Raw genomic sequence first — 57,671 nt, 5'->3', positions numbered from 1 at the left:
GATGGTCTGCGGGGTCGTGGCCTGCAGCGCCTGATAGGGCGGGCGGTTCGCCATCAGCTGCCGCACCTTGTCCAACCGGGCCTCGTCCGACTCGGACAGCGTGATGCCGGCCTCCGGCGCCGGCCGGGTCGGCAGATAGTTGACGTGCACCCCGGCGACCCGTTCGGGCGCCACGGCGCCGAGCGCCAGGGAGATGCCCGCGCCGAAGTCGCCGCCCTGCGCGCCGTAGCGCCGGTAGCCGAGGCGGCGCATCAGCTCGTCCCAGGCCCGCGCGACCCGCACGATGTCCCAGCCGCGTTCGTGGGTCGGCCCGGAGAACCCGAATCCCGGGATGGACGGGATCACCAGGTGGAAGTCGCGTGACAGCGGCTCGATCACGTCGAGGAACTCGAGGAACGAACCGGGCCAGCCGTGCGTGAGGACCAGGGCCGGCGCGTCCGGGCCGGCGGACCGCACGTGGACGAAGTGGATGTGCTGTCCGTCGATCTCGGTGGTGAAGTGCGGGAGCTCGTTCAGCTCCGCCTCGTGCCGGCGCCAGTCGTAGCCGGTGCGCCAGTGATCGGCCAGCTCCTTGAGGCGGGCCAGCGGGAACCCGTAGTCCCACCCGGCATCGGTGATCTCGTTGGGCCATCGGGTGCGAGCGAGCCGGTCGGTCAGGTCGTCGAGGTCTGCCTGCGGGACGGCGATGCGGAACGGCGTGATCATGCTCGGCCCATTTCGTTAGTCGCACGAACGTTTATGCGGCTAACGATACCGTATTCGTTGGTGCCCCGAACGATTCTCTAGACTGGCCCGATGGATGAGCCGTGGGAGAGCCTGCCCAGCTGGCTGCTGAACCGGACCGCGGCCCACGCGAGCCGCCTGATCGCCGACGGGTTCACGGCCGTCGGCGCCCGCGGATACCACTACCGACTGCTCGCGACGCTGGCGGAACACGGCCCGGCCAGCCAGGCCACGCTGGGCCGGCGCAGCGGCATCCACCTCAGCGACATGGTGGCGACCGTCAACGAGCTCTCGGACGGCAACCTGGTCGAGCGGGCCCCGGATCCGGCCGACCGGCGGCGCAACGTCATCTCCCTGACCGCCGCGGGCGAGAGCCGGCTGCGGCAACTGGAGAAGCAGCTGGCCGAACGCCAGGACGAGCTGCTGGCTCCCCTGTCACCGGCGGAGCGGGAGCAGTTGACCGGCCTGCTGGCCAAGCTGCTGGCGCATCACCACCAGCGATCCAGCGCCCCCGAACAACCCTGGCAGTGAAAGCGGTGCAGTCGAGATAGAGAAGGAAGCGCCGCGGGGAGCCGCCCACCGCTGACCCGATGGTACGGCTCCCTGGCACCGCTGTCGTCCTCTTAGATCCCTCAGCGGGAGGACGGCTCCGTGATGGGGAGCTTGACCAGGAAGCGGGTGTCCCCCGGCTGCGAGCGGACGATGATGTCGCCGCCGTGGCCGTTGGTCACGATGCGGTACGAGATGTCGAGGCCCAGGCCGGTGCCCTCGCCCACCGGCTTGGTGGTGAAGAACGGCTCGAAGACCCGCTTGCGCAGCTCCTCGGGGATGCCCGGGCCGGTGTCGCCGATCTCGACGATCACCCAGTCGTCGTGGCGGTACGTGTGCACGGTCAGCGCGCCCGCACCGTTCATGGCCTGGACCGCGTTGTCGATGATGTTGGTCCAGACCTGGTTGAGCTCGGCCGGGTGGGCCGGGATCTGGGGCAGGGCGCGGTCGTAGTCCTTGACGATCCTGACCCCGTCGCCGATCTTGTGGCCCAGCATGACCAGCGTGCTGTCCAACCCGGTGTGCACGTCGATCCACTGGTGGGCGGCGCGGTCGAGCTGGGAGTACTGCTTGGCGGCCAGCACCAGCGACGAGACCCGCCCGGTGGCGTCCTCGATGTCGCTCATCAGCTGCTCGGTCTCGAGCGCGTAGGCGATCCAGTGGATGGCCTGGTCGAGCAGCTCAGGTTCCTGCAGCTTGGTGGCGATGTCCTGGAGGCAGTCGACGTCGAGGCCGCCCTGGGCGAAGACCGGGGCGATGTCCCAGGCGCCGGTGACGTCGTGCTCCTCCATCCAGTCGCCGAGCTCGTCCTCGCGGTCGGCGGTCTGCATGGCGGTCAGCGCGGGGGCCTTGGCGGCCCGCTCGATGACGTCCTCCTGCAGCTCGACCAGCGCGTCGAGACGCTCCGGGGCGACCTTGCCGGCGGCGAGCATGCCCAGCTTGTGGCGCATGCCGGCGACCCGTTGGCGCAGCGCCCCGGTGGCCCGCGACGCGGCCGCGGCCGGGTTGTTGAGCTCGTGCATGAGGCCGGCGGAGAGCTGGCCGAGCGCCATCAGCCGCTGACGCTCGCTGATCATGGCCTGGCTGCTGCGCATGCCGAGCGCGAGACCCTCGAGCAGGTGGATCGCCATCGGGAACCAGTCGCGCATCATCTGGCCGAAATCGTCGGCGGCCATGACGAAGAAGTCGGTGTCGTCGAGCGCCCGCGCCGACGTCATGTACTTGCGTTCGACGCCCTCGTCCCGGATGTAGGCCTGGACCGCGCCCATGTACACACCGCGCTGCTCGGTGCGGTTGGTCTGCACGTCGTCCTGCCCGATCCGGCGGGTCAGGGCGATGGTGCCGCTGAGCAGCACGAGGAACTTGTCGGCGGGGTCACCCTCACGCAGCACCAGCGAGCCGGCCGGGGCGTGCATGGTGCAGCTGTGCTCGGCGATCCAGGTGAGCTGCTCGTCGGTCAGCTTCTCGAACAGGAACAGCGTCTTGAGCTCGGCGGGCGTCAGCTTGCCGGGTTCACAGGGCGCGAGTGTGACTTCCTCAGCCGCGATGTCGGACATCTACTGTGCCTCCAGGTAACGATGGACCAGCGTGACGGCCATCGCGCCCTCGCCGACCGCCGAGGCCACCCGTTTGACCGAGTTGGCCCGGACGTCGCCGGCGGCGAAAATGCCGGGAACACTGCACTCCAGGTAGAACGGATCGCGGTCGCGATCCCATCCCGCCGGACGGGTGCCGTTTTGGAGCAGATCCGGCCCGGTGTAGACGAAGCCCTTGCCGTCGCGGGCGACCGCCCCGTCGAGCCAGTCGGTGCGTGGTTCCGCGCCGATGAAGATGAACAGGTAGCCGCACTCGACGCTGGCCACCGAGCCGTTCTTGCTGTCACAGATCGTGATCGCCTGCAGGTGCCCGTTGCCCTCGGCGCCGACCACCTCGCAGCGGGTCCGCACGTGGATGTTCTCGATCTGGTTGAGCTGCTGGATCAGGTAGTACGACATGGAGGCCTCGAGCGAGTCACCGCGCACGAGCAGGGTGACGCTGCGGGCGTACCGGGAGAAGAACAGCGCGGCCTGCCCGGCCGAGTTGGCGCCGCCGATGATGTAGACGTCGCTGCCCGCGCAGGACGGGCCCTCGGTCGACGCCGAGCCGTAGTACACACCCGAGCCGGTCAGGCCGGCGATGCCGTCGGCGACCAGCGGGCGGTAGGCGACGCCGGTGGCCAGCACGATCGAGTGCGCGGAGACCGCGCCGCCGTCGGCGAACGTCAACGTCCGGGCCGAGCCGTCGGTACGCAGACCGGTGACCTCGCGCGTGTTGAGCACCTCGGCCTCGAACTTGCCGGCCTGCCGGCGAGCCCGGTCGGTGAGCTGGGAGCCCGAGATCCCGTCGGGGAACCCGAGGTAGTTCTCGATGCGGGAGCTCTGCCCGGCCTGTCCGCCGACCGCCGTACGTTCGATGAGCAGGGTCTTGAGGCCCTCGGAGGCGCCGTACACCGCTGCGCCGAGCCCGGCCGGGCCGCCACCGACGATGATCAGGTCGTAGAAGTCCCGTTCAGGCGCGGTCGACAGGCCCGCCGCCTCGGCCACCTCGAGGGTGGTGGGATTCTGCATCGCCCGGCCGTCCGCGGTCACCACGAGCGGGATCGACTCGGGACCGACCCCGGCCGCCTCCAGCAGGCGCAGGCCCTCCGGCTCGTCCGCCGAGAACCATTTGTACGGCACCAGGTTGCGCGCCAGGAAGTCCCGGATCTGGTACGACGGCTCGCTCCACCGGTGCCCGACGACCCGGATGTCGGTGACCTCGCGGTCGCCGGTGGCCTGCCACGCGTCGAGCAGCGCGTCGATGATCGGGTACAGCTTCTCCTCGGGCGGGTCCCACGGCTTGAGCAGGTAGTGGTCGACGTCGACCACGTTGATCGCCTGGATCGCCGCGTCGGTGTCCGCGTACGCCGTGAGCAGGGCCCGGCGGGCGTTCGGGAACAGGTCCATCGCCTGCTCGAGGAACTGGATGCCGTTCATCTGCGGCATCCGGTAGTCGGCCAGGATCACCGCGACCCGGCCGCCGCGCAGTTTGAGGTCCTTGAGCGCGTCGAGGGCGTCGGTGGCCGAGGCCGCCCGGATGATCCGGTAGTTCTCGCCGTACCGGCGGCGCAGGTCCCGGGCGATCGCCCGGGACACCGAGGGGTCGTCATCGACGGTCAGGATCGCGGGGTGGCCCATGAATTCAGTTCCTCTGACTCAGCCGTAGGTGAAGGTGGGGGAATCGGCGACCTTGAAAGCCACGGTGTCACGGAAGCACCACCACCAGTCCTCCCCCGGCTCGTACGACTGCACGAGCGGGTGGGACTCGGCGTGGAAGTGTGCGGTCGCGTGCTTGCCGGGCGAGGAGTCGCAGCAGCCGACGTGGCCGCAGGTCATGCAGACCCGCAGATGGACCCACGTGCCACCGCTCGCGAGGCATTCCACGCAGCCCTGCCCGGACGGCTGGACGTCCTGGGCCTCGTCGAGATGGGTGCAGACAGCGGAACTCATGTCGTCTCCAGAAGGTCGGAGTATTCGTCGTGCCGTTCGACATACCCGATGACGAACGGGCAGCTGACCTTGACGGGGGTGCCCCGCCGGCGGGCGTCGCGCAGGGCCGCGGAGGCGAGCCGGCCGCCCAGGCCACGCCCCTCGAACGCCTGGTCGATCTCGGTGTGGGCGAGCTCGACCGCGTCGCCGTGCCGGCGGTAGTGCAGCATGCCGGCGATCTCGCCGCCGAGCACGACCTCGTAGCGGGAATTCTCGAAGCTGTCCACGACCACGGCGTCACCGGGGTCGCCGCCGCCGACCTGGGCGCTGCCCTCGACCCGGAGTTTGCGGCGGGCCCGCTCGTAGAACGACGTGCGACCGAAGCGGATGACCTGCGCGGCGGCCGGGACCGGGATGATCCGCAGCGTGTCGCCGGGGGCCGCGTAGCCCTGGATGATGCCGTCGACCTCGATGGCGAGCCGGCCGCTGGTGGCCGCCACGTCGAGCTCGAGCTGCTCGTCGGGCGAGAGCATCAGTGAGCGGTTGAACGACGAGTGCGCGGCGGCGGCGCTGACCAGCAGCCCCTCGACGTTCGGCGAGACGATCGGGCCGCCGGCGGAGAAACTGTAGGCGGTCGAGCCGGTCGGGGTGGCGACGATGACCGCGTCGGCCGCGTACCGCACGAAGTTGCTGCCCTCGACGTTGATGCCGACGTGGGCGAGGCCGTCGCCGGGGACCCGGACCAGCGCGATGTCGTTGAACGCGGAGACCTCTTTGCCGTCGGGCAGCACCGTGCGCACAGCAGTACGCGACTCGATGGTGAACTTGTGCTCGTCGATCGAGGAGAGCGCGCCGGCGAGGTCGGGCAGGTCGACCTCGGCGAGGAAGCCGAGCCGGCCGACGTTGACGCCGAGGACCGGGGTCTTGCGGCCCTCGACCAGGCGCATGGTGCGCAGCATGGTGCCGTCGCCGCCGAGGCTGACCAGCAGCCCGGCCCGCTCGACCATCTCCTCGGTGGAGACCGCCACGGCGTCGCAGTCGATCCGGGTGATCTCGTCGTGCAGACCGAGCACCGTCACGCCCCGCGACTGGGCCCAGCTCACGATCGCGTTGATCGCGGAGCCGCAGTCGCGCCGCGGGTGCAGGACGAGCCCCACCACCTTGATCATGCCCATGTCCCGACACACCCCACGCTCATCGAAGCCCCGACGTCAGCGTTCAGCCTTGCACGTCGGCCCGGGAACGGCGAGAGCCCCGGAACCGGTCCCGGCGTGTTCCCTCCGGCAACATTCTTGACAGATTGGTTATACATCGACAAGCTCCAATGAAGAGAGCGCTCTCCTTCCCCGCATCCCCAGCTCAGCGGAGGGACAACTCCCCCATGTCAAAGGTCCTCACAGCGCTCGGCGGCACCGCCGCGGCGCTCACGTTCGCTGCGGGCGTACCCGTGGCGGCCCACGCGGCGGAACCCGCCCCGGCGCCCGCCTCGTCCCCCGGGTTCGCCATGACCCCGGGCATGGTCGCCGCCCTGGAACGCGACCTCGGCCTCAGCGCCGACGAACTCTCCGCCCGGCTCGCCACCGAGGCCGCCGCCCCGGTCATCCAGCGGAGGCTGACCATCGCGCTCGGTTCCGCGTACGCGGGAGCCTGGATCGCGGACGGTGACGACCGGCTGACCGTGGCGGTGACCGACAAGCGCAAGGCCGCGCAGGTCCGCGCCGAGGGCGCGGTGCCCAAGCTGGTGAGCCGCAGCACCGCCGACCTGAAGGCCGCCCGGGCCGGGCTCGACCGCAACGCCGCCCGCGCGAAGGGCGGTGCGATCCACGGCTGGTACATCGACGTCGAGCGCAACACCGTCGTGGTCACCGCGGCCCCGGGTTCGGAAGCCGCCGCGCGCACGTTCGCCGCGGACAGCGGAGCCGGCAGTGTCGAGGTGCGCACCGCAGCCGAGGCACCCCGCACCGTGTACGACATCCGCGGTGGTGACCAGTACGTCATCAACGGCAACACGCTGTGCTCGGTCGGCTTCTCGGTCGCGGGCGGTTTTGTCAGCGCCGGGCACTGCGGCGGCGTCAACAGCCCGACGCTCGGCAACAACAACGTCGCGCAGGGCACGTTCGCCGGGTCGAGCTTCCCGGGCAACGACTACTCCTGGATCCGTACGAACAGCAACTGGACGCCGCAGCCCTGGGTGAACAACTACGCGGGCGGCAACGTGCTGGTCTCCGGTTCGCAGGACGCCGCGATCGGCAGCTCGATCTGCCGCTCCGGCCGCACCACCCAGTGGCGCTGCGGCACGTTGCAGGGCCGCGAGGAGACGGTCAACTACGCCCAGGGCGCGGTGTACGGGCTGAGCCGGATGAGCGCGTGCGCCGAACCCGGCGACTCGGGTGGCTCGGTCATCTCCGGCAATCAGGCCCAGGGCGTGACCTCGGGCGTGACCGGCAACTGCACGAGCGGCGGCACCACGTGGTTCCAGCCGGTCAACGAGATCCTCGGCGTCTACGGCCTCTCGCTGACCACGTCGGGTGGCGGCACGGCCGGTTCGCTGGTCAGCAGTTTGAACAACAAGTGCATCGACGTGCCCAATTCGAACTTCTCGGACGGCGTACTCGTGCAGATGTGGGGTTGCAACGGCACCGGCGCCCAGCGCTGGATGGCGGTCAACGGCACACTGCAGACGTCGAACAACAAGTGCCTGGACGTCGCGTGGGGCTCGACCGCCAACGGCGCGGCCATCCAGATCGTCACGTGCAGCGGCAACCCGGCCCAGCAGTGGGTGCTGTCCGCGGCCGGCGACCTGGTGAACCCGCAGGCGAACAAGTGCATCGACATCAAGGACCAGAGCGCCGCGGACGGCGCGAAACTGCAGCTCTGGGAGTGTGCCGGCACGGCCAACCAGAAGTGGCGCAGGGCCTGACGCACCCTTCAGGGGTGGTCGTCCGGCCACCCCTGTTTAGGGGAACTTTAATGATCTCCTTAATTAAGCCCGGCCGCAGTTAGGACTCCTAATAATTACGGGATCCCCGCTCATCCCCCGTACTGAAGGCAGTCCCCCACATGCGTCGCAAGCGAACACTCATCCTCTCCGTCGCCGCCGTGGTGGCCGCGGCGGGGACCGCCTGGATCGCCATGCCGGCCTCCGCGGCCGCCACCACGGCGGTCTTCTCGAAGACCTCGGACTGGGGCACCGGATGGCAGGGCGAAGTGGCCATCACCAACGGCGGCCCGAGCGTCATGTCGTCCTGGAAGGTCGAGTTCGACCTGCCCACCGGCGGCACGATCGGCAGCTTCTGGGAAGCCGACATGACCGCCAGCGGCCAGCACCGGACCTTCACCAGCCGCTCCTGGAACGGGAACGTCGCCGTTGACGCCACCACGAAGTTCGGCTTCGTCGGCTCCGGCGGCACCCCGCTCAACTGCCTCCTGAACGGCAAGCCCTGCGGCGGCGGCGCGGCGGTCACCGCTGCTCCGACCACGGCCCCGACGGTGCCGACGACCGCGCCCCCCACGGTCGCGCCGACCACTTCTTCTTCCGCGACGAAGGCTCCGACCACCGCGCCGACCAAGGCTCCGACCACGACGCCGCCGACGGGCAACACCAGCCCGCCGCCCGCCTCCAACGTGCTGCCGGTCAACGTCACGAACAACACCGGCCGTACGGATGCCGTCTTCCTGTATCTGCTGGGTGTCAACCTGACGACCGGCAAGCTCGGCTATGTCAACAGCGCCGGCACCTTCACCGCGTGGACCGGCGGAGCGTCCACCCCGGTGCCCGCCCCCGACGTGTCGATCCCCGGCCCGGCCAACGGCGCGAGCACGACCATCAAGATGCCGAAGAACCTCTCCGGCCGCCTCTACATGTCGTTCGGCAAGAAGCTCGACTTCCGGCTCACGAACGACGGCCTTGTCCAGCCCGCACCCTGGGCCGGCGGCGACCCGAACCACGACATCCTGTTCGACTGGAGCGAGTTCACCCTCAACGACTCCGGCCTCTGGCTCAACAGCTCCCAGGTCGACATGTTCGCGGTCCCGCACATCGTCAGCGTCCAGGGCGGCGACGGAAAGACCAGCAAGACCGGCGAGGTGAAGGCCGGCGGCCGCAAGAAGGTCATCGACACCATCAAGGCCCAGCCCGACTTCGCCAAGAGCGTCGTGACCGGTGCGGACGGAACGGTCCTGCGGGTGCTCGCTCCCGGCAAGGCGGCGGACGCCGGCCTGATGAGCGCGACCTACCTGGACCCGTACATCACCAAGGCCTGGAACGCCTACACCGGCAAAACTCTGACGGTGGTCCCGTTCGGCGACCAGCCCAACACCAAGTTCTTCGGCAAGACCGCAGGCAACATCATGAACTTCACGGATGGTACGGGCAAAACGGTCGCGTCCTTCACGAAGCCGTCCACCGCCAACGTCTGGGGCTGCGACGGCGCCCTCGGAGCCCCGAACGACCTCGTCGTCGGCCCGATCGCCCGGACCCTGTGCGCGGCGATGCAGCGCACCACCCTCGGCACCCTCGACACCCAGCCGAGCGGCACGGCGGCCGACTTCTACAAGGGCGAGCCGACCAACCACTACGCCAAGGTCATCCACGACCAGATGGTCGACGGCAAGGCTTACGCCTTCGCCTTCGACGACGTCCAGAACCAGGAATCCCTCGTCCACAGCGGCGACCCCCGCCAGGCCGGCATCATCATGACGGCCTTCTGACCAACCTCACCAGGGGTGGTAAACCGGCGCGTCGTCCCCACCAGGACGGCGCGCCGGACCCGTCTTCGGCGCCACTACTTGAGATGCACTTCGAGGTCGTCGACGGTCCAGCCGGCCTGGCGAAGGATGGACCGCAGCGTGCCCGGCGCGAGAGAACGATGCAGAGGCACCATGACAGTACGATCACCCGATCGGTACTTACCATGGCTGCCTCGCGTGGAGACATAGCTGAAGCCTGCTCGCTCAAGCGCCTTGGCCACCTCGGGACCGGACAGGCCATGAGGTACGGCGGGGCTCATGCGATACGAACCTCCACCAGTGCGGTCATCACCTCGGTGATATCGGGGGCGGAGACATCCTCGAAGTAAAGCTCGAGGGCCTCGCGAAGGTTGTCCACCGATTCCTCGACGGTTTCACCCTGGCTGGTGACCTCAACCTGAAGGCACCTAGCCACATACCATTCACCTTCATGTGTGATCGCAGCCGTCAGGTGCAGTTCACGCGTCATACCCAAAGTCTGGCACGCCGAGCAGCAGTATCCACGAAACCTGGCGGTGAGGGCATCAACACCCACCGGAGCCCCAGCACCATTCCCGCGACATCTAGACATGGGTCAAGTATGCACGCGACCGACATCTATATCAAGCCGGCCGGCGGCACCCCTTCAGCCGCAGCGGATGCCGCCAGTCGCGGGCAGGGTTCACGCCCAGATCCTCCGGCAGGCGGAAGCGGCTCCACGGGAGAACTCCCGCGATTTCGGACCCCGGGCGCGGCCACGCAGCACACCATACCGAGCATCTTCGACACCCAGCCGAGCGGAACAGTCGCCAACTTCCATGCGGGTCAGGGTCCCTGAGTACCCCTTTTCACCGTTTCGATCAATGCTGGAATTTCATCATGCCGGAAGGTTTCCATGGTCACCACAACTCGCCGATCGCAAGTCTCGGCAAGCCAGATCATAAATTGCTCGAGTGATCCGAATTGTTGCCCACCCTCGAGCTCGGCCGGATCAAAGCTGAATTCAATCTCTTGCAGGTCGAAGAAGAAGCAGTAGAACCATATCTTCCCTACACGAATACCGAGCCGAGCCGAAACATCATCCCCCTCACCCTTCGAGACGAAGAGGCCGCGCACCGAGAAATTTTCCAGTCGGCACGGTTCGCCATTCACGTCGAATTGATAATCCCAAGGCGCTTTCACGGCAGCCTGAACCAGTCGATCCCACACGGACAGATCCACACCGAGGACGCACACATCACGCAGGGATCCATCGGCTTCAAAGTCCTCCTCGCGGTAGCCGTCGCTGACCTCGATCAGGCCCATCACAGGAAACCTTCGAAGGTCATTCCGCCACCGCGCATGCTCCACCTGGCACCGATACCGTTACCCATTCTGATGTCAAGCTGGGATCCACCGTAGTGTGCCGGAGCCCCGTGCCTGACAGTCCGAGAAGCATTCGGGTCGGTCAAGATTTCTTGGAGCAAAGTGTCACCGACTTCGTTGCGTTCTTGGTTGGTATTCGTGCTGTAGTCGTACTTGTCTCGTTGCGCCTGGGGCCGGTTCGGAGCGGAGTGCTTCTGGATACCGCGTCCCGCCGGGGACAACTTGCTCGGCGAGCCACCACCAGTCGCGAGTTTGTAGAGATCGTCCGGACCCGCATTGTCGAGTCCACAGTTATGTACGAGTACCGGGGAACTCCCAGCAAGCACATAGTACGTGTGGAGTTCAGCAACGGTGAGATCATGCATGTCCTGCGCACCGCGGAAGTCGCGTACTTCCGACACCGTCGTCCGGAGAATTCCCGAGTGCAGTGTGTTACCCGACGCCAAGTCGGAGGCGCTGACCCAGGTGCCGGTCGTCGAGTTCCAGAGTTTGTGATGCCGAGTGGTGTGCAAGACCGCCTTGCCGCCACGTCGGGTCTTCACCGTCAGGTCGGTCAGGTCGCGGTCGTGGTTGACGTGGGCCGCTGTGACCAAGCGGGAGCCGGTGAGGCCGCTTGCCGGGTCTGTTGCACGGACCCGATCGCCGATCTTGACGTCCTTGATGGGCTTCGTGGTGCCGTCCGCCATCACGACATGGGTGTCCGGCGTAAAGCTTTCTCCAGTATTTGCCTGGGATCTGACCGGGCAGGATGTGCTTCCACCGGAGTCATTCGCATCGCGTCTTGCCAGTGGCGCGTTCAAATCGGAAGGACCGCCGACGGCCGGAGTAGACCTGGATTGTTTGGCTGGGACCGACTTAGACGGGGAGATGTCGGAGCCTCGGGGTGGTGCTCCGCCGGCCGGGCTTGCCGAGTTCGTCTTGGTGGGGGTGGCGCCCTTGCTGGTCTTGCTGCCCTTACCCAGGCGGCCGGGGATGAGGCCGTCGGTTACCGCGCTGATGGCTACGGAGGTCAGGTCTACTTTGCCGGTGGAGATGAACTGGGTTACCGCGTCGCCTACGCCGGAGGAGATGGCTTCGCTGCCCTTGTTGACCAGGGCTTTGCCTACGGTGTTGGAGGCTAGTTTGGTTACCAGGGGGCCGGCGAACCTGCCAGCGATGGCGCTGCCCGCACCGCCACCGAGGAGGCCGGTCACCGCTCCTACGCCTACCGATTGGAAGGCGTCCCCCCAGTTCTTGATGTCTCCCTTGGCCGCGTCCTTGGCTACGTTGACCAGGGCCGCGGCGCCGACCATGCAGGCCACCGTGCCTACCCCGGCGGTCATCGCGGAGCAGGCCAGACCGCCGATGATGCCGGCTCCCAGGGCGGCTACCTCGATGAGGAGGGCCTTGTGGTCCTTGGCCCACTTCTTCGCGTCACGGATCGCCGCGGATGGGTTGGTCACCGCTTTGGTGGCTGTGGCGGCGACCGCTTTGCCCGCGGCGCCGGCTCGTTTGATGCTGCGGTCGACGGCTTTCGAGATGCTCTTCTGCTGCGCGCCCACCCATTTTCGGCCCTGCTCGACGCGCCTGCCGAGGTCGCTCTTGACCTGGGTGAGAGCTTTTCGCACGTCGACCCGGGTCAAGGCGGCGGTGGCCACGGGAGCCGCGATGGCCACCGCTGTCCTGAGTACCGGGGCGACCTTCCGCACCGCCGCTTTGAACGGCTGGGAGACGGCCTTCTTGAAATCCTTGAAGGACGGCCAGTGGCCGGTCGGGTCCGTGACCAGCAGGGGATTGTTGTCCCCATAGACGAAGCGGTTGGCCGTCACCGGGTTCGGGACCGGGCTGTTGGTGGCCGAGTCGCGGGAGTCGAACTGGCCGGTGTCGGGGTTGTACCAGCGGGCCATCATGTTGACGCGGCCGGTGCTGGTGTCGGTCCATTCCTGTTGGTAGCCCAGGGAGCCGGCCATGCCGCTGGTGTTCAGCACCTTGCCCAGCGGGTCGAATGTGGTCGAGCCGAGCAGAGCCGTGCTCGTGCCGGTGAACTGGCCTACCTGGTCGGAGTGCTGGTCGGTCCAGGAGTAGCGGGCGCCGCCGCTGCTGACCGTGCCGAACAGGTCGTCGGCCGGGTCCCGGATGTAGGTGGTCGCGCCGTCCGTGGCCAGGGTGTTGCCGAGGCCCGAGTAGCTGAAACCGGTGCGTATCAGGCGGCCCAGGGCGTCGTACTGATAAGTCTGGTTCTGTTGGCCCAGGGTTTCGCCGAAGGCGTTGGATCGCGTTGCCGTGGCGGTGGTGCCGTTGACGGTCTGGGCGAGGGTGCCGCGAGCCGTATAGGAATAGGTGGTGCCGTCACTGGAAGTGGCCAGTTGGTCGCGGGCGTCGTAGGTGAAGGTCTTGGTGCCGGAGCGGGTGCGGTTGCCGGCCGCGTCGTATTCGTAGGGGACCGTGGTGACGCCGTTGTTCCAGGACGTGAGCTGGTCGGCCAGGTCGTAGGTGTAGGAGTTCTCCGTGGTCCCGCCGAAGCCCGTGGTGGTCTTGTCGGTCAGGTTGCCGTTGATGTCGTAGCCGTAGTCGATGGCGGCGACTTCCTTGCCCGCCGGGGTGTGCAGCTGATCCCGGGACATCCGGCGGAACGCGTCGTATTCGTACGTGCGGACGTTGCCACCGGCGTAGCGGGCCGCCGTCGGCTGCGACAGTGAGTTGTAGCCGTACGTCGTGGACAGGGCCGCGTTGGTCAGCGTGCCCAGGCGGCCGGCCGTGTCGTACGTGTATGCGGTCGTGCCCGCCGCGTCCGCACGCCCGGCCAGCTTGCCGTCCGGGTTGTAGGTGAACGTGCCCGCGCCGGACGGGCCGGCCGTGGATCGCAGCAGGCCGCGGTCGTCGTAGGTGAACGTGTCGGTGCCGCCGGGGGCCGACGCCGTGGTCATCCGGCCGTCGATGTTGTAGCCGAAGACCCGGTCGGCGGTGGCCACCTCGGCGCCCGAGCCGGTCTGCCGGACGATGTTGCCACGGGCGTCGTACTCGTAGGCCGTGGTGACGCCGCCGGGTGAGCGGTCGGCGGTGACCTGGCCGGCGGCGTCGTAGACCCGGCTGAAGGTGCGGTCCGCCGGGTTCGGGAAGCGGGTGGTCGACGGCTCGATCACCGATTCGGTCAGATTCAGGCTGTTGTACGTCGTGATGAACGCGTTGCCACGGCCGTTCGTGAATCGGGTCCGGTTGCCGAGCAGGTCGTATCCGAAACTCGTCTGGATCGACTGGGTGGCCGACGTCGGTTGTTTCTCCGAGACAAGCAGGCCCGTCGCGTCGTACGCGAACGTGGTGCGGGTGCCCTTCTCGTCGATCGCCGCGGTGGTCTTGCCTTCCAGGTCGTACTCGGCGAACGTGCCGGCGAGGTAGTCACCGCCGGCGGCGATCTCCCAGGTCTCGACCGGATGGCCGGCCGCGTCGAACGCGGTGCCCTGCTCCGTGCCGTTCGGCAGGATGGTGACGTCCTGACGGCCGAGGGCGTCGTAGAAGAGCTTGGTGACGCTGCCCGCGCCGTCGGTGGACGTGACGACCTGGCCGGTGGCGTTGTAGGTCTTCGACGCGGTCACCCCGGCCGGGGTGCGGACCGTGCCGGGCCAGCCAGCCGCGTTGTAGCTGTACGTCGTGGTGTGACTGGTGTTGTCCTGCCGGACCACCTCGGTGCTGGTGAGCGGCCGGCCCAGGTAGTCGTAGGTCGCGGTGTCCACCCCGCCGCCCGGGTCGGTGGTGGAGAGCCGGTCACCGAGCAGGTCGTACGTGTGCCGGGTGACCGCGCCGCCCGGGTCGGTCCGGGTGGCCAGGTTGCCGAGCTGGTCGTACGCGTACGTGGTGGTGCGGTTCAGTGCGTCGGTAACGGTGTGCAGCTGGCCGAGCGCGTCGTAGCTCCGGGTCACCTGTGGGTTCACCGGGGTGCCGCCGGGCGGGATGTAGCTCGGCAGCCGGGTCGCGGTCACCCGGTCGGCCGCGTCGAACGTGTGCGCGGTGACGAAGCCGGCCGGGTTCTTCTCGTCGACCGCGTTGCCGAACGTGTTGTACCCGGTGGTGCTGACCGCCCGGGCCTTCACCGGGGTGCTGCCCCCGGATTCGGTCTGGACGGCGGGGGCGCTGACCGTGACGGGACGGTCGGCTTCGTCGTACGTGTAGTCGGTGGTGTCGCCGTTGGGGTCGGTCGTGGCGAGGACCAGGCCGCTTTCGTCGAGGCGGTAGGAGGTGCGGATGACCTTCGCGGTGCCGCCCGGGCCACCGCCGTCGCGGGCCGCGGTGACCTCCGAGGCGGTGAGGGCTTTCTGGTACAGCTGGACGTCGTCGAGCTGGCCCTGCCAGAAGTCGACGACATTGCCGTTCCATCGACCGGCGCCGACGGTGAGACCGCCCGACGCCACGAACGGCCGGATGCCGGAGTCGGTGTCCTCCAGGGTGCCGTTGACGTAGAGGCGCATGGTCTGGGCGCTCGCGTCGTACACGCCGGCGAGGTGGGTCCAGGTGCCCGCCGCCGGTGCCGACGTGGACGTGGAGCCGATGGAGCCCGGTGACAGGGAGTCGGATTCGCTGGTGATGAACTTCCAGCGGTTCGCCGGGCCGTCGTAGCGCAGCTCGAACGCGTTCTGCTTGAGGCCCTCCGCGCTGACCGCCTGCCGGGTCTTGCCGGTCGCGCCGAGTTTCACCCACGCCGACACCGTGAAGCTCCGGGAGCTGTCCACCGGGGTCGCGCCGCTGGTGAGCCGGCCGTCGGTGCCGTTGAGCGTGGCCGCGCCGGAGCGTTCCGCCGAGAACGTCACGCTGGAGCTCGGGGTCAGTGCACCGTTGCCGACCTCGTCGCCCGCCCGGCCGCCGGTGAGCCCGTCGAGGCGCCAGCGGGCGGCCCGGTCGGCGCCGGTCAGCCACAGCGACTCCGACGTCTGGTTGCCCGCGGCGTCGTACGCGTAGCCGATCCTTTCTTGCACCGCCCCGGTCCCGGCCCGGCGGTTCGTGGCCAGCAGCGCGTCGTCGGGGTTGTACTCGAACTCGGTGATCCGGTTGACGCCGTCCGGGTCCAGCGCGGACGACGTGGTGCGCCCGGCCCGGTCGATCGTGTACGTCTCCAGCGTCACGCCGTTGTTCGTCTTCTGGCTGAGCAGGTTGCCGTCGCCGTCGTAGGTGTTCTCCTCGCGGGTGAACGAAGCACCGGTGGACGGATCGCGCCGGCGGATCGCGGCGGTCAGCCCGTTGTCGGTGTACGTGTACGACGTCACCCAGTTCATCGCGTCGGTCTCGGTGGCGACCCGGCCGGCCGGGTCGTACGTCTTCGTGCTGACCACCACGTCACGCGGGGCGGAGGGATTGTTCGGGTCGCCGGTCCAGCCGGCCAGGGTGACGCTGGTGAGCTGACCGTTGACGTCGTAGCCGTTGCGGGTCACGCCGCCGTCCGGTTCGGTCTCGGTGACCACGTTGCCCAGCACGTCGTACGTGTACCGGGTGTCGTGCCCGGTGGTGTCGGTGGCGACGGCCTGCTGCCCGTGCTCGTTGTACTCGTAGAAGACCGAGCGCGCCGGATCTCCCCCGCTCGCGTCCAGCACGGTCTGTTCGACGAGGAAGCCGTCGACGTCGTAGCGCATCGCGGTGGACGCCTTGTGCGTGACGCCGGTGACCCGGTTCGTGACCGGTGGCTCGACCTTCCACGAGAGGCGGCTCAGGGCGTCGTACCCGTAGTAGGTGGTTCGCCCGGCGGGGAACGTGGACGTCGTCTCGGTCTCGTCGGTTACGCGGCCGGCCAGGTCGTACACATAGGAAGTGACCTTGCCCGCCGGTTCGGTCTTGCTCGCCACGTCGCCGTTCTTGTAGTAGGCCACGGTCTGTTTCGTGCCGGCCGGCGTCGTGACGACCGTGGGCAGACCGGCCGGGACGAGCCCGCCGCCGACCGCTGCGCCGGTGCCGTCGCTGTACGTCGTCCGCGTGACCCGGCCGAGCGGGTCGGTCACCGCCGTCCGGTTGCCCTTCGCGTCGTACGTCATGGTGGTCAGATAGCGGTCGTCGGTCGCCGAGGTGGACCGCCCGTCGCGCATCGTGAGCATGACGTCGTTGCGCGGGTCGGGGGTGAGCACGGCCGTCGTCGCGTCCGGGAAATACGTGTAGTAGACGGTCGAGCACTTGCCGTCGTCCTGGTCCTGGCAGGTCGCCGACGACACGGTGTTGCCGCGGACGTCGTGCTCCTCGGTGGTGACGCTGCCGTTGGGGTCGGTGGTGGTGCGCAGGAAGCCGCCGGTGTCGTAACCGAACGTGGTGGTCTTGCCGAGCGCGTCGGTCGACGACACCTTCTTGTCGCTGGGCAGTTCGTAGACGTCGGTCAGCCACTTGCCGTTCGGGTCGGTGGTGATGACCTTCTTGACCGGCTCCCCCTCGGTGCGCGCACGCGCCTCGAACTGCGCCCCGACCTGTGCCTGCGACAGCTGCGAGGTGTAGTACGCGACGTCGGCGAGGTAGCCGGGGAAGAAGCCGTTGGTGGTGTCCGCCGCGGGTGACGGCCAGCCGAGCGTGGTGCCCGCACCGAGGTACGGATAGCCCTCGCCGGTCCCCTCCACGGCCCGGTTGACCGTGCCGACCGCGCCGCCGTCGAGGTACAGCGTCTGGGCCCCGGTGCCGGCGGCCAGCGCGACGTGGTGCCACTGCCCGTCGTTGACCTTGCCGGACGTGGTGACCGGGGCGGCTCCCGCGCAGTAGCAGAACTGGCCGCGCAGCTTGCCGTCCGAGCCGACGTACAGCGCGGGCGTCCAGTCGTCGGTGTCCTCGTCCGGGTCGTTCCAGATCTCGTGCGACTGGTACGCGTAGAGCACGCCGCCCGTGGTCGCCCCGGAGTTCATCTTGAACCACATGCTGATCGACACCGGCTGCCCGGCCCGCGGCACGTTCGGGTCGTCGAGCCCGACGTAGGACGCCTCGCCGTCGAAGTACGCGACATGGTCGTTCGGGAACGGCCCCCCGGTCCGGCCGAGCCCGACGTCGCTGAACCAGGCCGGGTTGCCGGTGACCTGGTTGACCGGCTGCCACGTGCCCGACTCGGCGAACCGCCAGTAGTCGGTGGGCCGGGCGGCGAGCACCGCGGCCTGGTAGACCTTGCTGGAGCCGGAGACGGTCGGCTTGCTCAGCTTCCACACGCCGCCGTTGGTGTCGGTGACCGCGCTGACCGTGCCGTCGACCCGGTCGTACTCGATCGCGGTGGTCGTGTTGCCGGAGGGCCGCTTGCTCGTGATCACCGGGTGCGAGTCGGTGGTGCCCGAGAACCGCATCGAGGTGATCTCCTCGGCGGTCAGCGGCCGGTCGAAGTGCGCCGCCTCGGCGAGCGCGCCCTTGAAGAAGCTCGGCGTCGCGGTGCTCGACGGCTGGTCGGGCCAGCCGCCGCCGAGGAAGCCCGCCCCCAAATAGCGGCGGCTCGCACCGGTCAGCGCCGAGATCGACACCGTGCCGGTCTTCGTCGCGGCCTCGGTGCCGTCGAGGTAGAGCCACTGCTTGCTCGCACCGGCGACGAGCACGACGTGGTGCCACCGCCCGTCGTCGACGGCCGCGGCGGAGTCCATCGTCGTGGTGTTCCCGGTCCACAGCCCGCCGTGCAGCTTGCCACTCGTGCCGATGTACAGCGCGGGCGTGTAGCTGTTGGTCGTGGACGTCTTCGTGACCGGGTCGGCGGAGTATCCGAACAGGACACCGCGGTCGCCGGGATTCGCCTTGAACCACAGCGCGACCGACTGGGTGCCCGCGACCGCGCCGAGCTGGGCGGGCAGCTCGACCCGCGAGGACGAGCCGTTGAAGCCGGCCGCGGTGGCCGACGCGCCGACGAGCGGCCCGGGCTGCCCGAGCGCGACGTCGTGGTACCCGGCGGCGTCGACGCCCTGGTTCGCGAACACGGCGCTGGCCGCGGTGGGACCGGACGTCTCGGTCAGCCGCCAGTACGCGTCGGGGCCGGCGTTGCCGACGATCGACGGGTGCTGCGACGCGGAGGTGTGCTCGTAGGCCGTACAGGTGCCGTCGTTGTCCGGCGGGCACACCCGGGTCAGCTCGTCGTCCGGGCCGTAGTGGTACTCGTGGCTGTAACTGGTCGCGGGGTCGTCCGGGTCGAGCCGTTCGGTGCTCACATACCGCACGTGCCAGCGGCCGGAGCCGGTGGCCATCCAGTCGATCCACAGCCTTCGACCGGAGGCGGCGGTCACCGATTCGGTACGCCCGTCAGCGTTGTAGCCGAACGTCAGCGCCCGGTTCTGCACGTCGGTGATCGCGGTGACGCGGTACCGGCCGGTGCCGGCGGCGCGGGCGAACGCGTACGCGGTGCCGTCCTTGTCGACCAGCCGGTAGCCGCCGCTGATCGTGCCGAACGTGGCGAACCGGCCGGCCGGTGGCACGTACGTCCCGTCCGGGTTGCGCCCGAACGCCACCTCCTGCCCGTTCGGGTACGTCACCACGACGCCCTGCAGCACCCCGTTGCGGTCGCGGGACTCGGTCGCCTTCGCGTCCAGGATGCTCGACCAGCCGCCGCCGAACGCGGTCTCCCGCCGCACGTCGAGCGTGTTGTAGAAACGTTCGAGCGCGAGCGCCGGCCCGACCGTCGGCACGGTGATGTCGGTGACCGTGGTCGTGTAGTTGCGGGTGTTCGCCTCGAAGCCCCGCTCGCCGTTCTGCGACAGCCCGGTGGTGACCAGCGGCTGCGGGAAGCTCGGCACCAGCGTGTTGACCTCCTGCGACGTGCTCGTGGCGGAGCCGTCGCCCGCGGTCACCGTCCACGAGTAGGTCTGGCCCCAGCGCAGCACCCCGGACGGCACGGTCCAGCCGCGCGCCGAGATCGTGCCGGAGCGGGAGACGACGGTCCCGGCCGCGTTCGAGACCAGGAACGAGTACGTGACCGCGCCCGGCCCGCCGTCCGGGTCGTTGCCGGTGGCCAGCAGCTCCGGGGTCAACGTCGGCACGGTCGCCCCGCTCGCCGGGAACTGCGCGTCGATCTGCGGTGCGACGTTCGCCGCGGCCGCCGCGAGTTTCGGCGTCCGCGACTGCTTGAGCACCTTCTTGAGCGGGGTTTCCGGCGGCAGCGCGCCGATGCCCCGGCCCTGTTTGCGCCCCGCACCACCGTCGGCCCGGGTCGGCGCACCGGCGGACGGCACCCGGCCGCCGTCCTTCTGCACCGGGATCCCGCGGAAGGCGGCCGCGGAGTTGTACTCCCGGCTCGGCACCGTTGGTTGCGGGGTGTCCGGATCCCGGTTCACCGCCTGCGGGACCACCAGCGTCAACGCGGTGAACATCCCCAGGAATTGCCTGCTCCGGACACGCAGTACCGATCTGGCGGCCATGGCTCCCCGTCCCGTCCTCGGATCGCCCACAGTGGACCTCGTCGATGCGCTGTCCGGCCATCGATCGCACTGTTCCGCACTGTCCGGAACGGTGCCGGACGTTTGAAACGGGTACCACCGGCATGGCACAGATCGATTAGGGTGCATCTCGTGGTCCGAGTGAGCCCCGCTCCCGACAGCCCGGAAGACTTCGTCGCCGACCTACGCCGCCTCCGCGCCCACGCCGGCGACCTCTCGTTCCGGAACCTCAACCGCATCGCCCAGAAACGGATCGCCGACGAGCTCGGTGAAGCGCGGCTGGACCCGCTCTCGCCGAGCACCACCTCCGAGGTGCTCTCCGGCAAGCGGCTGCCGCGGCTGCCCCGCCTCGAGTTCGTCGAGTCGTACGTGGCGGTGTGCCTGAGCGCGAGCGGCCTCGACGAGCCCGGCATCGCCGCCGGGGTGGCCCGCTGGCGCGAACGGTGGCGCCTGCTCTCGGCGCCCGGAAAACCGGATGAGCCGGTCGAGAGCGTACGGACGCCGGCGCCCCGCCGGCCGGCCCTGCTGCCCCTGGCCGTCGTCTTCCTCGTGGGTCTGGCGATCGGCGTCGCGGGCACCCTGGGATGGACCGGCCGGCGGCTGCCCCGGGCCGACGCGGCGGCCGGGCAGCCCAGCGCCGGGCAGCCCAGCGCCGGGGCGCCCGACGTCTGCGTGTCCCCGGAGACAGCACTGCCGGCCGGCCAGGACGTCCTCCGGCTGCCCCCCGCGGGAAGGAAAACCGGTTCCTGGTGGGTCAACGACACCAGGATGGCCGCGCTCAGCACCGACGGCCGCCGCTTCGAGGCCGCCGTCACCGCCGGTACCTCACGCCCCGGTGACATCCTCGTCGTGAAAGGCGACGTCGAGCTGGTGAAGGGCCGCACCTATGTGCTGGCCTTCACCGCCGCCGCCGACCTCGCCACCACCGTCCGGGTCCGTGTGCAGGACAGCGAGCCCCAGGTCTGGCAGGCGTCCGACGACCGCGAGGTGCTGGTGGATCAGGACCCCTGCCGGCACCTGTACCGGTTCGTCGCGCAGAAGAGCAGCACCCACTCCGAGCTCACGTTCCAGGTCGGCGGCCGCGCCCACAGCTTCCACCTGCGGGTCCTCGACGCCGCGCTGGTGGAGACCGCCGGTTAGTGGGCGAAGGCCACCTCGCTCGCCGGCTGGTCGGCCGGCAGGCGGTGGGGCTGGACCACCAGGAAGCAGACGGCGGTGGCGGCGAGCATGCCGCCGAAGACGACGACGGCCATCGCGACCGGGCCGACCCCGAGCACGCCGACCAGCGGCGCGGCCAGGGCACCCACGCCGAACTGCACCGCGCCGAGCAGAGCCGCGGCGGTGCCGGCCGCCTCGCCGTGCCGGCCCAGGGCCAGCGCGGGGGCGTTCGGCATGACCAGGCCGACCATCGCCAGCGTCAGCCACAGCGGGATCAGGATGCCGACCAGGCCGCCGATCCCGGTGGCGGCCAGCACCAGCAGGAGCAGGGCGAAGGCGAGGCCCGCCAGCAGCGCGGTGGACAGGATCTGCTGGGGCGTCCAGCGGCGCAGCAACCGCACGTTCGCCTGGGTGGCGCCGATCAGCCCGATCGCACCGCCGGCGAAGACGTAGGCGAACTGCTGCTCGCTCAGGCCGAAACCGTCCTGCAGGACGTACGAGGAGCCGCTGACGTACGCGAACAGGGCCGCCATCGCGAGACCGGCGACCAGGATCAGGCCCACGTAGACCCGGTCGGTGAGCAACCGGCCGTAGTCACGGATCGTCCCGGCGACGCCACCGTTGCGGCGGCGTTCGACGGGCAGCGTCTCCGGCAGCACGATCGCGGTGGCCGCCATGATCGCGGCGGCGGCGACGGTGAGCACGACGAAGACGCCGCGCCACGAGGTGAACTGCAGTGCCTGCCCGCCGATGGTCGGGGCGAGGATCGGCGCCACGCCGACCACGAGCATCAGCCGGGAGAACAGCTTCGCCGCGGCGAAGCCGCTGAACAGGTCACGCACGATCGCCATGGCGACCACCGCGGCCGCGGCGGCGCCGAGACCCTGCAGCACGCGCAGCGAACCCAGGATGGCGAGGTTGGGCGCGATCACGCAGAGCACGGAGGCGATCAGGTGTACGCCGACCCCGGCGAGCAGCGGCGCCCGGCGCCCCACCGCGTCGGAGAGCGGACCGACCAGCAACTGCCCGAAGGCCAGCCCGACCAGCGTCCCGGTGAGCGTGAGCTGCACCGAGGCCGCGGTGGCACCGAAGTCGTCGGTGATCGTGGGCAGCGCCGGCAGGTACATGTCGATGGTGAGCGGACCGAGCGCGGTGAGGAAACCGAGCACGAGAACGATCCGGGAACGGCGTCCCGCCGGGAGCCGTTCACCAGGTGAGAGGTCGTTTTCGGGCGGGGTCACGGTGCGAGAGTCAGCCACTACCTCGACAAGTGCCGACGCGGCCAGGTTCTTCCGCCCGGGCCGGATTGGTAATAGTGGTCACAGCGACTCCGTCCCGGCCCGGAAGCAGTCGTTGTACGGTAGCCGTGGCGCGGAGAACTACGAGAGACTCATACCCATGCGCGATCTTTCCCGTCGGTGGGCCTGGCTGGGCGTTCTCATCATCGGACTGGTTCTCTACGTCGTCGTGCTGCGGACGCTGGTGCGTACGCAGAACCCCAACTTCATCCCGTCGCTGCTGCTGCTCGGCGCGACCGTGGTCCCCCTCGCGTTCCTGACGTTCGCGCAGGCCCGCACCGGGCGCTGGCAGGTGCCGGCCTCCGCGCTGGTCACCGCCGCCTTCTTCGGCGGGGTCATCGGCGTGGTGGTGGCCGGCACCCTCGAGTACGACGCCCTGCGCGGCCTGGGTGCGCTGCCCATGGTCTTCGTGGCGCTCATCGAGGAGAGCGCCAAGCTGATCGTCCCGGTGATCCTGCTGTTCGTCCTGCTCGCCCGGCACGGCCGCCGGCTGCCCTCGGACGGGCTGGTCATCGGCGTCGCCTCCGGCATGGGCTTCGCCGCGCTCGAGACGATGGGGTACGGCTTCACGGCGCTGCTCTCCTCGCAGGGCAACATCGGCTCGGTGCAGGAGACGCTGTTCATCCGCGGCCTGACCGCCCCGGCCGGGCACACCGCCTGGACCGGCCTGACCTGCGGCGCGCTCTGGGCCCTGGTGGCGAGCCCGACCGGCAAGAAGGTCCTGGCGTTCATCGGCACGTTCGCCGGAGCCGTCGCCATGCACACCGCCTGGGACACGTTCGGCGGTGTGCTCCCGTTCATCGTCCTGGCGATCCTGAGCCTGGGCTGGCTCTTCTTCGCCCTGCACCGGTACCGCGCGTTCGCCGAGCACACCCAGTGGGCCCCGAGCAACGAGGCGCTCGCCATCTAGTGGTATCTGAGTTCGCCCGCGGTGATCGCGACGGTCAGGGTGTTCTCGGGCGGGGCGAGGGGACAGAGCCACTCGTCGTCGTACGCGCAGCTGGGGTTGTAGAGGTAGTTGAAGTCCAGGCGGACGCGGGCCGGGGTGAGCATCTCCACGCCCCGGCCGTGGGTGCCCTTGACCGTGTCCGTGAGATACCGGCCACCGCCGTAGGTCAGCGGGCCGCTGGTCGCGTCGCGGACCGGCAGGAACAGGCCGCCGCCGTAGGCCTGGAGCCACCACAGGGAGAGCTCGCCCCACGGGGTGTCGAGGATCCCGGCGCGGGTGTAATGGCAGATGCCGTCCTCGCCGCCGGTGTCGATGTCGATGCTGCCGGGAGCCTCGCGGAGGTCGACCTCGGCGATGAACTCGTCGGTCCCGGGGAAGTACTTGAGGCCTGCGAAGCCCTGCTTGATCGCCGACTGCGAGTGGGTGGCGAACAGCTTGTCGCGCTGGGCCCGGAAGTCGTCGAGGTCGGTCGCGGTCAGATAGATGCGGGCCACCGCGCTGCGGTAGTCGGCGAGTTCGAGTGCAGCCACCGTCCCAACGTAGCCGGGTCAGGCCGGGTACGCCGTGGCCTCGGTCGCCTTCAGGCTGGCCCAGACCGGGGTGCCGACCTCGAGGCGCAGCTGCACGGCCGCCGCCGGGGTGATGTCGGCGGCCACCGGGACCGGGCCGGTCAGCTCGACCCGGAGCGCGTCGCCGTGCCGGGACACCGCCGTCACCGTGGCCGGCCAGGTGTTCCGCGGGCTGCCCGACGGCTGGGCGGCGTACAGCGCGACCGCGCTCGGCGGGAACGCCACGAAGACGTCGCCGGCCGGCGGTGACAGGGTGCGGAACGTGAAGTCGTCCGTCACCCGGACCGTGCCGTCCTCCGCCACCGCGTGGCCGCGGTACAGGTTGAGGCCGACCAGCCGGGCCACGTAGTCGGTGCGGGGGTGCGAGGTGATCTCCGCCGCGTCGCCGGTCTGCACGACCCGGCCCTCCTCCAGGATGACCAGGCGGTCGGCGAGCATCATCGCGTCCAGCGGGTCGTGGGTGACCAGGACGGTGGGGCCGGTGTGGGTGGCGAGGTGGCCGCGCAGGTGGGCCCGGGTGTCCAGCCGGGTCCGCGCGTCGAGCGCCGCGAGCGGCTCGTCGAGCAGGATCAGCTGGGGGTCCGTGGCGAGTGCCCGGGCCAGGGCCACCCGTTGCGCCTGCCCGCCGGAGAGCTGGCGGGGCTTCTTGCGTACATGATCGGAAAGGCCGACCCGGGTGAGCAGCTCGGTGGCCCGGCGCCGCGCCTCGGTCCGGGGGATCCCGCGGCAGCGGGGGCCGAACGCGACGTTCTCGAGCGCGGTCAGGTGCGGGAAGAGCAGGTAGTCCTGGAAGACCACCCCGATGTGCCGGTGCTCGGGGGCGACGGTGTCGAGGCGCCGCCCGTCGAGCTCGATGTGACCGCCGTCGAGGCCGACCAGACCGGCGAGGGCGCGCAGCGCGGTCGACTTGCCGGCGCCGTTCGGGCCGAGCAGCGCCACCACCTCGCCGGGAGCGGCGGTGAGGGTGGCGTCCAGCGAGAAGCTGCCCCGGTTGACCACGAGGTGCGCGTCCAGGCTCACGAGACACCGACCCATCTGTCGCGCAGCAACGCGAGGATCGTCACCGAGACGACCAGCAGCACGAGGCTGAGCACGATCGCCGCGTCCAGGTCCTGCTCCAGGGCGAGGTAGACGGCCAGCGGCATGGTCTGCGTGCGCCCCGGGAAGTTGCCGGCGAACGTGATGGTCGCCCCGAACTCGCCCAGCGCCCGGGCCCAGCACAGCACCGCGCCCGCCGCGACCCCCGGGGCGATCAGCGGCAGCGTGACCCGGCGGAACGCGGTCCAGCGGCCGGCGCCGAGCGTCGCGGCCGCCTCCTCGTACCGCGAGTCGGCGCCGCGCAGCGCCCCCTCCACGCTGATCACCAGGAACGGCATCGCGACGAACGCCTCGGCGACCACCACGCCGGTCGTGGTGAACGGCAGGGTGAAGCCGAACGTGGAGTCGAGCCACTCACCGACCAGCCCGCGCCGGCCGAGGACCAGCAGCAGTGCCACGCCACCGACCACCGGCGGCAGCACCAGCGGGACGGTGACCAGCGCCCGGACGAGGCGCCGCCCGGGGAAGCTCCCCCGGGCGAGCAGCCACGCCAGCGGCACCCCGAGCACCAGGCACACACCGGTCGCGAGCGTCGCGGTGAGCAGGGACAACCGCAGAGCGGCCAGCACACCGGGCTCGGTCAGCCGCTCGGGAAGGGTCGACCAGGGTGCCCTGATCAACAGCCCGGCGAGCGGCAGGACCAGGAACGCCAGAGCGATGATCGCGGGGATCAACAGGGCCAGCGGTGCCCGGCGCCTCATCGTGCTCAGGGCTTCTGGAACCCGGCGTCGGCCAGCACCTGCTGGGCCTGCGGGGTCTGCACGAACGCGACGAACGCGCTGGCCCCGGACGGGTTGGGCGCGTCCTTCAGCGCGACGATCGGGTAGTCGTTGATCGCCTGCGCCGACTCGGGGAACTCCACGCCGTCCACATCGGCCGCCGCGGCCTGCGCGTCCGTGCGGTAGACCAGGGCCGCGTCGACCTCACCGAGCTTGACCTTGGAGAGCGCGGCCTTGACGTCCTGCTCCTGGGTGACCGGGGTGATGGTCACCCCGGCGCCGGCGAGCGCCTTCTTGGCGGCGGCGCCGCACGGCACCTGCTCGGCGCAGAGCGCCACCTTGAATTCCGGCTTCGCCATCGCCGCCAGCGAGGTGATCCCCTTCGGGTTTCCCTTCGGTACGGCGATCACGAGCTGATTCTTGACGAAGGTGACCGGTTCCCCGGATCCGTCGCCGGCGTCCGTGACGGTCTTCATGGTGGCGGGGCTCGCGGCGGCGAACACGTCCGCGGGCGCCCCGGCGGTGATCTGCTGGGCGAGGCCGGAGCTGCCGCCGTACGAGAAGGTGATCTTGACACTGGGGTTGGCCTGCTCGAACAGTGTGCCGATCTTGTCGAACGACTCGGTCAGCGACGCGGCGGCCAGCACCGTCACCGAACCGTTGGCCCCGGGCACCGCCGAACCGGGGGTGCCCGCGCCGGGCCCGTCGCTCGCGTCGCTGGAGCATCCCGCGGCGAGCAGCACGGCCGTCAGGATCAATAGGCGCATCCTCATGATTTGTCCCCTCGCTCCACGACCACCGTCGTGGACTTGATCACCGCAACCGCCACCGACCCGACCTCGAGGCCGAGGTCGTCCACCGCTTCCCTGCTCATCAGCGACACCACCCGGAACGGTCCGGCCTGGATGTCCACCTGTGCCATCACCGCGTCCCGGGCGATGGCGGTGACGATGCCGCGCATCCGGTTGCGGGCCGAGGAGCGGGTGTTGCCGCCCTCCGGCTCGTCGGCCAGCGAGAGCGCGAACGCGGCCAGGTCGATCCCGGCGATGCTGCGGTGCCCGTGCTCGTCGCGGTCCGACGCGAGCTTGCCCGCGTCGGCCCACCGCCGCACGGTGTCCACGCTCACGCCGAGCAACTCGGCGGCCTCACCGATCCGATACGTCGTCGTCACGCACGTCAGCATAGGGCCGCAGATGCAAGTCTTCTAGCTACTGTGGCCTAGCTGATGCAACTCTTCATTGAGGAGCTCACGCAGAAACGCCTCCCGGTCGCCGCCGCCCGCCTCGCCCCGGCTGGGCCGTTCGGTGAGCATCAGCGTGTACAGATGCATGCGGTACAACGTCAGCCGGGTCCGCTCCGCCTCGCCGATGGTCGCTCGATAGCCGCGCAGGAACGGGTGATCGGGTTCCTCCTCGATACGACGGAACAGGGCCGGCGAGACCAGGTCGAGCAGCGGATCGCCGAACAGGTACCGCTCCCCGTCCACGAGCCCGGTCAGCACCCCGTCGCGAGCCAGCACGTTGCCGTCCCACAGATCCCAGTGCAACAACGCCGGGCGGGTGACCAGCGCCAGCACGTTCCGGTGCCGCTCGACCGCGGCCTGGATCCCGTCCGGCAGCGCCACGTCCCAGTCCCGCGCGTCGGCGAGCAGGTCGTCCACCATCGCCGCGAACGCCGTCGGCCAGTCCGCGGCGTGCGCCCGGTCACCCGGGTACCCGAACCGCGGCCCGGTGATCTCCTGGATCCGCTTGACGGTCGCACCGAGCTGCTCGCGGACACCGTCGGTGCCGGTCAGTTCGGTCAGCGGCTGTCCAGGGAGGAACGTCACCGCCAGCCAGTCATCGGCCAGGTGCACCACATCCGGTACGGGCGCCACGGCGCGAGCGAGCCGGTAGTAGCCGGCCTCCGCCCGGAGCAGATCGCGCTCGTACCGCAGCATCCGGACACCGGGCGGCGGCCCGGCCTTGACGACCACCTCCCGTCCGTCCGCGAGCGCGACCCGCCACACAGCGGCGAACGTGCCACCGGCGAGTTCGGTCGCATCCCGGACGGAAGCTCCCAAAACGGGTGCCAGCCAGGCGTTCAGGGTCAGAGGATCAAGGTCACGACGGGTAGGACTACGCATACGGCATTGTGCAACTGCGCATTGTGGGAAAACCTTGGGGCACGGGGGTTGGGCTCACTTCCCGGGAGGGGTACAGAGGCTGCAATGAGAGTCCGTGACGAACGGCCGTGGTTGGCGGACCACAGCCGGGGAATCACCGTCGGCACCAACCGCCCCGGTCAAGGCCGCCCGGTGCACGCCGAGGATCTGCCCGGATACCTGCGCGACCTCCGGCGCCTCGCCGACGCCGACGACCTCAGCGCGGCCCACTCCGGCTGCACCATCGCCGTCGAGGTGGCCGAACGCGAGGGCGACGGCGCGAGCCTCGCGATGGCCTACTCCCAGCGCTCCTCGGTCGCCCGGCGCCAGGGCGACCTGAGTGCCGCCCGCGCCGACGCCGAGGCCGCCGCGGAACTGTTCGCCGGCTCCGGGGTCCCGCCCGACGGCCCCGCCGCCGCGCTGCTGCTGTCGCGCCGGGCCGCCGTACACCTCGATCTGGGTGACCCGGCGGCGGCCGACGGCCTGTTCGCGGGCACCGACTTCACCGGCGACCTGCCCGACGAGCCCGAGTTCCTGCTGTTGCGATACGTCCGGGGCTGCGTGCACGCCGCCGTGGCCCGCCCCGGCGAGGGCCTGGCCGACTTCTACCGCTGCGGCGAACGCCTCGCGGTCCGCGGCTCCGACCGCCCCGGGATCCTGCCCTGGCGCTCGGCCGCGGCGTCCGTCCTGAAACGACTCGGCGCGACCGAGGCCGCCGAACGCCTCGTCGCCGAGGAAGTGGCGATCACCCGGCGGCACGGGCTCGCCTCGGCGCTCGGCCGGGCGCTGCGCGTCCAGGGCCAGGTCCGCCCGGGCGAGGAAGGCCTGGCCGCGGCCGGCGAGGCGGTCCGGGTCCTGCAAGGTACGCCGCGACGGTTCGAACTCGCGACCGCGCTGGTCGACCTCGGTGGCCTGCTCAACGCGGCCCGCCGGCGCACCCAGGCCCGCCGGGTCCTGCGCGACGGCCTCGAACTCGCCGAGGCGTGCGGCTCCCCGGGCCTGGTCACCAGGGCGAAGCTCTACCACGGCGGCAAAAACGCTTAGGTTAGCCTGGCTTCATGTTGCTCCCGGCGTACCAGCCGTTTCCCCTGCGAGTGGCCCGTACCCAGCGACTCAGCACCAGCTTCGCCCGGGTCACCCTGACCGGCGCGGCCCTGCGGGACTTCGACTTCCACGGCCTGGACCAGCGCATCAACCTGATCTTCCTGCCGGAGTCCGAGGACCACGCCGGGTTCGCCGCCGACACCGACTGGCTGACCCGCTGCCGGACCCTGGGCGCCCCGCTGCGCGTCTACACGGTCCGGGCGTTCCGCCCGGACCAGCTCGAGATCGACATCGACTTCGTCCTGCACGGCGACACCTCCCCGGCGTCGCGCTGGGCCGGCGCCGCCACCCCCGGCGACCCGGTGATCCTCATCGGCGCCACCCCGGGCCACCCGGTCACCGACGTCGCCTGGAAACCCCCGCCCGGCGCCACCCTCATGCTGCTCGCGGCGGACAGCACGGCCCTGCCCGCGGCGGCGGCCATCCTCGAATCCCTCGACCGCCCCGCCCGGGCCGTCATCGAGGTCCCCCACCCGGACGACCGCCTCCCCATCGCCGGCGGCCACGACATCACCTGGCTGGTCACCGAACACGGCGACACCATCGAACCGGTGGTCCGCGCCCTCCTCGACGAGTCCGCCCCCGCCGGGGCCCGCGCCGACACCACCCCGGAATCCGAGGACGACGTCTGGGAGGTCCCCGAGCAGGCCACCGGAAGCTTCTACGCCTGGCTGGCCGGCGAATCCGGCACGGTGGTCGCGCTGCGCCGCCACATGGTCACCGAACGAGGCGTCGACCGCCGGTCCATCGCCTTCATGGGCTACTGGAAACGCGGACGCGCACACTAATCAGTGACCGGGGGCGGCGTCGAACACCAGACGGTCGCCACGAACAGCGCGCAGACGACGGCGGACACGATCACGGTGACGCCGGCGACGACCGCGGGCCGGCCCCGCAGCCACCCCGCCGACGCGATGCCGATTCCCCACGGCAGTGCGTACATCCAGACTGCGGGGCTGCCCGCCGAGCCCCACACCAGCGGCACCCACAGCGTCACGGCCGCCCCGAGCGCGACAAACCCGGGCCGGGCCGGCACCAGCCTGCCCCACCCACCGACCGGCTCGGACCAGCCGGCCGCCGCCGCGGTCGAACCGGCCGCCACCACCAGCGCGACCGTGATGATCACCAGGCCGAGGCCGGACCGGCCGATACCACCGGCGGCGTCGGACGCGGGCCACGCGCGGGCCATGACCCACCCGTTGCACGCCACGTGGACGAGCACGATCGCTGCCACCGCGCCCTTCGCACCTCGCACACCTGATCAACGCCGCCCGCGGGGCACAAGGAACGCTCAGGGTTTTCACAACAAAGCGACGCATAGTGGGGGTTCGGTCACGGCTCTCTGGAGGTTCTGATGGGTCCCCTGCTCGCACTGGTGAGTTTTGTGTTGCTGCTGGTGCAGTTGCTGCTGGTCGCCCGCGCGATCCTCGACTGGAGCGTCGTGCTGGCCGGCCCGAGCATGCCCGGTTCGGTCCGGTCGCGGCTGACCCAGGGTGTGTTCGCCGTCACCGAGCCGATCCTCGCCCCGGTCCGCCGGATGCTCCCCCCGCTGCGGGCCGGCGGGATGAGCATCGACCTGGCGTTCATCGTGGTGTTCCTGGCCATCGTGATCATCCGCTCCTTCATCTGACCGGACGGCCGGGTGAGCGGATCAAACAGCGCGCCAGTACCAGCCGCCGCACTGGAACAGGTCTTTGGTGCTCCACTCCATGGCGCAGGCCCGATACCTGATCTGGGTGCCCTCGGTGAAGTTCTTGTTGCAGTAACCGGCTTTGGTCACGCCGGCGGTCTGAGCACAGACGCCCTGCCGCACGAGGCTTCCGGCGCTGTTGTAGTTCTCCCAGTCGACGGCGCCCGAACGCCCGTCGGACAGAGTGTCCCGGACGTAGAAGTAGTCACCGTCCGGGAGAAAACTGACGCAGGCGGCCGCGACGTTGACCTGGCCCACTATTTCGGCGCAAAGAGCGGTGGAGTCGCTGCCGGCAACGTTGTATTCCATGTCCGGCGCAGCGAAGGCCGGCCCGCCACCGAGGGTGGTGGACGCCAGTACCGCCGCCACGGCGAGCCCGATAATGATCTTGAGTCTGGTCATGACAGATCCTAACTGGACGGTGGCCGCGGAACACAGGCCTCGTCGAGACGGGCCGGGGGCCGGGCCTTAGCCTCACCGCGTGCCCATGATCCGGATCGTTCATCTGACCCCGCCCGTGTTCGAGGCGCTGGCCCGGGGTGACCTCGCCGCCGCTGACGCGGTCAGCCCGGTGCCGCTCTCGGCGTACCTCGCGGATCCGGTGCACGCCGGGACCTGGGCGCGGCGGCTGCGGCAGGTGCTGGCCGATCCGGCACAGGCCGGATGGGTGACCGGGGTGATCTGGGACGAGGACGCCCAGCGGTCGGTCGGGCGGGCCGGTTTCCACGAGAAGCCCGGCCCATCCGGAACGGTGGAGATCGGCTACGCGGTCGACCCGGAGTTCCGGCGGCGGGGGTACGCACGGGCGGCGCTGGCCTCGCTCCTCGACCGGATCGCCGGCGATCCGCTCGTGCACACCGTCCGGTTGACCATCGCCCCGGACAATGTGCCCTCGATGGCGCTGGCCCGGGAGTTCGGGTTCGTGCGCGTCGGGAAACAATGGGACGACGAGGACGGGCTGGAGATCGTGCTCGAAAGGGCCTCGCACATCGAGGTTTCCGGATGACGGTTTAAGATCGCTCATGGACGGTCGTCGCTTCGGGGTGGAGGCATCATGAGCAGTGGAAACACCGACGCGAGCCGGTTCGACACCACTGTGGCGCACCCCGCGCGACGCTACAACTACTGGCTGGGCGGCAAGGACAACTTCGCCGCGGACCGGGCCTCCGGCGACGCCATCGAGGCGGCCATGCCGAGCATCCGGCTGATGGCCATCGAGAACAGGATGTTCCTCGGCCGGTCGGTGGAGTTCCTCGCCGGTCAGGGCATCCGCCAGTTCCTCGACATCGGCACCGGGATCCCGGCGCCGGGCAACACCCATGACGTCGCCCAGGGCATCAACCCCACCACACGTACGGTCTACGTGGACAACGACCCGATCGTGCTCACCCACGCCCGGGCCCTGATCACCAGCGGCCCGCAGGGCGCGATCGCCTACCTGGACGCCGATCTGCGCGAGCCCGACCGGATCCTGGGCCACCCCGACCTGACCGCGACGCTCGACTTCACCGAACCGGTCGCGTTGCTGCTGGTGGCGGTCCTGCACTTCATCCGCGAGGACGAGGACCCGCAGGGCATCATCGACAAGCTGGTCGGCTCGTTGCCGTCCGGCAGTTACGTGGTCGCCTCGCACGCCACCTGGGAATACCAGTCCGCGGCCGCGGTCGCGAAGCTCAGCGCCAACAACCGGGACGGCCGCTTCGTGCCACGCACCGCGGCCCGGTTCAAGGAGCTCCTGCACGGGCTGGAGTTCGTCGAACCGGGCCTGGTGTCGGTCTCCCGCTGGCGGGCGGACAACGAGAAGAAGCCCCGCCCGCCCATCGAAGAGGTCTCCTGCAACGGCGTCGTGGCCCGGGTGCCCTGAGTTCGGGTGCCCTGAGAGAGCCCTACCGGGACAGGACCCGGTCGGCGAGGGTCTCGGCGGTGGCCCGCAACTCGGCGACGTCGACGCCGGTCCGGCCCATGAAGACGATGCCCTGCTGCGCGGCCACGACGGTGCGGGCGGCATGCCACGGGTCGGCGTCGGTGGAGAAGTCGCCTTCCCGCTGCGCCCGCGCCACCGCCTCGGCGAGGATGCCGGTCCGTTCCTCGAAGGCGCCACGGGACACCGCCAGCACGTCGGCGTCGGCGGCGGCCAGTTCGCTGGTGCTGTTCACCAGGAAGCATCCCCGGCGTGCGGCGGCACCGCTGGGGTCCTCGGCGGGAGCGGTCAGATAGCGGCGGAGACCGTCGATCGCCCGGGGCGCGTCGGCCAGCAGGGCCCGCAGTGCGCCGTGCGTAGCCTCGATGTAGTCGCCGAGCACCCGCAGATACAACCGGCGCTTGTCACCGAACGCGGCGTACAGGCTGCCCTTGCCGAGCCCGGTGACGCGAAGCAGGTCGTCCAGGGACGTGGCCGCGTAACCGGCGGTCCAGAACTGGTCGCGGACAGCGGCCAGCACGGTCCCTTCGTCGAACTGCCGTGGTCGTGCCATGCGAGCACCCTACCCAGTTCTTGACCACGCGGTCCACGACGGTCGGCCGAGTCAGGCCGCCGTGAACGCCTGCACCTCACCACCGTCGGCGAACAGCTCGCTCCCGGTGACGTAGCTCGACTGATCGGAGGCCAGGAACAGCACGGCGGCGGCGATCTCGGAGGGTCGAGCGACCCGGCCGAGCGGCACGCTGCCGGCCATCGCGTCCAGCAGGGGTTGCACGTGACCGGGTTCCTGGGCGATGCCACGCAGTCCGGGGGTGTCGGTCGGACCGGGAACGATGACGTTCACGCGGATCCGCCGGGCCGCCAGCTCCGTCGCCCAGACCCGGGCGAACTGGCGGATGGCCGCCTTGGACGCGGAATAGTCGCCGAACCCGGCGTTGCCACGGCTGGCACTGCTGGATCCGGTGAGCACGATACTGCCCCCATCGGCCAGCAGCGGAAGCGCCTTCTGCACCGTGAAGACGGTGCCGCACACGTTGATACCGAAGGTCCGGTCGAAGTTCTCCGGGGTGAGAGCGTCGATGGTCGCCAGCGCACTGCCGCCGCCGGCGTTGGCGAACAGGATGTCCAGACCGCCGCCGGCACCGCGGACACGGTCGAACAACCGGTCGAGATCGTCCAGGCTGGAGATGTCACTGCGGACCGCGGTCGCCCGGTCGCCGAGCAGAGCGGCCGCGGCATCGAGCTCGGCCTGGCGACGGCCGGTCAGCCAGACGCGGGCCCCCTCCGCGATGAAGCGCTGCGCGGTGGCCAGGCCGATGCCCGTGCTACCCCCGGTGACCAGAGCGGTCTTTCCGTCCAGCTGACCCACGAGATCTCCCCACATGAACGACGTGCACGAGTTCTTTACCGACCGGTCCACAATAACGATGGTGGACCGGTTGGTCAAGAACTCCTCAGTCGTTACGGGCTGCTTCCGGGCCGGTGGTGCGGCGGAGCAGGGGCAGGGTGGATGCGACCACCGCCAGGGACAGCAGCATGCCCAGGAGCACCGTCAGATAGAACCCGGCACCCGGCGAGTGCAACGGCAGGTCCATCTGGGCGGTCAGGAACAGGTGGGCACAGAGCAGACCCGTGCCCACCGCTGTCAGCGCCGCCGCCACGAGGGGGGTGACGCTCTCGAGAGCCACGACGCGGCGCAGCATGGTCAGCGGGACGCCGGTCAGGCGCAGCACGCTGAACGGTCGCCGGCGTTCGGTCAGGCCGCCCGCCACGCTCACCGCCAGGCTCAGTCCGGCGAGGACGAGCGAGGTGAGGACCACGACGTCGGCGAGGCGCCGCCAGCCCTCGAACACCCGGGCCGTCTCGGCCTGCCATTCGGCGTCGGTCTCGGCTCCCCACGTCATCGGGTACGCGCCGGCCACCACCGTGCGGGCGCGTTCGACCGCACCCGGGGTGCCGTCCGTGGCGACGATCAGGGTGACCGCCGGCAGCGCCTGGAGCTGGTCGGGGGTGACGTCGGCGGCGGGCCAGCCGGTCCGCCACGCGGCCGGCCACGGATCGGATCTCGCCCGTAGGTCGATCATGGCCCAGGCGGTGGTCGCGCCGGGTTCGCAGGGAGTCGTCCCGGGCATCCGGGCGAGATCCGCGCAGGACACCAGAGCGTCCAGGGAGAAGCCGTCACCGGTGGTGAACTTCGACCCCTCGGGGGCGGCCCGGACGGCCGTCGCGCCCCGGAAGCCGTCGAGGCCGGTGAGCCCGGCCGGGATCACCGCTCCGGTCGGCGCGTGCTGCTCGTCGCGGAAGATCAGCCCCATCAGGGTGTTCGAGCCCGGGTCACGCTCACCGGCGGCGGCGGCCATGGTGCCCATCACGCCGACCGCCACGCTGGTCACGAACAGGGCCAGGACGAGACCGCTCACCGCACGGAAGCCGGTGGCCGGGTTGTCGGCGAGGCGCCGGGCGGCGATCAGTGCGGCCGGGCGGCGGGCCCGGGACGCCAGCACCCGGGACGCGACCATGGTCAGCCAGGGACCGGCGACCACCAGACCGGCCATGACGATCAGGATGCCCGGCAGGAACGCCAGGACCTGGCCGTTCGACGTCTCCGGGCGCCGGCCGACGAAATAGGCCAGCTCGGCGAGGCCCAGGACGAGCAGGATCAGCCGGTACGCCCGGGGTGGTCGCGGTGTGACGCGCCGGCTCACCCCGAGCGGTGAGATGGTCACCCGGCGCAGCGCGAATCTCGCGGCCAGGGCGGAGGCCACGGGTACGCCCAGAGCCACGCCGAGCAGGCCCCGGAGATCCGGCGTCAGGTCGGAGGGGAACATGGACGTGCCGGTGAACGGGATCGTGGCCAGCCGGTCCCGGACGAGCAGGAAGATCACGAAGCCCGCCGCGGTGCCGGCCAGCGAGGACACCGTGGACTCGACGGCCGAGACGATCGCTACCTGCCGGGGTGTCGCGCCGACCAGGCGCATGGCCGCGAACCGTTGTTCGCGCCGGGCCGCGGCGAGCCGGGTGGCCGAGCCGATCAGGATGAGCAGCGGGAAGATCATGGCGGCGGTGACCACCGCGAGGATCAGCAGCAGGCCGCTCTCGGGGATCCCCGCCCAGCACCCGTCCGGGCAGTTCGCCGGGGCGACTCCGGCCGGGATGACGGAGACCCGCACGGCTCCCGGACGCCGGGAGAGCTCGGCCGGGGTGTAGCCGACGACGGCGACGAGGGACTCCGGGGCGGGCAGGGCGGCATTGCCGATCGTCCCCACGAGCCGGCCGGGGAAGCGATCTCTCAGCTGGTCGGCGGGCTCGGTGGCGAGCAGCTCCCGCAGGGCCGGCGACGCGAAGTACTCCCCCGGAGCGGGCAGGCGGGTCAGGCCCGGCGGGACGGGTGATCCCGGCCCGGTGGCGGCGAGGTCGACGCGGCCGATCGTGCTGCCGTCATACCCGTCGATGATCAGGTGCCACCAGAGTGGATCGCGGTCCGCCTGCTGGGCGGGCTGCACGGCCGCGTTGGCCCAGCCGTACCGGGCGCTCTGCTTGCGCACGCCGGACATGCCCCCGACCGCGGCGAGCAGCATCGCGACCCCGAGGGCGACCGCCACCGCGATGAGGGTGAGCCGGATCGCGGCCTCGCGACCGCCGGCCAGCGTGAGGCGCAGACCCAACCGGATCACGGGGCGGCCGTCCCGGCCATGTCGTGCACGAGACCGTCGCGGACGATGACCTCACGATCCGCGTACGCCGCGACCCGCGCCTCGTGGGTGACCACGACGACGGTCGTGCCCCGCTCCCGGGCCGCTTCGACCATCAGATTCATGACCTGCTCGCCGGCGAGCGAGTCGAGAGACCCGGTCGGCTCGTCGGCGAACAGCACCCGTGGCTCGGCGACCAGCCCGCGGGCCAGCGCGACCCGCTGGGCCTGCCCGCCGGACAGCTCACCGCTGCGGCGGTCCCCGAGCCCGTCGAGCCCGACCCGGGGGAACCACTCCCGGGCCCGCTGGATCGCCCTGGCCCGGCGCACCCCGCTGAGCAGCAGCGGGAGCGCGACGTTCTCCTCCGCGGTCAGCTCGGGCACCAGCTGACCGAACTGGAACACGAACCCGAACGTGTCCCGGCGCAGGGCGCTGCGCCCGGTCTCGCCCAGCGCGTCGATGCGCCGCCCGTCGAACGTGATCTCACCCTCGTCCGGCACGAGGATCCCGGCCAGGCAGTGCAGCAGGGTGGACTTCCCGGACCCGCTCGGCCCCATGATCGCCACGATCTCCCCGGCACCGACCACCAGATCGGCCCCGCGCAGCGCGGGGGTGCTGCCGAACGACAGCTTGACCCCTCGCGCGGTCAGCAGGCTCATCGCCGCACCTCCGTGGCGAGAGCGTCGAGGCGCGACACCGTGAGGTCGATCCAGCGCAGGTCGGCCTCCAGGTGGAACAGCCCGTGGTCGGCCAGCAACGCGTCGACCAGCGGGCCGGCGCGTTTGATCTCGGTGAGCTCCCGCATCCGGCGCATGTGCGCGCCGCGTTGCAGGTCGAGGTAGGCCTCCGCGTCGCGGCCGAGCATCAGCGCGAGCGTGACCTTGGAGAACAGCACGGCCTGCAGGTGCGGCTCGGGCTCGACCGGCTGGGTCAGCCAGGTCTCCACCTCGGTCGCCCCGGCGTCGGTGATGACGTAACGCTTGCGGTCCGGGCCCTCCCCCGGACCGATGTCGCCGACCACGACCTTGCCGTCACGGGCGAGCCGGGACAGCGTCGAATACACCTGTCCGAAGGAGAGCGGCTTGCCCCGCCCGAAGTGCGCGTCGTAATCCCGCTTGAGGTCGTAACCATGGCTGGGCGCACGCTCGATCAGGCCGAGCAGTGTCAGAGGCACCGTCATGCGGATGACTATACGCCGAGAGTATACGCCGAGGGAATACCGCCTTCAGAAGAGGAAGTCGGACGGGAAGCCCGGCCCGACAGGACACCGCGGCCCAGCGGGCCCCACGCGGTGACGGCGAGACCGAGAGTGTTGGCGCGGGCGACGACCCGGGCCGGCGCGTCCGAGATGCCGACATACAGCACCTTGCCCGCCCGGACGACGTCGTCGAGCGCCCGCATCGTCTCCTCCAGCGGCGTCACCCGGCCCCAGATGTGCACCCAGTAGATGTCGAGATAGTCGGTGCCCAGGCGGCGCAGGCCGGCCTCCAACGAGTCGAGGATCCGGCGGCAGCGGGTTTCCGAAGGTCATCGCCGGACCCTGGTCCTCATGGCTCATGCCCGGCGGAAACGGAAGTCGGCGTGCTCGAGGGTGCCGGCCACGAAGGTGCCGTAGGCCCAGAAGTCCAGGTCGTCGTGGTAGACGATGTGGTCGCCGGCGATCCAGAAGTTGCCCTGGTAGGCGTGCCGGCGGCCGTTGCGGGTCTCGTCGTAGCGGCCGTCGGGGGTGAGCTCCTGGATGACGCCCGTGCGCTCGTCGGTCCAGACGCCGAGGTGCGGGCTGTCGCTCGGGCCGGGGACGGGCTCGCCGTACTGGAAGGCGACATCCCGGGGCCACCAGATCATGGATTCCAGCGGCCCGGGACGCGCGCCCTCCAGCACGACGAAACTGCTCAGGTCGCCGGGGGCGGTGGGGACGATGGTCACGGGACGATCGAACGACTTCATGGTTCCAGCGTCACCGCGACAGCGCCCGTCGACCAGGGTGCATCACACCCAGGATCAACCGCAGTTCGCGTACGGGCTGGTGTAGCTCTTGCCCTTCGCGTAGCCGAAGTAGGCGACGCACTTGCCCTTGCTCTTCTGCTTCACCGGCCCCGCGTAGTAGGTGTAGTTCCCGGTGTCGTAGGCCCACGATCCACCCTTGACCAGCAGCCCAGCGGTGATCTTGGTGGCTGTGCCGCGCTGCTGGCTCTTGATCGTGACCACACAGGTGGAGCTGCCGTTGTACAGCTGGTAGGTCGTGGCGCCCGGCAGCGCGTGCGACCGCTGCACCGAGTACCCGCTCCCGCAGACACCCTGCGGTGTGTACGAGGGCGCGGCCTGCGCGGGGGAACCCGCGACCAGCAGACCCACGACGGCCGCGATCCCGATCGTCAAACGCTTCAACCCCAACCCCCCAAGTCCGTTTTGTCTAATTCGCCCGGTCCTGTACCCCCGATGTCGAGAAACCATGCCGGGCTTCGTCCCTGGATCGGACGCGGCCACAATGGCCGTACCGCAGCGAGGAGAATCCGATGGCCAAGTACCTGTTGCTCAAGCACTACCGCGGCGCTCCGGCACCGCTCAACGACGTGCCGATGGACAAGTGGACGCCGGAGGAGATCTCCGCCCACATGCAGTTCATGCAGGAGTTCGCCGATCGGCTCGAGGGCACCGGCGAGTGGGTCGACGGCCAGGCGCTCTCACCGGAGGGCACGTTCGTGCGTTACGACGGCGAGGGGCGGCCGCCGGTCACCGACGGGCCGTTCGCCGAGACGAAGGACCTGATCGCGGGCTGGATGGTGATCGACGTGGAGACGTACGAGCGGGCGCTCGAACTCGCCGGCGAGCTGTCCGCCGCCCCCGGCTCCGGCGGGAAGCCCCTGCACGAGTGGATCGAGCTGCGCCCGTTCCTGGCCCCGCCCCTGACTGTCACGGAGTGACCCACCATGGTGGATGAGGCCCTGCTGAGGACCCTCACCCCCACCGTGCTCGCCATCCTCGTCCGCCGCGGAGCCGACTTCGCGGCGGCCGAGGACGCGGTGCAGGAAGCCCTGCTCGAGGCCGTCCGCGGATGGCCGGGCAACCCGCCGCGCGACCCCAGGGGCTGGCTGACCACGGTGGCCTGGCGCAAGTTCCTCGACGCCACCCGCGCCGACGCCTCCCGGCGGCACCGTGAGGTCCGGGTGGACAGCGAGCCGGCACCCGCGCCGGGCGAGGAGCGGGACGACACGCTCCAGCTGTACTTCCTCTGCGCCCACCCGTCGCTGACCCCGGCGTCGGCCGTGGCGCTCACCCTGCGCGCGGTCGGCGGCCTGACCACCCGCCAGATCGCCCAGGCCTACCTGGTGCCGGAAGCGACCATGGCCCAGCGGATCAGCCGGGCCAAGCGCACCGTCTCGGGCGTGCGATTCAACCGCCCCGGCGACGTCGCCACCGTGCTGCGCGTGTTGTACCTGGTGTTCAACGAGGGTTACTCCGGCGACGTCGACCTCGCCGCCGAGGCGATCCGGCTCACCCGCCAGCTGGCCGCCCGGGTCGCCCACGAGGAGGTCGCCGGCCTGCTCGCCCTCATGCTGCTGCACCACGCCCGCCGCCCGGCCCGGACCGCCGCGGACGGCAGCCTCGTGCCGCTGGCCGAGCAGGACCGCGGCCGCTGGGACACCGGTCTGATCACCGAGGGCGTCGCCCTGCTCCAGGGCGCGCTGGCCCTCGACCGGCTGGGCGAGTTCCAGGCTCAGGCGGCCGTCGCCGCACTGCACGCCGACGCCCGGACCGCCGCCGAGACCGACTGGGTCCAGATCGTCGGATGGTACGACGAACTGGTGCGCCTGACCGGCAGTCCGGTGGCCCGCCTCAACCGCGCCGTCGCGGTGGGCGAGGCCGACGGGCCCCGCGCCGGCCTGGCCGAGCTGGCGAAACTCGACCCGGCCCTGCCCCGTTTCCGGGCGGTCGAGGCGTACCTGCGCGAACGCGACGGTGACCTGGCGACGGCGGCCCGGCTCTATGCCGACGCCGCCCGTTCGGCACCCAGCCTCCCGGAGCGCGACCACCTCACCCGCCAGGCCGCCCGCCTCAACAACCGGGCCGACGACACGTGACAAATGTCAGTGGCTGAGTGAGTGCTCGCTCATTAACCTTGCGGTGTGGATTCCCCTGAGCAGATCCGGCGACGCAGAGTAGCGCCGATGGCGCCCGAGGACCGCCGGGCCGCGCTGGTCTCGGCGACTCTGCCGCTGCTCCGCGAGTTCGGGCTGGAGGTCAGCACCCGGCAGATCGCCGCGGCCGCCGGGGTGGCCGAGGGCACGATCTTCGGGGTCTATTCCGACAAGAACTCGCTGCTGGTCGACGTGCTCATGGACGCCCTGGACCCCGATCCGACGCTGCGGGCGATCCAGGCCATCGACAGCGACCTGCCGCTGCGGGCCCGGCTCGCCGCGGCCGCCGAGCTGGTGCACGAACGCTTCACGACCCATGCCCCGCTGATGACCGCCGCGCGGAAGCTGGTGTTCATGTCCGGCGCCCACCCGGAGGCCGCCGCCCGGATGGGTGCCGCGCGGGGGCAGTTGCAGGCCGCGCTGGCCGAGCTCGTGCTGCCCGACGCCGCCCTGCTGCGGCGGGCGCCCGACGCCGTCGCCGGGCTGTTCCTGCTCTTCTGCGGCGGCAACGCCTTCGGGCCGTTCGGGGATCCCGATCGTTTCGACGGCGAGGAGCTGGTCTCCCTGCTCCTCGACGGACTTCTGGTTTCTTCATCCACCGACCACGGGGGTGCCTGACAGGTGCTGATCCGACTGTTACGCGCGCGGCTGAGGCCGTACAAGAATGCGATTTTCCTGGTTGTGCTCTTCCAGTTCGTCGCGACGCTGGCGACGTTGTATCTGCCGGCGCTGAACGCCGACATCATCGACAAGGGAGTGGTGCCCGGCGACACCGGCTATGTCATGCGGGTCGGCGTGGAGATGCTGGGCATCACGCTCGTGCAGATCGTCGCGCAGATCGCGGCGGTGTATTTCGGGGCGCGGACCGCGATGGCGGTCGGGCGGGACCTGCGGGAGGCGATCTTCACCCGGGTCATGTCGTTCTCGGCCCGGGAGGTGGGGCAGTTCGGCGCGCCGTCGCTGATCACCCGGACCACGAACGACGTCCAGCAGGTGCAGATGCTGGTGCTGATGACGTTCCTGCTGATGGTCTCCGCGCCGATCATGTGCGTGGGCGGCATCCTGCTGGCGCTGCACCAGGACGCGCCGCTGTCCGCGCTGCTGCTGGTGATCGTGCCGCTGCTGGTCGCCGTGGTCCTGACACTCACGTCGATCATGCGGCCGCTGTTCCGCAGCATGCAGGTGCGCATCGACAAGGTGAACCGGGTCATGCGCGAGCAGATCACCGGCATCCGGGTGATCCGCGCGTTCGTGCGCGACGAGCGGGAGCACGCCCGGTTCGGGGCCGCCAACGACGAGCTGACCGACGTGTCGCTGCGGGTCGGGCGGGTGATGGCGACGATGTTCCCGACCGTCATGCTCATCGTCAACATCTCCAGCGTGGCGGTGCTGTGGTTCGGCGGGCACCGCATCGACGACGGATCGATGCAGATCGGGGCGCTCACCGCGTACCTCAGCTATCTCATGCAGATCCTGATGTCGATCATGATGGCGACGTTCATGTTCGTCATGATCCCGCGGGCCGAGGTGTGTGCCGAGCGCATCGAGGAGGTGCTCGGGACCGACACGTCCGTACACCTCGCGGCGGAGCCGGTCACCACGCTGGACCGGCACGGCTTCCTGGAGCTGCGCGGGGTGGACTTCCACTATCCCGGCGCGGCCGCCCCGGTGCTCAACGGCGTCAGTCTGCAGGCCCGGCCCGGCGAGGTGACCGCGGTGATCGGCAGCACCGGCGCCGGCAAGACCACGCTGCTCAACCTGGTGCCACGGCTGTTCGACGCGACCGGCGGCGACGTGCTCGTCGACGGGGTGAACGTGCGCATGCTGGCCCCGGCGCTGCTGTCCAAGGTGGTCGGGCTGGTGCCGCAGAAGCCCTACCTGTTCACCGGGACGGTGGCGTCGAACCTGCGGTACGGCAAGCCCGACGCCACCGACGAGGAGCTGTGGTCGGCGCTGGAGGTGGCGCAGGCCCGGGACTTCGTGGAACGGATGGAGGGCGGTCTGGACGCGCCGATCGCGCAGGGCGGCACCAACGTCTCGGGCGGTCAGCGGCAGCGGCTGGCGATCGCCCGGGTGCTGGTCCAGCAGCCGGAGATCTACCTGTTCGACGACTCGTTCTCCGCGCTGGACTACGCCACCGACGCGGCGCTGCGGGCCGCACTCGCCGAGCGGACCGCGCGGGCCACCGTGGTGATCGTGGCGCAGCGGGTCAGCACCATCCGGGACGCGGACCGCATCGTGGTCCTCGACGACGGCCAGGTTGTCGGCTCGGGCACCCATGCCGAGCTCATGGACGGCAACGAGACGTACCGCGAGATCGTTCTTTCGCAGTTGACCGAGCAGGAGGCGGCGGCATGACCGACTGCACCGAGCTTCCCCCGGCGTGCGCTGCCGACGGCCGCGACCGCGAGGGCCAGAAGGGCATGCCTAAGGAGGGCACAGCATGACCGGGCCGGTGCGCAGGCCGGGTCCGCCCATGGGTGGACCGCCGGCCGTACGGATGATGGGTGGGCAGATGCCCGCCGAGAAGCTGCAGGATTTCAAGGGTTCCACGAAGCGGCTGCTCGGGATGCTGCGGCCGCAACGGCTGCTCATCGCGGCAGTGCTGACGCTCGGTATCGCCAGTGTCGCTCTGTCGGTCACCGGCCCCCGGCTGCTGGGCAAGGCCACCGACGTCATCTTCGAGGGCTACCTGGCCCCGGACCGGGGCGTCGACTTCACCCGGCTGTGGCACATCCTGGCCGGGGTGCTCGCGCTGTACGTCGCGGCATGGGTGTTCGGCGTGCTGCAGGGCCGGCTGACCGCGCGGGTCGTCCAGACCACCGTGTACCAGCTGCGCGAACAGGTCGAGCTGAAGCTGTCCCGGCTGCCGCTGTCGTACTTCGACCAGCAGGCCCGCGGCGAGGTGCTCAGCCGGGCCACCAACGACACCGACAACATCGCGCAGACGCTGCAGCAGACGATGTCCCAGCTGATCACGTCGCTGCTGACGATCGTCGGGGTGCTCGCGGTGATGTTCTGGATCTCCCCGCTGCTGGCCCTGATCGCGCTGGTCACCGTGCCGCTGTCGTTCTGGGTGACCACCCGCATCGGCAAGCGGTCGCAGCCGCAGTTCGTCGCCCAGTGGGCGACCACCGGGCGCCTCAACGGCCACATCGAGGAGATGTTCACCGGGCACGCACTGGTCAAGGCGTTCGGCCGGGACCAGGAGGCGGAGGAGACGTTCGCGGAGCACAACACCAAGCTGTACGCGTCGAGCTTCCGCGCGCAGTTCATCTCGGGCCTGATCCAGCCGGCCATGATGTTCATCAGCAACCTGAACTATGTGCTGGTGGCCGTCGTCGGCGGGCTGCGGGTGGCCTCCGGGTCCCTGTCGCTGGGTGACGTGCAGGCGTTCGTGCAGTATTCCCGCCAGTTCAGCCAGCCGCTGACCCAGGTCGCGAGCATGGCCAACCTGGTGCAGTCCGGGGTGGCGTCGGCCGAACGGGTCTTCGCCCTGCTGGACGCGCCCGAGCAGAGCGCGGACCCGGTCTCCGCCGGGGTGCGGCCCGTCGAGGGCCGGGTGGCGTTCGAGAACGTGTCGTTCCGCTACCTGCCGGACAAGCCGCTGATCGAGAACCTGTCGTTCACGGCCGAGCCGGGCCAGACCGTGGCGATCGTCGGGCCCACCGGCGCCGGCAAGACCACGCTGGTCAACCTGCTGATGCGGTTCTACGAGGTCTCGTCCGGCCGGATCACGCTCGACGGCGTGGACATCGCCTCGATGCCGCGGGCCGAGCTGCGTGAGCACATGGGCATGGTGCTGCAGGACACCTGGCTGTTCGGCGGGACCATCGCGGACAACATCGGCTACGGCGCGGACGACCCCTCCGAGGGCGACATCGCTGAAGCGGCGGCGGCGGCCCACGTGGACCGGTTCGTGCGCTCCCTGCCGGACGGCATCGACACGATGATCGACGACGAGGGCGGCAACGTGTCGGCCGGCGAGAAGCAGCTGATCACGATCGCCCGGGCGTTCCTCGCCGAGCCGAGCATCCTGATCCTCGACGAGGCGACCAGCTCGGTGGACACCCGTACCGAGGTCCTCATCCAGAAGGCGATGAACACGCTGCGTTCCGGGCGGACGTCGTTCGTCATCGCCCACCGGCTCTCCACCATCCGCGACGCGGACGTGATCCTGGTGATGGAGAACGGCTCGATCGTCGAACAGGGCTCGCACGACCGGCTGATCGCGGCTGACGGCGCGTACGCCCGGTTGTACTCGGCCCAGTTCGCCCAGGCCGCGGTCGAGGTCGACTGAGATCACGGTACGGAAATGGGGCGGCCCGATCGGGCCGCCCCATTTCTTGTGAAGCTCTGTCGGGTCAGGGTGTTACTTGACCTTCACGTCCACTTCGGCGCTGGAGTTGGTCAGCAGGCCGACGTCGCCGTCGCCGTAGATCGTCGCCTTGTACGTGGTGGTCGAGCCGGAAGCCGCGTTGATCGTCCGCGAGTACACGCCGTCGGCGTTCAGGATGCCGGTGCCGACGGTGGTCCAGCTGTCGTTGTCGTTGAGCCGCAGGACCCGCACGGCCAGGCCGCGCACCTTCGGGTCGCCCGTGATGCCCAGAGTCACCTTGCCCTTGGCATTGGACTTCGCGGTGAAGTCCGGGTCTTCCTTCAGGTTGACCTTGATGGTGTCCGACTCGTTGTCACCGTTCGAGGCCTTGAACCACCAACCGGTGGTGGTGAACTCCGGCATGAACGAGTAGGCACCGGCAGCACTGGTCGTGGTCTTGCCGAGGTTCTCCCACGGCGCGCTGTCGGCGCTGCCGACGGCCTTGCCCCACAGGGTGAGCTCGGTCGAGGCCGGGCCGACACCGCTCAGCTTCAGCGATCCCTTACCGAGCCGGAAACTCGCCGCCGACTTCAGCGTGATGTCCCCGGTGGTGGGCGGCGTGGTCGGCGGGGTGGTGGGCGGGGTGGTGGGCGTGGTGCCGCCACTGGCCGCGATCGTGATGATGCCCTCGGTGACCGTGCCGATGTTGCCGAGGCCGAAGCCGGTGACGATGATCGTCTCGGCCGGTTCGGTCAGCGTGTCGGTGTTGAGCTTGACCTTCGCGACCGGCAGCGCAGCCGTGGGGGCCGTTCCGCCCTTGACCGCGATGGCCTGGGCACCCGGGTTGACGAAGTCGTCGACGCTGGCCGCGACGCTGCCCTTCGACGAGCCACCCATGAACGTCACGTTCAGGGTGATGTCGGCCTGCGCCTGACCGGTGAGCTTGCCGGTCACGTCGACCGTGTCACCCTCCTTGCCGCCGACCGAGTTGATCTCCAGGTCCGGAGCCTTGTCGTCGTTGGTCAGCGTCAGCTTCGACGTGCCGACCAGCGGCGCGGTCACGTACGGCGCGGAACCCGTCGCCGTGAACGTCGCCACCTCGTCGGGCTCGTAGACCGCGTCACCGTTGACGAGGACGACGCCGTAACCGGTGGTCATCTCCGGCTGGACCACGGCGGTGGTGCCGATCAGGTCGTAGTCGTCGCTGCCGACGGTCGACGTCCCGTTGACGGCCGTCAGGGCCGCGGTCGCGATGCCGGCCGTGTTGCCGCTGGTGATGTCGGCGAGCGTGAAGGACAGCGCCTGGTCGCTGGAACCGGTGAGCTTCACCGGCAGCAGCACCGCGTTGGCGGTGTCGCCCTCCTTGACCGTGAGGTCGCCGAACGTGAACGTCGGCGCCGCGTCATCGTCAATGATCTTGACGGTGGTGTACGGCGACGCGACGTTCGCCGAGGTGTCACCGGCCGGCGCGGAGAGCACGATCCGGAACGTCTCACCGTCGTTGGCGTCGACCCGCGGGGTCGGGCCCTCGTCGATGGTGTCACCGACGACGTCGACGGTGAACGTCTGGGTCAGCGTGCCGGCCGGGAAGGTCAGCGTGCCCTTGGTGCCGACGTAGTCCTTGTCGGCGACCGCGTGGCCGGTGCCGACCAGTGAGGCGTCCGCGGTGGTGGCCCAGTCCACCTTGACGGTCCGGCCGGACGCCTTGTTCAGCGTGGCCGTGAACGTCTTGGTGGTGTTGCCGGTGTTGCCCTCGGTCACCGTGACCGGCGTGATCGACACGGACGGCTGGGCCGTCGTGTCGGCGTCCAGGATGGTGGCGTCGATCTTGGTGGTGGTGCCCAGCACCGCGTTCGACGGGTTGCTCAGCTGCACCGCGAAGTCCTCGGGCAGCTCGTTGAGCAGGTCCGCGGTCGGCGTGATGGACAGCGCCGGCGACGCGGCGGTCGTCTTCGCCGGGACGGTCAGTGTCCGCTGCGCGGCCGACGGATAGTTGAAGTCCGCACCCGCCGTCGCCAGGTTGTGGTCGGTCTGCTGGGTGGTCGGTGCGACCGCGTCCCACTGCACCGTGATGGGCAGCTCGGAGCCGTGGTCCAGGGTGACCGGGAACGGGATGGCGACACCCTCGTTCGCGCTGCCACCGCCGCCGAGCGTCAGCTTGGGCACCGTGTCGATGTCCTTGATGCTGACGTCCACCGACGCGGTGGTCGGCGCGGTGACGTTGGTGGCGCTCGAGTTGACCGTGAACGTCTCGGTGTCGAGCTTGTCCTTCAGCCCGTCCGGGTTGACCGCGATGTCCCAGCTCGCCGACGTCTGACCGGCGACGATGTTGATGACCTGACCGGACAGCGCGGTGTAGTCGCCATCCGGCGCGACGCCCGACTCGGCGGTGCCGTTGGCGGTGTTCAGCGTGATCGCGGTGTTGGCGCCAGAGACCTTCGACAGCGTCGCGGTCACGGTCGACTTCGCACCCACCGCCTCGGTCACCGGGCCGGTGGCCGTCAGCGTGTACGTCGGCGCGGTGTCGTTGTCCGTGATGGTGACCGTGGCGGTCCCGATCGTGGTGGCACCCTCCTTCACCGTGACGGTGAAGGTCTCGCTCACCTCGTACAGGTTGTCGTCGATGATCGGGATATCGATGGCGAGGGTGTCGCTCGGGCCGACGATGCTACCCGCGGCCATCGTGCCGGCCCCGGTCTGGGTGCCGGTGTAGTCGCCGGGCGTCGTCGCGGTGCCGTCCGTGGTCGTCCACGTGATGTTCCGCGCGGTCTGCGCGGTGCCGTCAGCGGTCCGGACCACCGTGACGGTGGCCTTCCCGGCGCTCTCCGCTACGGAGATGGTGGAGCTCTGCAGGCTGAGGGTGCCGTTGGCGGCCAAAGCGGGCGCCGCGAAGAACAAGGTCGACCCGAGGCCCAGGACTCCGGCAGTTGCGGCCGAGAGCACTTTCTTGGCCGACTTGGGTCCACGCAGCATGAACGGAACCGAGCCGCTCCTGGCCGCATGGGCTGCTTGATAGCGCATGTGTTTCTGTCTCCTTCGGCGGCTGGGCCGCCTCCCGCTCGGGAGGTCCCTGGCTTTGCGTCCCCGCCTTGCGGCGGGTTTGCCTTTCTCGGTGCCGCTCGTGACGGCTTGCGGCGCAGGCCTTTCGCACGGGAACAAAGCTCGCACCCAGGAATTGCGCCGCTCGTACTGTAACCAGGGAATTACGGCACTGTGGGCGGAATGAGTTTTTCGCCGGGATGGCCGATTGAAAGCCATTTTGCACCTAACAACAGTGAACTAGTGCCCGCTTTTAGCCATTCCATCATTTATGCGTGGATTGACCGTTTCGCGTTCACGATCCAGCCGAGCAGCACCAGCAGCGCGAGACCGGCGAGGAGCGGCACGCGCCACCACCAGGGCGGGCCGGCCGGGGTGACGGGCACGGGCGCGGACACCCACGGCCGGGCCGTCTTCGACCAGGCCAGGAACGTGTCACCGATCGGGAGGGCGCCGCCGGCAAAGCGTTGGGACCAGGGCGTCGAGACGGGTACGCCGAGCAGCTCCCCGTAGTTCGCCAGCGCCCCGGCCAGCCGGGTGTCCCCGTGCACCCGGGCCGCGCCGAGCGTCACCGCGGTGGCCGACAGGCTCGCGCCGAGCACCAGCGGGCCCGAGTCGACGTCGCCCGCGCCGGACACGCCGGACGGGTATTCGCGGCCGGACGGGTATTCGCGGATCGCCGGGCCGAGCCCGAGGGGCCGGTAGACGAAGCGGGACCGGAAGACGAGGTACTGCGAGCGGGCGAACGCCGGGTCGATGTCGACCAGGAACCGCTGGATGATGCTCTGCGACGTGCCCCGGGCCACCGACGTCGGCGACCCCGAGGCCGGGTCCACGGTGTGCGGCATCAGGCCGGTCGACGGATCCAGGCGGGCACCGGCACCGGCGAGCCAGCGGGCGACCGTCGCTTCGTACCGTGGGGCCAGCAGTTTGTCGTGCAGGCGCAGTGACGCGATCGCCACCGTCGAGTCGACCGGCCAGGCCTGCCCCGGATAGGCCGGCAGGTAGGGCGTCACGGACGCGTCGAAGGCGGCGGCCAGGGCGGCGGACGACGCGGTGAACTCGGCGCTCAGCCGCGGATCCGCCTCCAGCGACAGGATCCCGCCGCGCAGCCAGTTGGTCCAGCCCTGATAGAAGACGCCGTACGCCGGGGTGAGCCCCGCGTCGAACGGCGCCCGCCCCGCCGGCGACGTCAGGTGGCTGAGCGCCCAGCGGGCCTCCGCCGCGTTGCCGAGGTCGACCTGGGCCAGGCCGTACAACGCGTAGGAGAAGAAATAGCCTTCGGGGAAGAGCTTTTGCGCGTCGGCCGCCGACCCGTCGTCGAGGGCGGAACGCAGGAACGTCAGCTGGCTGCGTACCCCCGCCGGGTCCTGCTGGGGAGCGACCAGACGCACCGCCGCCACCAGGGCGATCAGCGTGACCACGACGGCGGCGATCCTGCGGAGCATGACCGCGAGCCTAGGGAAAGCGTGCCACCCCAGTAGTCTCGATCGATGGCTCGCGTTGTGCGTCCGCTCGTCGTCCTGCTCGCGGCCGCTCTCCTGCTGGCCGGGGAGAGAGCCGCTCCCGCGCCGCCGGCCGACCGCATGCTGCATCCGATCGCGGACCACACGGTCACCGCGATCGCCCAGGACGGCGACACCACGGCCGCCACCACGCTCGCGACCTGCCCGGCGCTCTGCGAGCACAACCCGGCGGCCCGGCGTGACGCCGCGCTGACCTTCCAGGTCGACGGCCTGCCCCGCGACCTGACCGGGATGCGGGCCACACTGCGGCTCTACGCCTGGCACGACGCACCGGCCCGGATCCGGGTCGAGCCCGGGACGACCGCCGATCGGGTCCGGGCCGGATTCAACGACTTCCCGGTTCCGGTACGCGCCAACGGCACCTACACCTTCGCCGTGTCCCAGGAAGACCACCATTCCCGGGTCTACTGGGCGTCATCCGAGAACCCGCAGACCGGATTACGACCCCAACTCGTGCTCTCCTACCGAACCCCGGACAACGACTGGGAACTGGTGTGGAACGACGAGTTCGACGGCACCGCACTCGACCGGTCGAAATGGAATCTGCGCGACGGCGAAGCACGCGACATCGACCTCGGCTGCAATGTCGCGAACCCGGCGAATACGGTGCTCGGTAATGGCTCGCTGACGTTGCGCGCTTTACCGGAAACGGTCGCTTGTGGTTCCCGGACCCGCCGGTTCACGCAGTCCTACCTCGACACCATCGGGCGGCACTCGTGGACGTACGGTCGCTTCGAGATCCGGGCCCGCTCCCCCGAGGCGCCGGCCAAGGGCATCTGGCCGGCGTTCTGGTTGCGGCCCGACGACGGCGGCAACGGCGAGATCGACGTGACCGAGCTCCCCGGCGGCCCCGGCTACGACGACAAGGCGACGGCGGCCATCTTCTGGGACTACACCCCGGTCAAGCAGGACGTCCGGATCCCGCTCGTCCCGCCCGGCGGCTGGCACACGTACACGACCGAGTGGGACGCCGACCGGCTGACCTGGTCCATCGACGGCCGGGTCGTGTGGACCCGGGACAGCACCACCACACTGTGGTTCGGCAAGGCGTTCCGCAAGCCGTACCACCTGCGGCTGAACATCCAGGCCGGCGGCTGGCTCGGCACCCCCGACGCCACCACGGCGTTCCCGGCCGACTTCGTCGTGGACTACGTCCGGGTCTATCAGCGCTGACCCCTATCATCGAGTCGTGCCGATCTCCCCCCTCGGACCGCGCCTCGCGTGGGTCGTCCAGGCCATCTTCGAGAACCCCGGCGTGACGGTCACGGCCGACGACGATCCGGCCGCCACCCTCCGGTACGCGGTGATCCCGTCCCTGGAACGTGCCCGGTTCCTGCTGCCTCTGGCCTCACCCCGGGTCACCGCGGCGGCGCTGCTCGCATACAACGCGTTGCGCCCGCCGAAGGTCCGCGCCGGCCGGGCCGCGGTCGGGCTGCTGGCCCGGGTGGGACTGCTCGGCCTCACCAGGGCACCCGTCCTGTCGGTGCACGGCGGCCCGCTGCTGCCGGAATTCCTCGCCGAACAGCTCGGGCAGGAACGCCTGCACGCCGCGATCGGGGTCCGGCCGCCCGATCCCCATCACAAACCCACGCTGCAGCTCTTCGACGACGCCGGCCGGCCGCGCGGCTACGCGAAGATCGGCTGGAACAACGGCACCCGGGCGATGGTCCGCGCCGAGGCCGCCACGCTCGCCGGGCTGCCCACCGGCGGCGGGTTCCCGCCCGCACCCCGGCTGCGCCTGCACACCCGGTGGCAGGGCCGGGAGATCGCGGTCATCGAGCCCATGCCGCGTACGGTGAAACGGGTCCGTGATCCGGAGAACCCCCGCGTCGACACGGTGCTCGCGGTCGCCCGGCGGGGCGGGCCGGCCACCGACCCGGTGCCGGTGACCGGGCTGATCGCGACGTGGCGACGGCGGGCGGCCGGCGCCGATCCGCGCATCCACCCGTTCATCGACGCCCTCGACGTCGACCTGCGGTTGGAGTTCGGGGACTGGCACGGCGACTGGGTGCCGTGGAACATGGCCCGGCACCGCGGCGGCCTGCTCGTCTGGGACTGGGAGAACCGGGCCGCGGGTGTGCCCGTCGGTTTCGACGTCGCCCATCTGGCGTTCCAGACGGCACTGTCCACCCACGGCCGCCCGGCCGCCGACTGCGCGCGCTCGGCCGATGCGGCGCTGGCCGAACACGGACCCCGGCTGGGCCTCGACCCGGTCCGGCAACGCTACGTCGCGGACGCCTACCTGGTCGAGCTGTGGTTGCGCACCCACGAGCTGTCGGCGGGCGGCGCGGGCTGGAACCCCAAGCTGCACCCGGCCCTGCTCGACGTCCTCACGGCCAGGTCAGCCGCATCCCGAGACGTTCCTCGAGCGCGGCGTTGAACGGCCGGTAATACCCGGTCAGCTCGGCCCGCACGGCCTCGTCCATGCCCTTGCCCGGCCGGTCGTTGAAGACGTCATAAGCCGGCAGATCATGGGCGGGGAGCCCGATGAAATCGAGAATCCCCGCGTACGTGGCGGCGGGCTCACGATAGAACGTCTCGCTCTGCACGAACAGCAACTGCGACCGGTCGAAACGCGCGAGCCACGGTTCGAGATGCTCCAGATAACGGCCCCTCGCCCGGTACGAATACCAGTCCGACGCCGGCCAGTCACCACCCGCCGTGCGACTCTGCTCGGCCTCCAGCGCGGCCGCGAAATCCAACGGCTCCACACCCTCGCCCCGGCGTTCCTTCCAATGCGAGAACGCCCGCTCCACCGGATCCCGCAACAACACGATCATCCGCGCGCCGGGCATCAGGTCTGCCACCCGGCCGGCCACCTCGGGATGGAACATGTACAGCGGAGCGGCTTCGCCCACTTTGGATGGCCCACCATGCTTCTTTTCCAGGGCGGCCCGCTGCCGCTCGGTCGGGAAGTGCGACCGGTACCACGCCTCACCCCGGCCCCAGTTCTCCTCGAAATAGTGTGAGGTCTTGGTGTTCCACGCGGGAAAGAGCCGCGGCACCAGCGGATGCTGGATCAGATACCGCCACAGCGACGTGGTGCCGCCCCGCTTCGTGCCGATGACCAGGAAATCCGGCAGCGGTCGACGGTCGCTGGTGCGCTCGCCGTACCGCACCAGCAACTCCCGGACCTGCTCCTTCGCGCCCCGCGGTGCGGCGTTCTTCATCCGGTCCCTGACGGTCACTGCACTCTCATTCCTCTCATCAATGCGCGCACCCGTCGATCGCTCAGCGCGACACAGAATCCGCCGGCGACAACCGCGAGCGCGACCCCCAGGCCCGCCAATCCCCGGCCGCCCACCGAAACGCCGATCAGGGCCACGACGCCGGTCGCGCCGGTCACCCCACCGGCGAAAATCAGGAGGGTACGGCCGAAAAGCGGCTCGCCCAGCGCCCGCCCGGCCAGGACCGCGGCGATGACGTTCTCGACAACAATCCCCAGCGACCAGGCGATCGCGGCCCCCAAGGCACCATGCCGGGGGACAAGGACGATGCACGCGGCCACATTGAGCACCAGCCCGGTGACGGTGGCCAGCAGATGCCCGCGACTGTTCCCACTCATCAGCAGAACGGTCTGCACCAGCCCGACACCGACATTCACCAGCATCGCCACCGCGAGCACCGCCAGCGCGGGGGCCCCGGACCCGAACCCGGCCCCGAAAAGCTCCAGGAAAGCGGGAGCAAAAATGGCCAGCACCAGATAGGCCGGCCACGACAGCGCGACGATCCACAACGAGGTCCGCCGATAGACCGCGGCCGCCGCCGGCCGCCGCCCCTCCCCCAGCAGCCGCGACAGCTGAGGAGCCACCGCCACCCGCAAACCCTGCATAATCAACAACCCGGCCAGCGCATACCGCCCGACCGCGGCGAACACCCCGGCCTCGGCCTGCCCGGCAAGAGCTCCGGTCAGCAGCACCCCGACCCACATACTGCCGGCATCGATAGCAACCGAGACGGCCCGGGGAAGCGCAAACCCCCAGAACACCCCCCATCCCGGCCTCGCGTCTTCCCGGGCTGCAGTCCTCCGGGGGCGGGCGAGCAGGACCATAGCGATGACCAGCGCCGCGGCGACCGGGAGCAGCCAGCCCGCGAAACCGAGCAGCACCCCACCGCCGGTCGTCACGGCAGCGATCATCAGGGCCGGTCGGGCGATCGGCACCAGCAGGAACTGCACACCGACGAACGCGGCCACCGGCCTGGTCGCCCGGACCGCCGCCAGCAGCACCGTCGAGACGACGATCAGCGGGACGCCCGCGAAGGCGAGCCGCATCAGCCCGGTCCCGGCCGCCTCGTCGAGCAGCGCCCGGCTCACCGACGGCGCGGCCAGCACCCCGGCGACGGCGACGACCAGCGACAACCCGGCCGTCGGCAGCAACGCCACCGGCAGCAACCGTGCCACCGTCTTCTCGCGGGGGAGGGCCCACATCAGGGCGGTGTCCGCGCCGAGGCAGCAGACCGCACCCGCGATCGTCACCAGGCCGATGACGGTGAACAGAGCTCCGGAGCCCTCGGTGCCGAACGTACGGACGATGACGGTGGTGAGGATGAAGCCGAACAGGCCGTTGACCGCTGCTCCGACAAGGCCGATCACCCCGTTACGGGTGCTCCGGCGTACCTCTGTGGCGGTGGTCAATCAGATTCCCCGGCCACGCTTCTGCGCCATCCGCAGGGCCCGTTCACCGGTCAGCAACCCCAGGATCACGGGTACGGTGACCAGCACGCGCTTCTCCGTCGGATCCAGCCGCAGCACCGCGGCCAGTTCCTTGATCGCCTCGGTCCGCCGGTTGCCCGAGGCCAGGGCGAACGCGATCTGACCGCGCAGCCGGGCCATGCCACTGCGACTGGTGGCGAGCTCGGGATGCTTCGCGATCAGATAGCGCTGAGCCTCGACAATCATCGCCCACCGCCCGAAATAGTACGACCCGCCGTGCCAGTCCACGATGACCAGCGCCGAGCGCACCACGGCGATGGGCGTGTGCACGGTGACCCGCAGCAACCACTCGTAGTCCTCGCTGTAGCCGCCGGGGATGTCCTCGTCGACCTCGCCCGCCGCCGCCCAGATCTCCCGCCGGACCAGGATCGTGCTGGAGTGCACTTCCATGATCCGGTCGTCGAGGAAGTCCTGGAGGTAGAGCCGGTCGCGGTCGAGCACACGTTCCTTGTCGATGCCGGGGCCCCGCAACCGGAGCCCGCAGGTGACCGCACCGATCTCCGGGTGGCTGAGCATCGCGACCTGACGGTCCAGTTTCGACGGCAGCCAGATGTCATCGTCGTCGCAGAACGCGAGCAACTCCCCGGTGGCCGCGTCGACGCCGCTGTTCCGGCCGCCGGGCAGCCCCTGCCGCCGTACGTTGGAGATCAGTTTCAGGGCCCGGTTCGGCCCGACGTCGAGCACCAGGTCCCGGACCGGCACCTGGTCGAAGACGACGATGCACTCGACCCGGCCCGGATACTCCTGCTGCAGAATGCTGGTGACGGCCCGCTCGAGCAGCCCCGGCCGATCCCGGGTGGCCACGACGACGGTGACATCGGGGTACATGTCAGGCACCACTGCCCCCGGTCAGGACGAAGCCCACGGTCTGGGCGCCGGCGGACCGCAGCCGGTCCACGAGCCGGGTCAGCTCGGTGTTGCGGGTCCGGTCCCGGGCCACGACCAGCACCGCGACCCCGGCCTGGGCCGCCCGCACCCCCCGCTCGTCGGTGTCCGACGGCGGCGCGTCGACCACGACGACCCCGACCGGCGGCTCGTCCCCGAGCGTGCACAGCCGCACCACACCGGCACCGACCAGCACCACCAACGGCGCCCGATGCTCCAGGCCCGGCGCCCCCGACACCGGCATCCCAGAAATCGGCATCCCAGAGGTTGGCATCCCGGAGGTTGGCATCCCGGAGGTTGGCATCCCGGAAACCGCTGCCCCAGGGACCGACGCCCCGGGGACCGGCCGGTGGTAGGCACCGGCCGCCTGTCGCCCGGCCGCCTGATGCCCGGCCGCCTGATGCCCCGCCGCCTGATGCCCCGCCGCCTGATGCCCCGCCGCCTGATGCCCCGCCGCCTGATGCCCGGCCGCCTGCTGCCCCGCCGCCTGATGCCCCGCCGCCTGATGCCCCGCCGCCTGATGCCCGGCCGCCTGATGCCCCGCCGCCTGATGCCCCGCCGCCTGATGCCCCGCCGCCTGATGCCCGGCCGCCTGCTGCCCCGCCGCCTGATGCCCGGCCGCCTGCTGCCCGGTGGGCGTGGTCGCCGGCACACCGGGGGGTTGCGACATGCCGCTGGTCGTCGGGATGATCATCGTCGCCGCGGGGTCGTTCGAGGTCATCACGCCGGTCTGGCCGGGCGAACGGCCATACGATCCAGGCCCGCCGGAAACCGGTCCGGCCGAAGACCGCCCACCGAAACCGTTGTGCCCGGCCCCGTTGATGCCGGAACCGTTTGCACCGACCCCGTTCATGGCCCCCGCGCCGAGGTGGGGGCCGCCCATGCCCGGGCCACCCACCATCCCCGGGCCACCCAGGCCAGCGCCACCCATCCCGGGGCCGCCAGCGCCAGAGCCGCCCATCCCGGGGCCGCCCATCCCAGGGCCGCCAGCGCCGGGGCCGCCCATCCCAGGGCCGCCCATCCCAGGGCCGCCAGCGCCGGGGCCGCCCATCCCAGGGCCGCCCATCCCAGGGCCGGGGCCGCCCATCCCGGGGCTGCCGGCTGGCTTTGCGCCGAAGGCGTTGAAGCTGGTCGGGGCGGGGGACGACGGGGTGACCGTACGGGGGCGTGGGGGTGTTCGTTTCTGGGCTGAGAAGAGGATTTTCTTGATCTCTTCCTGACTGCCCGACGAGGCTGCCAGGGTCACGTCACGGCCCGCTTCGGCGAGGGCCACCGCCAGGTTGGCGGTGACCGTGGTGCGGCCTTCGTCGTCGCGGCCGGAGACGACGACCAGGGGGCGGTCCGGGTTGCCGTCGATCCATTTGAGCAGGGCGAGCGAGACGTAGCGGGCGTCGGCCGCGGCTGCTTCGCCGTGGTGGCGGCCCGCTGCTCGGACCGAGCCGAGGGCGGGCAGGCCGATGAGGTCCGAGGCCTGGTCGCCGGAGCGGATCCGGCGGTCGAGGGTTTCCCGGGCGTGGGCGGCGATCATGCCGAGCAGCAGGCCGCCGAGCAGGGCGGCGGCCAGGAACAGCGGGGCGGCGTCGTGGCTGGACGGCACCGGGGCCCGGGCCGCCGCGGTGACCGAGCCGGGGCTGAGGTCGGCGGAGGCCACCTTCGCGCGGGCGTTCGCGAGCTGGGCGATCTGGTCGTTGAGCGCGCCGACCTGGTTCAGCATGGCCTGGGTGCGCGGCGACATGGACTCCACGCTGGACGTTCCCGAGGGCAGGCCCTTCTGCGCGGCCTGCCGCTGCGATGTGACGGATTTGATCGTGTTGTCGTAGGAGAGCATCAGCGCGGCCCGCTGCTGTTTGTAGATCTCCTCGCGGACCCGCAGGTAGGTCTCGGCGGCCGTGTTGGCGCCGGTCACCGCGCTGCTCTCGGCGTCGTCGGCGTACTGGAAGCGCAGCACCTGCCCACCCGTGGGGACCTCGGTGGTCAGCGCTTCGCGGACGGCGTCGGGGTCGCGTTGCAGGATCCGCGCGGTGGAGTCGATGACGTCGTTGCCGAGGGCGATGCCGTTCTCCGCGGTCATGTTGATCGCCCGGTCCGCGCCGCTGGACGGCAGCGTGAACGGGTCGGTCACCACGGGGCGCAGCACCACGACGGACGTGGCGGTGTAGGTGGCCGGCAGCAGGAGCAGGTAGCTGAGCACGCAGAGCGTCGTCGTCCCCACGGCGGCGGCCACGAGGCGCCAGCGCCGTAGCGGGATCCGCACGACGTCCGCGAAGCCCACCACCCGTTGACGGCTCGCGGCGACGGAGTCAGTCACATCCATGGTTCGTCTCTCTGGTTCTCAAGTGCGTCGTGGGGGGGGGGGGGGGGGGGGGGGGGGCGCGGGGGGCGGGGGGGGGGGGGGGGGCGGCCCCCCGGCCCCCCCCGCGGGGGGGGGGGGGGGGGGGGGGGGGGGGGGCGCGCGGGCGGCGGGGGGGGGGGGGGCGCCCCCCCCCCCGGGGGGGGGGGGGGGGGGCCC

General features: G+C 70.4%; 48 protein-coding genes, 1 pseudogene and 1 riboswitch (1 of these 50 running past the window's edge). Of the genes and pseudogenes, 17 read left to right on the top strand and 32 right to left on the bottom strand.

Going from position 1 to position 57,671, the window contains the following annotated elements:
• On the bottom strand, nt 1-705 hold the 5' portion of the coding sequence (locus tag ACIA6A_RS29695; RefSeq protein WP_396101218.1) for an epoxide hydrolase family protein. Its footprint begins 372 nt before the window's first position; the window shows 705 of its 1,077 coding nt (coding positions 1-705); its start codon is at nt 703-705; its stop codon lies beyond the left edge, outside the window.
• 90 nt (nt 706-795) lie between these two features.
• Between ACIA6A_RS29695 and ACIA6A_RS29690 the strand changes: the two genes are divergently transcribed.
• Nucleotides 796-1,254, top strand: coding sequence for a MarR family winged helix-turn-helix transcriptional regulator (locus tag ACIA6A_RS29690; RefSeq protein ID WP_396101217.1), 459 nt, complete (start codon nt 796-798; stop codon nt 1,252-1,254).
• A gap of 101 nt (nt 1,255-1,355) precedes the next feature.
• Here ACIA6A_RS29690 and ACIA6A_RS29685 read toward each other — a convergent pair whose 3' ends face one another.
• From ACIA6A_RS29685 to ACIA6A_RS29670, 4 genes are read right to left on the bottom strand one after another with little or no spacing between them, the layout of a single operon-like run.
• The gene (locus tag ACIA6A_RS29685; protein WP_396101216.1) at nt 1,356-2,828 is read right to left on the bottom strand and encodes an ATP-binding protein; all 1,473 of its coding nucleotides are present in this window, start codon (nt 2,826-2,828) and stop codon (nt 1,356-1,358) included.
• Nucleotides 2,829-4,487 carry an FAD-dependent oxidoreductase gene (locus tag ACIA6A_RS29680; protein ID WP_396101215.1) on the bottom strand — a complete coding sequence of 553 codons (1,659 nt, stop codon included), beginning with the start codon at nt 4,485-4,487 and terminating at the stop codon, nt 2,829-2,831.
• An 18-nt stretch (nt 4,488-4,505) separates the two neighbouring features.
• Nucleotides 4,506-4,799 (bottom strand): UBP-type zinc finger domain-containing protein, encoded by a 294-nt coding sequence (locus ACIA6A_RS29675; protein WP_396101214.1) that lies wholly within the window; start codon nt 4,797-4,799, stop codon nt 4,506-4,508.
• Nucleotides 4,796-5,947: an NAD(+)/NADH kinase gene (locus ACIA6A_RS29670; RefSeq protein ID WP_396101213.1), complete on the bottom strand. Its 1,152-nt coding sequence runs from the start codon at nt 5,945-5,947 to the stop codon at nt 4,796-4,798. Before ACIA6A_RS29670 ends, ACIA6A_RS29675 begins: the two co-directional genes overlap by 4 nt.
• Nucleotides 5,948-6,159: 212 nt before the next feature.
• Here ACIA6A_RS29670 and ACIA6A_RS29665 point away from each other — a divergent pair, with 212 nt between their 5' ends.
• Entirely contained in the window at nt 6,160-7,698 is a 1,539-nt protein-coding gene (locus ACIA6A_RS29665) for a ricin-type beta-trefoil lectin domain protein (protein WP_396101212.1), read from the top strand.
• A 140-nt stretch (nt 7,699-7,838) separates the two neighbouring features.
• Nucleotides 7,839-9,488: a beta-1,3-glucanase family protein gene (locus ACIA6A_RS29660; RefSeq protein WP_396101211.1), complete on the top strand. Its 1,650-nt coding sequence runs from the start codon at nt 7,839-7,841 to the stop codon at nt 9,486-9,488.
• Nucleotides 9,489-9,562: 74 nt separating this feature from the next.
• Here the strand turns inward: ACIA6A_RS29660 and ACIA6A_RS29655 are convergent, their stop codons facing one another.
• From ACIA6A_RS29655 to ACIA6A_RS29640, 4 genes are all read right to left on the bottom strand, one after another.
• Nucleotides 9,563-9,787, bottom strand: a complete 225-nt coding sequence (locus ACIA6A_RS29655; protein WP_396101210.1) for a type II toxin-antitoxin system HicA family toxin — start codon at nt 9,785-9,787, stop codon at nt 9,563-9,565.
• Nucleotides 9,784-9,996: a type II toxin-antitoxin system HicB family antitoxin gene (locus tag ACIA6A_RS29650; RefSeq protein ID WP_396101209.1), complete on the bottom strand. Its 213-nt coding sequence runs from the start codon at nt 9,994-9,996 to the stop codon at nt 9,784-9,786. Before ACIA6A_RS29650 ends, ACIA6A_RS29655 begins: the two co-directional genes overlap by 4 nt.
• A gap of 335 nt (nt 9,997-10,331) precedes the next feature.
• The gene (locus tag ACIA6A_RS29645) at nt 10,332-10,811 is read right to left on the bottom strand and encodes a hypothetical protein (RefSeq protein ID WP_396101208.1); all 480 of its coding nucleotides are present in this window, start codon (nt 10,809-10,811) and stop codon (nt 10,332-10,334) included.
• On the bottom strand, nt 10,811-20,134 hold the full coding sequence (locus ACIA6A_RS29640) for a LamG-like jellyroll fold domain-containing protein (protein ID WP_396101207.1): 9,324 nt from the start codon (nt 20,132-20,134) through the stop codon (nt 10,811-10,813). Before ACIA6A_RS29640 ends, ACIA6A_RS29645 begins: the two co-directional genes overlap by 1 nt.
• A gap of 198 nt (nt 20,135-20,332) precedes the next feature.
• On the opposite strand from ACIA6A_RS29640, the gene ACIA6A_RS29635 reads away from it, so the two are divergent.
• Nucleotides 20,333-21,340, top strand: coding sequence for a hypothetical protein (locus ACIA6A_RS29635; RefSeq protein WP_396101206.1), 1,008 nt, complete (start codon nt 20,333-20,335; stop codon nt 21,338-21,340).
• Here the strand turns inward: ACIA6A_RS29635 and ACIA6A_RS29630 are convergent.
• Nucleotides 21,337-22,599: a multidrug effflux MFS transporter gene (locus ACIA6A_RS29630; RefSeq protein ID WP_396101204.1), complete on the bottom strand. Its 1,263-nt coding sequence runs from the start codon at nt 22,597-22,599 to the stop codon at nt 21,337-21,339. The genes ACIA6A_RS29635 and ACIA6A_RS29630 overlap by 4 nt on opposite strands.
• A gap of 157 nt (nt 22,600-22,756) precedes the next feature.
• Between ACIA6A_RS29630 and ACIA6A_RS29625 the strand changes: the two genes are divergently transcribed.
• A complete protein-coding gene (locus tag ACIA6A_RS29625; protein WP_396101203.1) occupies nt 22,757-23,566 on the top strand; it encodes a PrsW family intramembrane metalloprotease in 810 nt (269 codons plus the stop codon).
• On the opposite strand, the gene ACIA6A_RS29620 is transcribed toward ACIA6A_RS29625, so the two are convergent.
• Genes ACIA6A_RS29620 through ACIA6A_RS29595 form a run of 6 tightly spaced genes read right to left on the bottom strand, consistent with a single transcriptional unit; the run spans nt 23,563 to nt 28,053 of the window.
• Nucleotides 23,563-24,135: a DUF1684 domain-containing protein gene (locus tag ACIA6A_RS29620; protein ID WP_396101202.1), complete on the bottom strand. Its 573-nt coding sequence runs from the start codon at nt 24,133-24,135 to the stop codon at nt 23,563-23,565. The two genes, ACIA6A_RS29625 and ACIA6A_RS29620, sit on opposite strands and share 4 nt — an antisense overlap.
• A gap of 18 nt (nt 24,136-24,153) precedes the next feature.
• Nucleotides 24,154-25,194 carry an ABC transporter ATP-binding protein gene (locus ACIA6A_RS29615; RefSeq protein ID WP_396101201.1) on the bottom strand — a complete coding sequence of 347 codons (1,041 nt, stop codon included), beginning with the start codon at nt 25,192-25,194 and terminating at the stop codon, nt 24,154-24,156.
• On the bottom strand, nt 25,191-25,973 hold the full coding sequence (locus ACIA6A_RS29610) for an ABC transporter permease (protein WP_396101200.1): 783 nt from the start codon (nt 25,971-25,973) through the stop codon (nt 25,191-25,193). Before ACIA6A_RS29610 ends, ACIA6A_RS29615 begins: the two co-directional genes overlap by 4 nt.
• 5 nt (nt 25,974-25,978) lie before the next feature.
• Entirely contained in the window at nt 25,979-26,764 is a 786-nt protein-coding gene (modA, locus tag ACIA6A_RS29605; protein WP_396101199.1) for a molybdate ABC transporter substrate-binding protein, read from the bottom strand.
• Nucleotides 26,761-27,162 (bottom strand): molybdopterin-binding protein, encoded by a 402-nt coding sequence (locus ACIA6A_RS29600; RefSeq protein ID WP_396101198.1) that lies wholly within the window; start codon nt 27,160-27,162, stop codon nt 26,761-26,763. The genes modA and ACIA6A_RS29600 overlap by 4 nt, the downstream gene beginning before the upstream one ends.
• Before the next feature lie 33 nt (nt 27,163-27,195).
• Nucleotides 27,196-28,053, bottom strand: coding sequence for a phosphotransferase (locus tag ACIA6A_RS29595; RefSeq protein WP_396101197.1), 858 nt, complete (start codon nt 28,051-28,053; stop codon nt 27,196-27,198).
• 147 nt (nt 28,054-28,200) lie between these two features.
• Here ACIA6A_RS29595 and ACIA6A_RS29590 point away from each other — a divergent pair, with 147 nt between their 5' ends.
• Together ACIA6A_RS29590 and ACIA6A_RS29585 are read left to right on the top strand one after the other, a co-directional pair.
• Nucleotides 28,201-29,178, top strand: a complete 978-nt coding sequence (locus ACIA6A_RS29590) for a hypothetical protein (RefSeq protein ID WP_396101196.1) — start codon at nt 28,201-28,203, stop codon at nt 29,176-29,178.
• 14 nt (nt 29,179-29,192) lie between these two features.
• Nucleotides 29,193-30,026: a siderophore-interacting protein gene (locus ACIA6A_RS29585; protein WP_396101195.1), complete on the top strand. Its 834-nt coding sequence runs from the start codon at nt 29,193-29,195 to the stop codon at nt 30,024-30,026.
• Here the strand turns inward: ACIA6A_RS29585 and ACIA6A_RS29580 are convergent.
• Entirely contained in the window at nt 30,023-30,472 is a 450-nt protein-coding gene (locus ACIA6A_RS29580; protein WP_396101194.1) for a hypothetical protein, read from the bottom strand. The genes ACIA6A_RS29585 and ACIA6A_RS29580 overlap by 4 nt on opposite strands.
• Before the next feature lie 120 nt (nt 30,473-30,592).
• On the opposite strand from ACIA6A_RS29580, the gene ACIA6A_RS29575 reads away from it, so the two are divergent.
• A complete protein-coding gene (locus ACIA6A_RS29575; RefSeq protein WP_396101193.1) occupies nt 30,593-30,868 on the top strand; it encodes a YggT family protein in 276 nt (91 codons plus the stop codon).
• Between the two features lie 21 nt (nt 30,869-30,889).
• Here the strand turns inward: ACIA6A_RS29575 and ACIA6A_RS29570 are convergent, their stop codons facing one another.
• A complete protein-coding gene (locus ACIA6A_RS29570; RefSeq protein ID WP_396101192.1) occupies nt 30,890-31,330 on the bottom strand; it encodes a hypothetical protein in 441 nt (146 codons plus the stop codon).
• An 85-nt stretch (nt 31,331-31,415) separates the two neighbouring features.
• Between ACIA6A_RS29570 and ACIA6A_RS29565 the strand changes: the two genes are divergently transcribed.
• Together ACIA6A_RS29565 and ACIA6A_RS29560 are read left to right on the top strand one after the other, a co-directional pair.
• Nucleotides 31,416-31,934 carry a GNAT family N-acetyltransferase gene (locus ACIA6A_RS29565; protein WP_396101526.1) on the top strand — a complete coding sequence of 173 codons (519 nt, stop codon included), beginning with the start codon at nt 31,416-31,418 and terminating at the stop codon, nt 31,932-31,934.
• Between the two features lie 48 nt (nt 31,935-31,982).
• Nucleotides 31,983-32,792, top strand: a complete 810-nt coding sequence (locus ACIA6A_RS29560; protein WP_396101191.1) for an SAM-dependent methyltransferase — start codon at nt 31,983-31,985, stop codon at nt 32,790-32,792.
• A 22-nt stretch (nt 32,793-32,814) separates the two neighbouring features.
• On the opposite strand, the gene ACIA6A_RS29555 is transcribed toward ACIA6A_RS29560, so the two are convergent.
• From ACIA6A_RS29555 to ACIA6A_RS29520, 8 genes are read right to left on the bottom strand one after another with little or no spacing between them, the layout of a single operon-like run.
• Complete coding sequence (locus tag ACIA6A_RS29555; protein ID WP_396101190.1) at nt 32,815-33,402, bottom strand: TetR/AcrR family transcriptional regulator; 588 nt, start codon at nt 33,400-33,402, stop codon at nt 32,815-32,817.
• Nucleotides 33,403-33,453: 51 nt separating this feature from the next.
• Nucleotides 33,454-34,269 (bottom strand): SDR family NAD(P)-dependent oxidoreductase, encoded by an 816-nt coding sequence (locus ACIA6A_RS29550; protein ID WP_396101189.1) that lies wholly within the window; start codon nt 34,267-34,269, stop codon nt 33,454-33,456.
• Between the two features lie 34 nt (nt 34,270-34,303).
• On the bottom strand, nt 34,304-36,523 hold the full coding sequence (locus tag ACIA6A_RS29545; RefSeq protein WP_396101188.1) for an FtsX-like permease family protein: 2,220 nt from the start codon (nt 36,521-36,523) through the stop codon (nt 34,304-34,306).
• Nucleotides 36,520-37,200 carry an ABC transporter ATP-binding protein gene (locus ACIA6A_RS29540; protein WP_396101187.1) on the bottom strand — a complete coding sequence of 227 codons (681 nt, stop codon included), beginning with the start codon at nt 37,198-37,200 and terminating at the stop codon, nt 36,520-36,522. Before ACIA6A_RS29540 ends, ACIA6A_RS29545 begins: the two co-directional genes overlap by 4 nt.
• Complete coding sequence (locus ACIA6A_RS29535) at nt 37,197-37,721, bottom strand: PadR family transcriptional regulator (protein ID WP_396101186.1); 525 nt, start codon at nt 37,719-37,721, stop codon at nt 37,197-37,199. Before ACIA6A_RS29535 ends, ACIA6A_RS29540 begins: the two co-directional genes overlap by 4 nt.
• An 8-nt stretch (nt 37,722-37,729) precedes the next feature.
• Nucleotides 37,730-38,044, bottom strand: coding sequence for an aldo/keto reductase (locus ACIA6A_RS29530; protein WP_396101525.1), 315 nt, complete (start codon nt 38,042-38,044; stop codon nt 37,730-37,732).
• A 51-nt stretch (nt 38,045-38,095) separates the two neighbouring features.
• Entirely contained in the window at nt 38,096-38,488 is a 393-nt protein-coding gene (locus tag ACIA6A_RS29525; RefSeq protein WP_396101185.1) for an Atu4866 domain-containing protein, read from the bottom strand.
• 54 nt (nt 38,489-38,542) lie between these two features.
• Nucleotides 38,543-38,920, bottom strand: coding sequence for a hypothetical protein (locus ACIA6A_RS29520; protein ID WP_396101184.1), 378 nt, complete (start codon nt 38,918-38,920; stop codon nt 38,543-38,545).
• 137 nt (nt 38,921-39,057) lie between these two features.
• Here ACIA6A_RS29520 and ACIA6A_RS29515 point away from each other — a divergent pair, with 137 nt between their 5' ends.
• From ACIA6A_RS29515 to ACIA6A_RS29495, 5 genes are all read left to right on the top strand, one after another.
• Nucleotides 39,058-39,465, top strand: coding sequence for a YciI family protein (locus tag ACIA6A_RS29515; protein WP_396101183.1), 408 nt, complete (start codon nt 39,058-39,060; stop codon nt 39,463-39,465).
• Between the two features lie 9 nt (nt 39,466-39,474).
• The gene (locus ACIA6A_RS29510) at nt 39,475-40,623 is read left to right on the top strand and encodes an RNA polymerase sigma factor (protein WP_396101524.1); all 1,149 of its coding nucleotides are present in this window, start codon (nt 39,475-39,477) and stop codon (nt 40,621-40,623) included.
• Nucleotides 40,624-40,710: 87 nt separating this feature from the next.
• A complete protein-coding gene (locus ACIA6A_RS29505; RefSeq protein ID WP_396101182.1) occupies nt 40,711-41,298 on the top strand; it encodes a TetR/AcrR family transcriptional regulator in 588 nt (195 codons plus the stop codon).
• 3 nt (nt 41,299-41,301) lie between these two features.
• Nucleotides 41,302-43,038 (top strand): ABC transporter ATP-binding protein, encoded by a 1,737-nt coding sequence (locus ACIA6A_RS29500; RefSeq protein WP_396101181.1) that lies wholly within the window; start codon nt 41,302-41,304, stop codon nt 43,036-43,038.
• An 85-nt stretch (nt 43,039-43,123) separates the two neighbouring features.
• Nucleotides 43,124-44,980 (top strand): ABC transporter ATP-binding protein, encoded by a 1,857-nt coding sequence (locus ACIA6A_RS29495; protein WP_396101179.1) that lies wholly within the window; start codon nt 43,124-43,126, stop codon nt 44,978-44,980.
• 72 nt (nt 44,981-45,052) lie between these two features.
• Here the strand turns inward: ACIA6A_RS29495 and ACIA6A_RS29490 are convergent, their stop codons facing one another.
• Together ACIA6A_RS29490 and ACIA6A_RS29485 are read right to left on the bottom strand one after the other, a co-directional pair.
• A complete protein-coding gene (locus tag ACIA6A_RS29490) occupies nt 45,053-47,971 on the bottom strand; it encodes a beta strand repeat-containing protein (protein WP_396101178.1) in 2,919 nt (972 codons plus the stop codon).
• A gap of 62 nt (nt 47,972-48,033) precedes the next feature.
• Nucleotides 48,034-48,113: riboswitch (cyclic di-GMP riboswitch) on the bottom strand.
• Nucleotides 48,114-48,306: 193 nt separating this feature from the next.
• On the bottom strand, nt 48,307-49,485 hold the full coding sequence (locus tag ACIA6A_RS29485) for a hypothetical protein (protein WP_396101177.1): 1,179 nt from the start codon (nt 49,483-49,485) through the stop codon (nt 48,307-48,309).
• 45 nt (nt 49,486-49,530) lie between these two features.
• Between ACIA6A_RS29485 and ACIA6A_RS29480 the strand changes: the two genes are divergently transcribed.
• The gene (locus ACIA6A_RS29480) at nt 49,531-50,736 is read left to right on the top strand and encodes a family 16 glycosylhydrolase (RefSeq protein ID WP_396101175.1); all 1,206 of its coding nucleotides are present in this window, start codon (nt 49,531-49,533) and stop codon (nt 50,734-50,736) included.
• Between the two features lie 16 nt (nt 50,737-50,752).
• The gene (locus tag ACIA6A_RS29475) at nt 50,753-51,943 is read left to right on the top strand and encodes a hypothetical protein (protein WP_396101174.1); all 1,191 of its coding nucleotides are present in this window, start codon (nt 50,753-50,755) and stop codon (nt 51,941-51,943) included.
• Here ACIA6A_RS29475 and ACIA6A_RS29470 read toward each other — a convergent pair.
• The 4 genes and pseudogenes from ACIA6A_RS29470 to ACIA6A_RS29455 form a co-directional block, all read right to left on the bottom strand.
• A complete protein-coding gene (locus ACIA6A_RS29470) occupies nt 51,894-52,733 on the bottom strand; it encodes a sulfotransferase family protein (protein ID WP_396101523.1) in 840 nt (279 codons plus the stop codon). The genes ACIA6A_RS29475 and ACIA6A_RS29470 overlap by 50 nt on opposite strands.
• 14 nt (nt 52,734-52,747) lie before the next feature.
• Nucleotides 52,748-54,199, bottom strand: coding sequence for a polysaccharide biosynthesis C-terminal domain-containing protein (locus ACIA6A_RS29465; RefSeq protein WP_396101173.1), 1,452 nt, complete (start codon nt 54,197-54,199; stop codon nt 52,748-52,750).
• On the bottom strand, nt 54,200-55,105 hold the full coding sequence (locus ACIA6A_RS29460; RefSeq protein WP_396101172.1) for a glycosyltransferase family 2 protein: 906 nt from the start codon (nt 55,103-55,105) through the stop codon (nt 54,200-54,202).
• Between the two features lie 329 nt (nt 55,106-55,434).
• Nucleotides 55,435-55,917, bottom strand: a pseudogene (locus tag ACIA6A_RS29455) (hypothetical protein); the annotation flags it as partial.
• Between the last annotated feature and the right edge of the window lie 1,754 nt (nt 55,918-57,671).

Source organism: Actinoplanes sp. NPDC051494, from assembly GCF_044454705.1.
Classification (GTDB): domain Bacteria; phylum Actinomycetota; class Actinomycetes; order Mycobacteriales; family Micromonosporaceae; genus Actinoplanes.
The sequence above is the reverse complement of the archived record's forward strand: the minus strand, read 5'-3'. Positions and strand labels throughout refer to the sequence as shown.

Bases quoted from the DNA above. Each gene is read 5' to 3' on its own strand.
- ACIA6A_RS29690 (WP_396101217.1), top strand. From the start codon at position 796: ATGGATGAGCCGTGGGAGAGCCTGCCCAGCTGGCTGCTGAACCGGACC.
- ACIA6A_RS29685 (WP_396101216.1), bottom strand. From the start codon at position 2,828: ATGTCCGACATCGCGGCTGAGGAAGTCACACTCGCGCCCTGTGAACCC.
- ACIA6A_RS29680 (WP_396101215.1), bottom strand. From the start codon at position 4,487: ATGGGCCACCCCGCGATCCTGACCGTCGATGACGACCCCTCGGTGTCC.
- ACIA6A_RS29675 (WP_396101214.1), bottom strand. From the start codon at position 4,799: ATGAGTTCCGCTGTCTGCACCCATCTCGACGAGGCCCAGGACGTCCAG.
- ACIA6A_RS29670 (WP_396101213.1), bottom strand. From the start codon at position 5,947: ATGATCAAGGTGGTGGGGCTCGTCCTGCACCCGCGGCGCGACTGCGGC.
- ACIA6A_RS29665 (WP_396101212.1), top strand. From the start codon at position 6,160: ATGTCAAAGGTCCTCACAGCGCTCGGCGGCACCGCCGCGGCGCTCACG.
- ACIA6A_RS29660 (WP_396101211.1), top strand. From the start codon at position 7,839: ATGCGTCGCAAGCGAACACTCATCCTCTCCGTCGCCGCCGTGGTGGCC.
- ACIA6A_RS29655 (WP_396101210.1), bottom strand. From the start codon at position 9,787: ATGAGCCCCGCCGTACCTCATGGCCTGTCCGGTCCCGAGGTGGCCAAG.
- ACIA6A_RS29650 (WP_396101209.1), bottom strand. From the start codon at position 9,996: ATGACGCGTGAACTGCACCTGACGGCTGCGATCACACATGAAGGTGAA.
- ACIA6A_RS29645 (WP_396101208.1), bottom strand. From the start codon at position 10,811: ATGGGCCTGATCGAGGTCAGCGACGGCTACCGCGAGGAGGACTTTGAA.
- ACIA6A_RS29640 (WP_396101207.1), bottom strand. From the start codon at position 20,134: ATGTTCACCGCGTTGACGCTGGTGGTCCCGCAGGCGGTGAACCGGGAT.
- ACIA6A_RS29625 (WP_396101203.1), top strand. From the start codon at position 22,757: ATGCGCGATCTTTCCCGTCGGTGGGCCTGGCTGGGCGTTCTCATCATC.
- ACIA6A_RS29610 (WP_396101200.1), bottom strand. From the start codon at position 25,973: ATGAGGCGCCGGGCACCGCTGGCCCTGTTGATCCCCGCGATCATCGCT.
- modA (WP_396101199.1), bottom strand. From the start codon at position 26,764: ATGAGGATGCGCCTATTGATCCTGACGGCCGTGCTGCTCGCCGCGGGA.
- ACIA6A_RS29590 (WP_396101196.1), top strand. From the start codon at position 28,201: ATGAGAGTCCGTGACGAACGGCCGTGGTTGGCGGACCACAGCCGGGGA.
- ACIA6A_RS29585 (WP_396101195.1), top strand. From the start codon at position 29,193: ATGTTGCTCCCGGCGTACCAGCCGTTTCCCCTGCGAGTGGCCCGTACC.
- ACIA6A_RS29575 (WP_396101193.1), top strand. From the start codon at position 30,593: ATGGGTCCCCTGCTCGCACTGGTGAGTTTTGTGTTGCTGCTGGTGCAG.
- ACIA6A_RS29570 (WP_396101192.1), bottom strand. From the start codon at position 31,330: ATGACCAGACTCAAGATCATTATCGGGCTCGCCGTGGCGGCGGTACTG.
- ACIA6A_RS29565 (WP_396101526.1), top strand. From the start codon at position 31,416: ATGATCCGGATCGTTCATCTGACCCCGCCCGTGTTCGAGGCGCTGGCC.
- ACIA6A_RS29560 (WP_396101191.1), top strand. From the start codon at position 31,983: ATGAGCAGTGGAAACACCGACGCGAGCCGGTTCGACACCACTGTGGCG.
- ACIA6A_RS29555 (WP_396101190.1), bottom strand. From the start codon at position 33,402: ATGGCACGACCACGGCAGTTCGACGAAGGGACCGTGCTGGCCGCTGTC.
- ACIA6A_RS29540 (WP_396101187.1), bottom strand. From the start codon at position 37,200: ATGAGCCTGCTGACCGCGCGAGGGGTCAAGCTGTCGTTCGGCAGCACC.
- ACIA6A_RS29535 (WP_396101186.1), bottom strand. From the start codon at position 37,721: ATGACGGTGCCTCTGACACTGCTCGGCCTGATCGAGCGTGCGCCCAGC.
- ACIA6A_RS29525 (WP_396101185.1), bottom strand. From the start codon at position 38,488: ATGAAGTCGTTCGATCGTCCCGTGACCATCGTCCCCACCGCCCCCGGC.
- ACIA6A_RS29515 (WP_396101183.1), top strand. From the start codon at position 39,058: ATGGCCAAGTACCTGTTGCTCAAGCACTACCGCGGCGCTCCGGCACCG.
- ACIA6A_RS29505 (WP_396101182.1), top strand. From the start codon at position 40,711: ATGGCGCCCGAGGACCGCCGGGCCGCGCTGGTCTCGGCGACTCTGCCG.
- ACIA6A_RS29495 (WP_396101179.1), top strand. From the start codon at position 43,124: ATGACCGGGCCGGTGCGCAGGCCGGGTCCGCCCATGGGTGGACCGCCG.
- ACIA6A_RS29490 (WP_396101178.1), bottom strand. From the start codon at position 47,971: ATGCTGCGTGGACCCAAGTCGGCCAAGAAAGTGCTCTCGGCCGCAACT.
- ACIA6A_RS29485 (WP_396101177.1), bottom strand. From the start codon at position 49,485: ATGCTCCGCAGGATCGCCGCCGTCGTGGTCACGCTGATCGCCCTGGTG.
- ACIA6A_RS29480 (WP_396101175.1), top strand. From the start codon at position 49,531: ATGGCTCGCGTTGTGCGTCCGCTCGTCGTCCTGCTCGCGGCCGCTCTC.
- ACIA6A_RS29470 (WP_396101523.1), bottom strand. From the start codon at position 52,733: ATGAAGAACGCCGCACCGCGGGGCGCGAAGGAGCAGGTCCGGGAGTTG.
- ACIA6A_RS29460 (WP_396101172.1), bottom strand. From the start codon at position 55,105: ATGTACCCCGATGTCACCGTCGTCGTGGCCACCCGGGATCGGCCGGGG.